Raw genomic sequence first — 57,671 nt, 5'->3', positions numbered from 1 at the left:
GCGTACAACGATGCGACGGTAGTGGAGTTTCCGGTTTGCAGGGCCTTGTTCCAGCGATCAAACAGACCGGCGATCTCCTTGTCGTTCACATTGCTTGGCGTCTCGGCCACCATGCGGTAGGTATAGCCGGACGGCTCGGCAGCAGCGTGAACCATCGGTGCACTTACAGCCAGCAACAGGGCCAGGGCGGTCAATTTCGTTTTCATCGCTACTCTCCTACGGGGATCTGTTCAGGGATTCAGTGAGTGCCACTTTGCCCTCCCCGCCACGGCTCGCCATCGGCCAACCGGGGTTATCTGTGTATGCCGATCGGCAGATGGGCTTCACCTCCTGATACAGTTCTAATAGCCTTACTTCTGTTATGCCCGCGCGGGCATCAACCCTCGCTGGAGCACCCCATGCAAAGTCCTCCCCATGACCCGGCAAGCGCACTGGCCATTCGCAACCAGTATCGCCAGTCGCAAAGCCGCGCCGCACGTCTTCGTCTGCTGGTCGATACCGGTCAGGAGCTGACCCATCTGCCACCTCAAGCCATGCGCCAGCGCGTGCTGCAACGCGCGTGCGCATTCGTGGCGATGGACCATGGCCTGCTGCTGGAATGGAGCGCCGACAACGGTGTGCAGACCACCGCCAGCCATGGCAGTGCAGAACGCCTCGCCACGCTTGAAACCGCTGCCGACCCGCTGGCCATCGGCCCGCAATGGCTGGAGCGGCCCGCTGCCGATCTGCCGTGCATGCTGCTGTTACCGTTGCGTGGCGCCGATGAAGGCTCTTTTGGCACCCTGCTGCTGGCCAACAGCGTGGGCATCAATGCGCCGGACAACGAAGACATAGAGTCGCTGCAATTGCTGGCGACGTTGCTGGCGGCACACCTGGAAAACAATCGGCTGCTTGACGCGCTGGTGGTCAGAGAGCAGACCATGTCCGAACTGGTCCGCCAGTTGTTCACCGCTCAGGAAGACGAACGCAAGCGCATGGCCTACGACCTGCATGATGGTCTGGCTCAGACACTGGCCGGTCTGCACCAGCGATTGCAGGGCTTTGCCGGTCGCTGTCCGGACCTGCCCGAGCCGCTGGACGCCGATCTGCAGGCCATTCTCAAGCTGGCGCAGCACTGCGTGGGTGAAGGTCGACAGCTGATCAGTGGCCTGCGTCCTAGCGTGCTCGACGATTTCGGCCTGCTGCAGGCAGTCGACAAGGACGCCGACCGGTTGCGTGAAGCCGGAGTCGCGGTGCACTGGCGCTCGCGCTCCCTGACCCGCCTGCCCAGCCATCTGGAAATCGCCCTGTTCCGTATTGCCCAGGAAGGCATCAACAATGTGCTCAAACACGCCAGCGCAGGCCGCGTAGAATTGGCCCTGGAACTGAGTGAAGAACACATTTCACTGCTACTGGAAGACAACGGCAGTGGTTTCATCACCCAGAAACCGTTTAATGGCAAAGGCGTCCAGAAACTGGGCCTGGTGGCCATGCAGGAGCGCGCCAGCCTGCTCGGCGGCCGCCTGACCTGCGTCAGTCGGCCCGGGCACGGCACCCGACTGCGCGCCATCGTTCCTTTTACCGCAGACAAGGCAATGACATGACTGACACTGTGCGACTGGTTTTGGCGGACGATCATGAAGTGACGCGTACCGGGTTCGTCTCGCTATTGGCGGGGCATCCGGAGTTCGAAGTGGTCGGTCAGGCAGCCGACGGCCAGCAAGCCATCGATCTGTGCCAGGAACTGCAACCGGACATCGCTATCCTCGACATTCGCATGCCGGTGCTCAACGGGCTGGGCGCTGCACGAATTCTCCAGCAGCGCATGCCGGGACTGAAAGTGGTGATTTTCACCATGGACGACAGCACCGATCACCTGGAGGCCGCCATGAGCGCCGGTGCGGTGGGCTACCTGCTCAAGGATGCCAGCCGCGACGAAGTGATCGACGGCCTGCAACGCGTGGCGCGTGGTGAAGAAGCACTGAACAGCGCCGTCAGCGCGCGCCTGCTGCGGCGCATGACCGAACGCAACACCAGTGGTGCAGCCCTGCCGGAAACCCTCACCCCGCGCGAACGCCAGGTACTCGGGCTGGTGGCGGGCGGCTTCAGCAACCGGGAAATCGGCGAAAAACTCGGCATCACCACCGGCACGGCCAAGGCCCACGTGGAAAAGGTCATCGGCAAGCTCGGCGCCTCGGACCGCACTCAGGCGGCGGTACGCGGTGTGGCACTGGGGCTGGTGAGCCAATCGACGAGCGACTGGCAATGACGGCACACGCCAGCAGTCGCTGGGAAGACCTTCCGCTACGCGGCAAGGCACTGGTGGCCATTTCGCTGCCACTGGCGATTCTGATGTTCTCGCTGGTGCTGATTTATATCGCCGAGCGCCAGACCGCTCGGGCAGAGGAAGACGTACGGCGTGTGCTGCTCGTCCAAGGCGATATCCAGACCCTTCACACCCAGATCGCAGAAGGTGCGGCCAGCGTGCGTGGCTACCTGCTGACCCACCAGGAAGACTTCCTGCCCGGCTATCTCAACGCGCAACCGCTGATCGAGGCGGCGCTGGCCCGGCTCAACACCAATGTGCGTGACGAGCAGATGCGCGAACACCTGAAAGCCATCGAGCCGCTGATCAACACCAAGGTCGAAGGCCTGGAAAAACTGCGCTCGATGAATCGGGAGGACCGGGAAACCGTCGCCCGCATCCTGATCGAAAACAAGTACGTACTCGACCAGTTGCGCGAACGCATCGGCATCATGCGCGAACGTGAAGACGCGCTGCTTGCCGAACGCACCGAGGCTGCCGCAGCCACCCGCGAGCGCCTGCTGCTGTCGACCCTGCTGGCAGCGGCCTGCGGAATCTTCGGGGCCATTCTTGCCGTGCTGATGCTGTCCAAAGGCATCGTCGCCAGGGTGCATCAGGTGCAACGCAACGCCCAGCGTCTGGCGCTCGGGCATCCGCTGCTGCCCCAGCCGCCTGAAAAGGACGAAATCGGCCAGCTCGGCACCCGGCTGGTCGAAGCCGGCCAGTTGCTGGCCGAACGCGAACGCGCACTGCGCGACAACGAAGAGCGTTTGCGGCTGATCATCGAAGGCGTCAAGGACTACGGCATCTTCGCGCTGGACCGCAACGGCTACATCACCACCTGGAACGCAGGGGCCGAACGTATCAAGGGCTACACGGAGCAGGAGATCATCGGCCAGCACTTTTCTGTGTTCTATCTGCAACAGGAGTGTCCGCAACACCCCGACATGGCGCTGCATGAGGCCACCGTCAACGGCCGTTATACCGAAGAAGGCTGGCGCCAACGCAAGGATGGCAGCCGTTTCTGGGCCAGTGTGGTGATCACCGCACAGTACGACAGCAATGACGAACTGCGCGGTTTTTCCAAGATCACCCGTGACATCAGTGATCGTCGCGTTGCCGAAATTGCCCTGGGCACTGCGCGCGAGGAAGCCGAACGCGCCAGCCGGGCCAAAAGTGAATTCCTGTCGCGCATGAGCCATGAACTGCGCACGCCGCTGAACTCGATTCTGGGCTTTGCCCAGTTGCTGGACATGGACTCCCCCGCCAGCCAGCGCCCGCAAATCGGTCATATTCTGCGGGCGGGCCAGCATCTGCTGAAGCTGATCAATGAAGTGCTCGATATCGCCAGAATCGAAGCCGGGCATGTGTCCCTGATCCTCGAGCCGGTATCCCTGTCGAACGTGCTTGAAGAAGCCCTGGTGCTGGTCTCGCCAATGGCTGCCGACGCCAATATAGAGTTGAAGCCCCTGCCGAACCTGCCTGACGAGATCGGCGTAGTGGCGGATCGTCAGCGCTTGATTCAGGTGTTGTTGAACCTGCTGTCCAACGCGATCAAATACAACCGGCCCGCTGGCCAGGTGCGGATTGAAATCGAGCAGACCGCCGAGCAGGTGACGGTCAGCGTAGTGGACACCGGTTACGGGATTGCGCCGGAGCGTATCGGACAGCTGTTCAAGCCGTTCGAACGCCTGGATGCCAACCCGAGCGTCGAAGGGACCGGGCTGGGACTGGCGCTGAGCAAAAGCATGCTGGAGATGATGCACGGCACGCTCTCCGTACAGAACACGCCGGACGAAGGCTGCCGGTTCATACTGGCGCTGCCGCTTGTGCGGGTGCAGCCGCCTGCCGCCACTCTGCCGCGTCAAGCTGACACTCGCCTCGAGATAACGCCTGATGCCCGCTCGCCTGCCCGACCGGCCTATCACGGCAAGCTGCTGTGCATCGAAGACAACCTGTCGAGCATGGCCTTGATTGAAACGCTGCTGCAACGCAGACCGGGTATCCAGTTGCTGTCGAGCATGCAGGGCCAACTGGGGCTCGACCTGGCGCGCCAGCATGCGCCACAGCTGATTCTTCTCGACCTCAACCTGCCGGACATCAAGGGGCTTGAAGTGCTGCAACGTCTGCGCCAACTGCCGGCTACCGCCCAGACGCCGGTGCTGATGATCACTGCCGATACCAGTGATCAAGCCCATCGCGAACTGAAACAGGCCGGAGCTACGGCCATTGTGATCAAACCCATCCAGGTGCCGGTGTTTCTTGCCCTCCTGGACCAGTATTTACCGGAGCCCACATGACCGGCGACTTTCGCATTCTGATCATCGATGACCAGCGGCCCAACCTTGATCTGATGGAGCAACTGCTTGCCCGCGAGGGGCTGACCAATGTCTTGAGCAGCACCGAGCCGTTGCGCACGCTGGACCTGTTCAACAGCTTCGAGCCCGACCTTGTGGTGCTCGATCTGCACATGCCCGAATTCGATGGCTTCGCGGTGTTGGAGCAGCTCAACCGGCGCATACCAGCCAATGACTACCTGCCGATCATGGTGCTGACCGCCGACGCGACGCGCGATACCCGCCTGCGCGCGCTGGCACTGGGCGCACGGGATTTCATCAGCAAGCCGCTGGATGCCCTGGAAACCATGCTGCGCATCTGGAACCTGCTGGAAACCCGCGCACTGTATAAATCGCTGCGCGAGCTGGTGCCTGCGGAAAATATCGAACTGCTGCGCCAGCCGCGCACGCTGGCGCAGCAGTGATTATTTGATCAGCGTCACCGGCACCGATGCTTCGTGGATCACCCCCGTGGCCACCGAGCCCAGCAGCAGGCCACCAATGTTGCCCAGCCCGCGGGTGCCCATGACCACGGCGTCGCAGTCGAGTCGCTGAACTGCGGCCTCGACCTGTTCGGCCACATTACCCAGATCGACGTGGGCCAGAAACGGCACACCAGCAGCAGTCAACAACGCAACCGCATCAGCCAGCACCCGCTTGCCTTCATTGGTCAGGCCGGCCTTGACGCCATCAATCATGTCGGGCGCCAGATAAAGGCTGTAGTCGATGGGGCTGGCCTGCACGTTGAGCACATGCACTTCAAGCGGCTTGTTGAGCTCGCCAGACAGCTCGATGACATAGCCCAGGGCACGCATGGCGTGCTTGGAGCCGTCGAAAGGAACCAGGACTTTGTGCATGGGCGTTTTTTCCTTGTTGGGTTGTGCGCTCAACATAACCGCAGCCCGATACCGCCGCTACTGGAATAAGCGGTTCCTTTGATTCAGCTCAGATCAACGCACCGCACATGCGATCAATGCCCCTGAAGAAACGCCGCGGCCTGATCCAGCAACAGCATGGGGTTTTCGGCCTTGTGTATGTCAACCGACAGCAACTGCCGGAAGCGTCGCGCGCCGGGGAAACCCAGGCCAAGACCGAGCATATGCCGGGTGACGTGGTGCATGTTGCCGCCGCTGGCAATGTGCGCCGCAATGTACGGCCGCATCGACTCCAACGCATCGTAACGACTGATGACCGGCGCAGTGCTGCCGAACAACTGCTGATCGACATGCGCTAACAGATACGGGTTGTGATAAGCCTCACGCCCCAGCATCACCCCATCGAACGTCTGCAAATGCTCACTGCACTGCTCCAGCGTCTTGATGCCGCCATTGAGCACAATCTCCAGGCCGGGAAAGTCAGACTTCAACTGCGCGACCACGTCATAACGCAGTGGCGGAATATCGCGATTTTCCTTGGGAGACAGCCCTTCGAGAATCGCGATACGCGCATGAACCGTGAAACTCTGGCAACCCGCCTCCTGAACCTTGCCGACGAAATCACACAACTCAGCGTAGCTGTCACGGCCGTTGATACCGATGCGGTGCTTGACCGTGACCGGAATACCGGCCGCATCGCGCATCGCCTTCACGCAATCCGCCACCAGCTCAGGATGCGCCATCAGGCACGCGCCGATCATGTTGTTCTGCACCCGGTCACTCGGGCAACCGACGTTCAGATTGACCTCGTCATACCCCGCCTCTTGCGCCAGACGCGAACACGCAGCCAGATCCGCCGCCGTACTGCCACCCAACTGCAATGCCAGCGGATGCTCGGTTTCATCATGGCGCAGGAACCGCTCACGGTCGCCATGCAACAAGGCACCGGTAGTGACCATCTCGGTGTAGAGCAAGGCATGCTTTGAGAGCTTGCGCATGAAGTAGCGGCAGTGGTGGTCGGTCCAGTCCATCATCGGGGCGACGGAGAAGCGGCGGGATAGCGCTGGGGCTGGTTGGCCAATATTTACGGGGGTTTCTAGGCTTTCAGGTGTCATGTTTATTGATCTTGAGTGCAGCTGTTTTTAGCCCGGCTTGTTCGTTTTGAGCAAGCGATTGCCACGATGTAGCAATTGATCTGTAAATGCAGCTATTCGAAACGGGCATGGTGACAGCACGTAAATGCAGAGGTGAAGCCGCCGGCTTCACGGTACAGATACGGGTTGTTTGGAATGGCGGGCAGTTTAACAGGAAAGTCAGGCTTTCGAACGTAAGCAGGTTGCCCAAGCCAGGATCAAGAAACGTGAAGCAGAGCTAATTGCTCCGGGTGCGATAGAGCGCATAGACCGCAAACCGTAAGCATCAAGCAGATAATTGACCGATACCTTGATGAGTACGAGAAAGTTCGCCCGCTGGGCAAGACCAAACGCGTAACGCTTACTGCCATCAGCGAGAGCTGGCCGGGAGCAGTGGCAGACTCAGCATTGACTAGTCAGAAGCTGGCAATCTACGGGCTCCGTAAGCTAGCCTAAGCCCTCAATTTTTAAGCAGGAAGCTGATATGTCTTTTGACGCATTTATGCAGGTGGACGGTGTAGAAGGCGAGTCTCTGGACGACGCCCACAAGGGCTGGGTAGAGCTGTTGTCCTACCATTACGACGCGGTTCAGTCGGTCAGTACAACTGCCTGTTCCAGCGGCGGCGCGACTGCTGGGGGCGTGACTCTGGGCGACCTTAGGGTACGTAAATACATAGACAAAGCAACACCCAAACTATTTGAACTTTTCTGCCGAGGTTCGCATATCAAAAAAGTAACTATACGCGTACATCGCGCAGGCACTGAGAAATTTAAATATTTAGATATCGTTCTTGAAGAAGTGTTGATATCAACGGTTAGCGGCAATGGCGCGGAACATGCTGGCCTTCCCAAAAAAAACGATCACACTAAACTACGGGCGTATAAAACTCGAATACTCGCAGCAGAGGCGTACTGATGGTGGTAGTGCAGGGATAGTGTCCGGAGGCTGGGATAGAGTCGCCAAGAAACCTTTCGCTTAAAAAGAATTATATCTAGCACAGCAACTCAGAGCAGGCCCGTACTTTTGCGGACCTAACCTTGCCTACCAGTAAAATAACAACACTAAACACATCAAAACAACTGTAAATACAGCTTCTTTTCTAGATAAAGCCAAACCGATAAAGATCTGCGAAACTATCAAAATAAAAACAAGTAGACCTCGAAACGTTTCCCGATTACCGGAATCATCTTGTATTGGCATCACTGGTACATCTTGAGGTAACGGAGCCATTTCACTCGGTTCCATCCAATCATATGGCGACCCTTGAGTCCAAGCGTAAAACAGCAAACATGTAAGGAATATAAAATACAGAACAACCCTGAGTAGAATATATTTAATTTTCATGATCTCACATCATCAATTTTTTAAAGCGAAGCCAATGAGTCACAATAAAATTTTCATACCTACTGTCTTTCTTTATTTCCTCCAGAGTCAAACCCGTGCCGCGATTATAGCGAGCACCGATGACTCTAACCTCGTCCATACCAATGGATGTAAAATGATCATGATCAGCAAGCATACGCAAATGTTTAGCTGCGATATCGATATTATAAACATCATTCTCAATACAGTTTGCCAAACTCCGCAACTGACTGATATCCATTTTTTCAGCATCGAGCCCCAACGTGAGCGCCGCGGTGCGTAGCTGTATGCTAACCCAGCCAAAACTAGTCTTTCTTTCCGGAGTCGAGATATTTAACGGGTCGTGAGCCCGGACCTCAAACATTACTCTGTCGACTATATTTGGATCCCCCGCTGCTCAATCCAACAAACTCCAGCTAGCAACTCTACGGGGAGCGAGTATTTTTCTACCGCAGCCCTTATATACTGCTTGTTATGAACCAACCAAGCATCCTTAAAACGCTGTATATAAGGAATCCCTCCCCCCAGAATCTCTGGCACGCCTTTCCATATTGCAAAATCAATAGGCGTCCAAGTCGGGCTATTGTTGGACTCTGGTGTGCAAAACTCGTTCATATCCACTCATCCTTGACTTAACGTGCGCTAGCATACTGTATCACCTTACTCAATCTTGAGTGTAGTCTCCGTTAGCCTACTTGAAGCTGGAGATCAGAACAAACCACCGAGTTCGGCAGGCTCCCAATTCATGATAACCAGCTCACCGCTGACATCAGCCTTTCCCTTTCTCTGGTTTGCCGTGCTGTAGCGATTGTCCATCGTTTCGAAATGGAAGCCTTCAAACACGCGCCGTACGTCAGGATGGTCGCTGATGCTGACCGTTACTTTCCCTCTACACGTCCGCATGAAATCGGCCATCCGCTCATAATTCTCAAATGGGAAATCCACACCGTACCCAGCCGTCTGCCAGTAAGGTGGGTCCATGTAGTGGAGTGTGTGAGGCCGGTCGTAGCGCTCAGCACATTCGAGCCATGGTAGATTCTCCATATACGTACCCGACAAGCGCTGCCAGGCCGCAGACAGATTTTCCTCTATCCGCAGCAGGTTTATGGCAGGTCCCGTCGTTGCGGTCCTGAACGTCTGCCCGCTGACACTCCCTGCAAAGGCATGATGCTGCAGGTAGAAGAACCGTGCAGCGCACTGGATGTCGGTGAGGGTTTCCGGGATGGGTCATCTTCTGCCACTCAAAAACCTGGCGCGGGCTGAGTGCCTATTTGAACTGGCGGACGAACTCTTCAAGGTGGTTTTGGACGACGCGATACAGCGTCACCAGGTCTCCATTGACGTCGTTCAAGACTTCAACGGGGGCGGCCTGGGGGCGCATGAAGTAGAGGGCCGCACCGCCAGCGAACACTTCGACGTAGCATTCGTGGGTTGGGAAAAGCGGGATGAGGCGGTCGGCCAGGTGGCGTTTGCCGCCCATCCAAGGGATGATAGGTGTGGACATAGAAAGCAAGATCGTTACTGTATATATAGACAGTCACTAGGCTCGCTCCGCTTTGTTCACGAAGCGAGAGCCCTGGCTGGACTTGCAGGGGTAGCTTGGCGAAATGCTACATCGTTTAGCATACGAGGCGAGGTCTTCTACATTCATGCTGCCTATATATTCACGTAGGTTCATAAGCTGCTCCTGAGTAGCTGCAAGTTAACCTAATAGGTTATTTTTTCAATACCCAATAGGACATTCACCTTAGGGGTTAATCCGAGCAAAATCCTCGGTATGAAAATTTCCGATACCAGACTACAAAACCTCAAACGCGTTCTGAGTGATCAGAAGCTCAGGCTTACCCAACTTGCTGACCGCTTGGGTAAGGCCCCAGCTCAAGTTAGCGCTTTCGCCGGAAAAAATCCGACGAAAGGGATTGGTGATCAGATAGCTCGTGAGATCGAGAAAGCCCTTGGTTTGCACATGGGCTACCTAGATCTGACATACGGGGTTGGGGAATTTAGCAATGCTACAGTCCTAGGTCATACTGGTAGGAAGCTCCCGGTTATAGGTTCAATCGCTGCAGGCTCTTGGTGTGACACCAATCCTCATTTTGACCTCACGCATGCTGAAGACTGGATTGAGGCTCCAGGCCCAGTAGGCCCTAGGGCCTTCATACTAAGGGTTGAAGGAGTGAGCATGGAGCCTAAGTTTAGTGAGGGCGATAAGGTGGTTATTGACCCCTCTCTAGAAGCACTACCAGGACATTTTGTGGCAGCTAAGAGGTCAAGCGATGATGCCGCAACCCTAAAACAGCTGAGACAGGAAGGAAATGAACAATATCTATACGCATTGAACCCAGACTGGCCAGACAGAATTATCAAAATGACCGAAAAATGGACTATATGCGGTAGAGCTAGATGGATAATATCTGATCTATAAGGATCCAAAAACTCAAGGAATGACAAATGACGGAACATGCCTCACATATCAAAAACCCATTAACAGTGATTTCTAGATTTGCGGCCATTGCTGAGGTTAGTGGCAGTGTAGTTCTTCCGTTCGTAGAATCCGAAAATCAAGCCATGTTCATCTGATTTCTAATGCTGTTCCCTGTGTTAATAGTTACGCTTTTCTTTGCAACTTTAAATTTCAACCATAAAAAACTTTACGCGCCCTCAGACTACAAAAATGAAAATCATTTCATGGCACTATTTGGGACGGTTAGCGTTGCTGAACGCAAGGAGAAGCTTGAGGAGGAGGTCGATGAGGCAATTCTAGACGCAGAGGCTGAGGACAGCGCAGCTGATCCCACAAACACAACCTCATCCTCCCCTGAAATTTTCACTCAAGACTCACCCGATGCAGCTTCTAAGCCGGACGAGTCGAGTGGCGAGGGTAATAACGAAAACACAACAAAACCCACTCAGGAAAATGGAACACCTGTAGGCGAACCGATTATAAATGAACACAACGATTTCGACTTCAAAAAATTTGCTGAGGAAAGTAAACTTCAGCATATGCAGCAGCTAAAAGACATGGAGACTATGGCTATACACAAGCTTACACGCGAGTGCCATGCTCCCTTCCTTTCGAATGTAAAAATTGAAATCCCAAGTGTCCCAAGACCACTTATTTTTGACGCGATAGCAAACACTCCAGATACCGTTCACCTAGCCGAAATCAAGTACTTTAGCAAAAGTTATACGCCAAACAGGTTCTTAGATACAATTAGAAATGCAGAGCTAGCGGCTCAAAACATTAAAGATGTATCTGATAAAAAAGTTTCCCTTCATCTTGTTGTGATACTAGATGACCATATGAACGGCATCACTGGACAGGCAGTAAAACTAAACCTTACTAGGTTTTCAAAACGGCCTCACTTTACTACTCATGTATACGTTACAACCGTTCATGATTTGAAAGACTTGGGCCTTTCCCTCCAATCATGGTTTATGACCTCATAGGTAAAAAAATTTTACATGTTAACCTTTAGGGTTATTGTTGCCTCACTCTTCCACCACAGAGCGAGGCAACACCATGCACACCACTGTGCGTTGTCGACACCGCATTACGAAAGTCTAGGTCACTGACTAAGCTAATTCATGCTTCCGACCGCTGATTCCATAGGCAAACCTCAAGAATCTCAGTTTTCGAGGTGTTTAGCGCGTTTTCACAAAGCCTGGCCCGAAAGCTAACGCTATTCGGCGCAAGCTTGCTGCCAGCGGTAACCATAAGGGCTGGGTTGTTTGAATGTCTCTGCAGGTGAGGGCATGATGCGTCGCTCGACCAATAAACTATAAAGGGGCGTTCATGGCCGACTCAGCTTCAGGCATGTCAAAAGCACTTGCCACCACCACATCGTTTATCGAAAAAGCGATAGAGATGCGGCACTTCATGCTGCTCATCTCGTTCATATTGGCGCTCGACTCATGCCTAGTTTTTTTCTTTCAGAAGAACCTGCTAGGAGCCTTCGCCAAACTGGATGCGCCAGAGGTTAGCGGTGGCAACGCACTCGTTTTCCTTGGGCTGTTCGCATTCATGATGACGCTGCTGTTTCCTACGTTACGCCAATTAATGCTACTTCCAATCAACTACGTTTCTTCAAAACTTCAAATCCGCTACGAGAAATTCGGGGACCCAGAGATGAGATTCGCTTCTGTGGTGCGCAGGCAAGCAATTATAGATAGGGACAAGGTCGCACTCGACATCTTGGAAAAGCGGAAATCAGTGAAGGAAGATAGCGAGACAAATATGAACATTGGGTTTGCAATGAGCATGCTTCTCGCCCTGAATTTTTTAGTGCTTGGTGATGCTAACACGCACACTTTGACTCAAATCGCGCAAAACCTGCTAGAGTCAGCGACCGTTCCATCGAGCAAGTTATTCATCAAAATTTCATTTTTTTTATTCTGGTCTTTCACCGCATATATTTTGCTAGAAGCACTCAAGCCGAAGCCGGTGTTTGACAGAGTTTACTGGCCAGAAAGCGATGAGCAACGCGCTGCACGCCTGAAAGCCAAAGCGGAAAAATATGGCGAATGAACATCGCTTTAGCTGGCTTGACCTCTAGGTTGAGCCAGCCTTATCGCCACGCCCTAATCGGCATCTAACTGCTTGATAAAAGCAAATACGATATTTGTGATAGTGCTATCTAATTCAGATGCTTATTTTTTATTTCCCTTAATATTGGTAACCACATGTTCGGAGGAAGTGGCAAACGGTGATGACGGCAAGCCATCGCGACGATTGGCCAGTGCCCTAAACGGATCGCGGAAAGTGATTCATACGCCGCTGACCTAGCGCATTCACCCTCTAGTAACTCTAGCACTGAACGTCCGTCGGACGAAACGGGTACGTCTGTCAAAGCCCAACCATGCACTGCGGTAGAAGTGTATAGATGCTGTTCTGAATCTACCCCCGCTAACCAAAACTGAAGGTTGCAGTGTTTTAATTGGTCATTCACGAAATCGGCAAATTCGCGCGTGACATCGGTCTCACCCTTAACAGCAGACCACACACCTATCAATGGTACAAGAACGCTCGCTTTAGTACTTTTACTTCTGTAGGTTTCAGATTTTTCTGCAGGATGATTAACTAGCAATCTGTAATCGCGATGGATTGAAGGATAATTTAGGTGACGAGAATAGGTATACCAATAATTATTAGCCAGAACTGTGCTATAGCTAATTGCCAAGGATTGAAATTCTTCAATCATTGATAGAAACAATAAAGCAAGGCTAATATCTATAGATTGCTCGTCAGCAATGGGAGCCAACAGACAAGGATTGTTAGTTATCAGGGCATGGACTTGACCAGCCAACGTCTTTGCTTCATCGAGTCCTTCAATAACGCAAAAGGTTGGCGAAACCTCATCTCCAGACTTTGACCATAGCATCCAAAGCCCCCGTTGCGATAGCCGCCCTAATATCTCGAATAGCTTCAGGTTCACGTCAAGAGATGTACGGGTGTTTACTGAAGCCGAGACTGCATGAAGGTCATCAACTAAAGGTAGAACCTTTAGCCCTAGATACTCATCCCAAATTTGAAAATGCAGATCAACAAGCTCAGAAAAAGTACTTCCGATCTCTTCCGAGACCTTCAAACTAGAGCCAATGTCACTATTAATAAGCTTCCAGGCATAGAGAACAGCCAGCTCACTTGCTCTGTAGGGGGCTTCCAAATTACCAGCATCTCTAGACCAAACAAAGAGAACCCAAAGGCAGATATAAATCTGTCTTAATGCAGAAAGCCGAGACTTAGGTGTGTCAGGTACGTTTTGAGTTAGCCCTTGAATTAGTGAGGTGAAGTGGATAAAAGAAATATCTGGCTCATCGACCATTGCGACAGATTTTTGGAAACTAGCTCGAAGTTTTCCACTGACCAGCTGTTCTTTCAGTACGCCATCCGCTAGTAACCCAGCAAGTTTATCCCCGTTCCATATTTGAAACTCAATTCTATCAGTTTCATTTCTCTTTATAAACTGCGTTATATTATCTCGAACCGCCTCAAGAACCTCGCCACCAAAACATAGGCATATTACAATTTTTAAATACTGATACTCTGGAGGGATACGAGTGTTGATGTACACATCTATAATCTCTTCCAGAGAGGGCCTCAAAGACTGCTCACCGACCGACCACTCCTGTCGATTCAAATCACCTTGTTTAATAGAAAATAAGAATACTTTCTCTTCTCCGTTTTCTTTTCCGATTGCCATGACGTCCACACCGAACTGACGTGTACCTATTGACGGTCGAGATATAACGTTATATCCCAACTCACTTAGCAAGTCAGGTAAAACCACATCAAGCTCACGGCGCTCTCTAAGCGAAGCTACATACTGCCTAAAAACGAGCTTCATTTTGGTGACCTCTCGTTTATAAAAGTCAGCAGCATTCTGTCCAGACCAACAGGATCAAGTACCATTTGCCGAGGCATCTCCATAGAGTGACTAAAGCTTGCCATTGGTGTTTCGATTCGCGTGGAGGTACTTATACCCTGATCTGTGTTCACATCACTAGGATTTGCCTGAATCCAAGAGACCATTCCATTACCATGAAGAATAAGACGCTCCGTGACAAGATTAGATAAAAATGAACCCCGTCGAGCCTCACGCATGGCGTCGTTCATTTCATCTGAATGACGCTGCCACTCCAGCTGGTACTCGCGCTCCGAAGGCCTCAGCTCCATAATATTTGCTCTTTTCCTCACCCCCTGAAGGTAAGACTGGAGCTGCCCTAAAGCAACTTTAATAACGTCGGCAGCCAATTCATTTTGATCTTCAGCTTTGGCATCCAGCATACTACCTGCCAGAGATGGGTAATTGATCAACACTGCAGAAAACAATAGATCTTGAAGATCATCACGCACGCTAGGACTTGCATGCCGGGCTAAAGAGATAATCATCGACGCTATAGTTTTTGGCTTAAGAAAAAACGCAACAACCGATTTGCGAGCGATAAAGCCATATTCCTGCTCGGAAAAATTATGCTGGCTGAGGTCAATATCAAAAATGTGCTGATGCTCATGCGTTCCAAACAAACCTTCGTCCAGTTCTTTGCATAGCTGAAAGTTTCCAGAGCGGAGCCAAGCAAACACCCAAGATTCTAAGTCGCTTGAAAGCCCGCTATTCAACTGTCGGACGACAGAATCAAAATGAGCCAAGTGAAACTCGAAATTTGAGCGAACCAAAAAGCTTTCCACAAATTCTCTTACAAGAATCGTATAGCCTTTTTTTATAAATCGTTCTAACACAAGATCAAGAACATGAATATTTATTATTTTGAAATCCACATATTGTAACTTCAGCAAAAGATCTATTCGAAATTGTTCGCCGAGCTGATCAAACTCAAACGCCAAAGCGCGCGACGCTTCTTCAAGATGCCCCGGAGAACTAGGCATCCATGAAGTAGCGATCAAAGCCTCTAATTCCGGAATAATATCTTTAGGAGCTGTCTTAAACCAAGAAAAAACTGTACGTACTATCGCATGACTAAGCTCTTCGCCTGCATTGAGCTGCAGCGCTTTGTCAATCGCAGTAATAAGTTCTCTCCACTTGCCAAGATCTGGCAAACTAATCCCGTAAAACGCCCAGACTACTTCTTTTTTCTCACTGACATCACCAGATCGCAGATATTCGTAAGCAGCACTCATAAAACGTAAATGACCAACTTTAATCGCCGCACCTAAAGCAGTGCTCAAGATACAGAATTTGCTGTAATACGTCACATCTTCCTTATGTAGCGCTAACAACTCCTCTGAACGCTTATCGTCGGACCCACACCAACACTCCACTGCCTCTCTGCTTAATGACGGAACACTGTCTCCTTCGTCGAGAATTTCAAGCGCGCTTAAAAGGGTTTTGGCTGAGATATTTAACTTCCCTAGCGCTTCTCGTAAGAACAGTACCCCTCGGCTTTGCTGCCAGCCTTCTAATAAAACAAAATCTTGGTCATTCAACGCTGAAAGCAAATCAATGAGCCCTTCAGTATGCAGAAACACCAACAAACCGACGAATTCCTCTTGTTCCTTTCCATATATAAAACCCCACTGATCGGCGAGTATAGACTTTATCAGCCCCCCACTGTCAGCTAGGCTTATAATTTCGTTGCGGTTAGGTCCTGACATCCTTGTGCTCCAGAGTACGGTCATCAATCAATCAATCAATCATAAGCATAATTCTCAACATACCCATTGGGTCACTATGTACGCAAGCTAAATTATTGGTCTTATGCGCGTGCGATCAAGCAATGACGGACTCGATTTGGGCGGGTAATGTCGTAGTCTTTAGCTCCCGAATCAAGTGCCTGAATCAGACCCCAACCCCGTATCGGTTCAAGGACAGGCGTGTCAAAATTGCTACATAGAGCTGACAATCAACTTAACTTATTGTAAGCATTTGATTTTTTTAATAAAAAAGTCCAATCCATCATGGGGGCGACGGAGAAGCGGCGGGACACTGTTGCAAGCGGATCGCCTATGTTTGCTGAGGCTTCGTTGTTTTCGATGTTCATGTGGATTGGTCTTTTACGCGGCGGGTTATCGCCATCCCTTGGCTGGCCTCAACAACATGCATCATTGAGAGGCGGTCAGCGAGAAAATGGCTCAATTGAATCGAGCGATGCGCGGGACCACACCGTGGCCCGCACGCAGAGACGCGATCAATCGGGAAAGGCCGATAGTTTATCAGGAAAGCGATAGCCCTGATGACGTGCTGATTCGCAGCCGGATTTCAGGCACGGGAGCTGAACGTGTCAAAAAGCGCCAACGGCAAAGGCATTTTCCGGGCGTTTTTTTCCGAGGATATTCTGCTCGCATACAGCATTGATGCTCCTCACAACGCTGGTGCTTATTCTGGAAAGGACAGCTCTGGAAATGCGATCGTCGTTAGAGAGTACAGACATCCGTATCGCGGGCAATGCGGGAAGCAGCGAGCTTGTGATAATAGGCGTATCGCCCGGAATGAGTGATAACTCGCCCACGCCGATACCTACACCGGCACTGATGGCATTGAAAACGGCAAAATTGGACTCTGAGGTGAATCGTATCTCGGACGCCATCCCGGCAAACTGCAAGGATTGGACAGACACCTCTCGGCATATACAACCATCGGGAAAATGCACCAACGGTATCGGATGCCCTGCCCTGACCAGCCTGGCATCGCCGATCCAGTGCAGTTCTTCACGCCTGATGTATTCAGAATGCTCCATGACCCGAGATTCCGGCACTGCGACAACGGCCATGTCCAGTAGACCCTGGTCGACGTCGTCTATCAAGAACGACGACGTCTTGCAGACCAGCTTTATCTTGAGATCGGGGTTTGATCGAGCCAGGGCTTTTACAATCCCGTGAAGGAAAAAGAGTGCGTAATCATCCGGCATGCCCAGACGCAATTCGCTATCAGGGTTCTTGTTCTTCAAGCGGAACAAATTGTCATGCATGGCGAGAATCTTTTCAGCGGCCGCCAATACTTCTTCGCCAATGACCGTCAGCCGAAAACCGTCGTCGCCTCTGACGAACAACTTCAGTTCCAGAAGTGCTTCCAGCTTTTTTATCTGCATGCTGATGGCTGGTGGAGTTCTGCACAGCGCAACCGCAGACCGCGTGATACTTCGAGTTTCGCTCACCGATTTGAACGTGCGCCAAAGGTGCGTATCAACATCAAAGATTCGAGACATCCGTTTTCCCTGTTTACCCGGTGCAAAGCGGATGGTCGACTTTGCTGACCGGGTGTTTTCCCGCTCCGGGGTTTTTCCACTGCACCCCGGCTTTCCTTCCCTCTATAGTTAGGCCATTTGGCGGGTATTCGCAAAGTATTCCTGAGCATCAGAGGACATAGGGTTAAAAAACGGCGGGCTGAATCGATTTTCTGCACCCCGATCATCTTTCTGACCGTTCATTTACAGATGAAAACTTCGGTACGTCCAGACTCCCCTCCGCGGCACGGATACCGAGCTTCTTTCAGGAAGCTTCCTCCCGCAACGCGACGCCAAGCGCCTGCAGCAGAGGCGTATTTTCACAGGCGATGTACGTGACCTCTGCGTCCTCTGATGTATTGACGTGTTTGTGCCAACGCCAGACGGGAATATAAACGGCGTCTCCAGCTGTCCAGGCAACGAGCGTCTCTCCTACCATCGAAAAACCGGTGCCTGAAATGATATAGATGATGGTTTCATAGTTATGCCGATGCAGGCCCGACCCTTGCAGCGGCTGTAGCGCACCGAACGTCATGCTTATCGACCTGGACGGCAGGTCGACAACATGAACTTCGTGCTTTCTTGTTTTGCTGAACGCGTCCAGCGTGGTTGTTCTGACCCCTTCATGTAACAGCGTGCCCACGTCCTCGCCAGCGGCCAGACTGGCGGGAACATGCACGAAATCACCGGAAGAAAAAGTGTGGTTATTCATGCTCACCTCAAAGTTTATCGAGAAACTCAAGTCGCGCCTTGATCATCATGACGGCGGCGTGCCGGACTATTTCAAAACGAGTCGGTTTTTCCATCACCAGACGCGACAGAATCGCCAACAGGGTGTCCGCGTGACCATCGTCACATTCGATATGCAACGTGAAAAACCTGAGCCTCTCTGCAGCAACGCCCTGACCAGAGAAGCCAGTGACAATGTCACTGTACAGATGAGGAACAATGGCCTCGGCCCCCAGGCACAACGCCGAGAGTCCATAAATACCATTGGGCTGTTTGCAAAAGTTCATCATTGTATCGATGAGGTGCTGCGTGGAAGGAAGCGTGGCGTGCGCCTCCAGGTTCAGGTCGAAGGAGCACAACATCTCACGGTAGATAGCCGAATGAGTGGGTTCGGCGACTTCACCAAAACCCAGTTCTTCGAAAAGATTTTCGAACACTGCCAGAATATCTTCATCACCCTCAAGATGACTCATTAACTGGCAGATGTACCGCGTGAAATAACGGCTGTATTTTCCTTGTTGCACGAGAAAGTTCTTCAGCCGGTCTATCGGCATGCTTGCCGCACGGCACTGAACCAGAAAAGGATGATCGAAAACCTGCTGGATCAGTTCGTCTCTTAATTGTGCAAGCTCTTGCAGGATGAACTCATCGCCCAACGCACAGGCAGACAATGTACGGGTATCTCCAACCATTAAATCCATCAGGCAATCCCTCGCGATGACTCGTTGTGTAAGGTAGAAAGGTAGGCACGTTTCAAGATGTCCAGTCCGCGCTCTAGTACAGGCAGATCGATGGTCAGCGGCGGCATCAGCTTGAGCACTTCATTCAAGGGGCCACAGGTTTCCACAAGCAGACCTTGGGACAGGCATTCTGCAGACAGTCTGCTCGCGCGCCGTGAGTTGCCAAATCTCAATCCCATGAACAGCCCTCTCCCGACAATGCGGACAGCCTCGGGGGGTGAATGAGCAATTATTTTTTCCAGTGCAAGGCGCAGGACGGCGGACCGTTGCGCTATCGAGCGCTCGAACGCATTGTCTTGCCAATAGCTCAGTGCCGCCGCAGCCGTCACGAATGCAGTGTTGTTTCCACGGAAGGTGCCATTGTGTTCACCGGGCGCCCACTGATCGTGCTCCGGTTTTATCAGCACCAGTGACATCGGCAGACCATAACCGCTGATGGACTTTGAAAGGCAAATGATGTCGGGGGATATATCGGCAGATTCGAAGCTGAAAAACGTGCCCGTACGACCGCAACCGGCTTGAATATCGTCAATGATCAGTAGCGCACCTGAGGCCCGGCACAGCTGTTGAATTCTCTGTAACCATTGCGGCCGCGCGCAATTCAAACCGCCCTCGCCCTGCACAACTTCCAGAATAATGGCCGCCGGCGGCTCGAAACCTGCGCCTGCTGAGGAGAACATCGTTTCAATGATATGCGCGCTGTCAATGTCACGCCCCAGAAATCCGTCATAAGGTAGCCGAACGACGTTTGACAGCTCTACGCCAGAGACGGCTCTTTTATCGGCGTTGGCGGTCAGCGCCAGCGAGCCCAGCGTGACGCCGTGAAATGCATGGGTAAACGCAGCGATGCAAGTGCGTCCGGTGATCTTGCGGGCCAGCTTCAAGGCGGCCTCGATTGCATTGGTCCCCGTGGGCCCGGTGAACTGCAGTTTGTAGTTCATCCCCCGCGGCGTGAGGATAATCCGCTCGAACTGTTCGATAAACCGAGACTTCGCAGCGCTGTGAAAGTCCAGGGTGGTCGTGATGCCGTCCTGCTGAATATAGTCCAACAGCTCTTTTTTCAAACGCGGGTTATTGTGGCCATAGTTCAGTGATCCGGCCCCCGCAAAAAAATCGATGAACTGCCGCCCCTCGACGTCTTCGATCACTGCCCCTTGCGCCGTCGCAAACACAACGTCACAGTCGCGACAATAAGAACGCACATTCGACTCACGCTCGTAGATAGCCATTGATGGGTTCATGCCTGCTTCCCTTGCCCGGAAAAATTAAACTACGCTCGCGCCATGATGTAATGCCCCAGGCTTTTCTCGGGCCCGTAAAATATCGACAGCATGTCCTTGATGTCCAAATGCAGAACCGTACACTCTGACGTTTCATGCAACTCGTCTCGAAAGCGAATGTTCAAGTCACGGAACCCCATGTGGGCCAGTGCTTTTATCGGTGTGTGAGGTGTATCGATAAAACAATTGGCAAGGACGTCGTAGTTTTTTTCTTTCAGGCAATACTGCAAAGCCGCTTTTACCAAGGCAGCAAAAATACCGTAGGGGTAAGCCGAAAATATCTGATCACGGTGCCTGGCCGGAACCATGAGTCGCGCACATTCGATCAGCGCGCCTTGCGCAGTTGCCCGTATCCCGGAAATGTCGGCAAAATTGTCGATGGGCAGACCTTGGTCCCCGTCGATAATCATGCGCATGACCCCCACGGCGGCTCCCTCGTCGTCAGTGGCGAGCAGGTAGACCGAGTTGGCATGGTAGCGATCATTGCGAGGATCGGTGTCATCCCCGTCCAGCCAACCTAACTCCTCGCTGTACACTTCCTGCCAAACAGCCTTGACCAGGGCGAGTTCGATATCAGAGTTTGCAAGTAACACGTTACCTTTGAAATCCTTCGACGTGGCTTCGTCAAAGGACAGTGTCGATCCGTTCATGTTGTGCATTCCATAGCGTGTAGGTATAGGAAACTGCCATTATTGAAACAATCATTGCGACTGCACTGATGACACCTACGACGGGCGCTTCAACGAACTCGATAAGTGTTCCCAGCAGGAAAGAACCTATCGGACTGCCCCCCATGAAAAACAACATCAGTAACGCTAACACCTGAGCTTTATTGCCTGAAGGGGCATTTTCCTGAATCAGCGTCTGCCCCATGCTGAGGGCAATACCGCCCAGAAACCCCCAACTCAATACCCCTAAAAACAGAATCCACTCTGTGAGCACGGACGGGATAACCGCCAGCAGTAACGACGCGAGCAGGCAGGAACTGATCAGTGCCCGTAATTTATTTTCTATCCCGCCCTTGACGGTCAAGACAATGACGGAAGCGATCAACCCGACCATAAACACGATATTGAACAGCGCCAACAACGAGGCGTCGTACCCCGGCAACCGGGAAATATGTAGGGGCAGCATGACGAAAAACGAGCCCAGAAAGAACACACCGATCAGGCCGTTCAATAACAGTACCGGGAAGATGACCGGGTGCTGAATGGAAAACCGCAGCGCGGTACTGGTTTCAGCGATCAGGCCGGAATGAGGCTTGCTGGGCGTGGTCACCGAAATATAAGAGGCGGCCAGGGACGACATCCCGAACAGAAGCGACAACAACAAGAACATCAGACCGACGCCCACCTGCGGTGCAAAACCTCCAATGGCGAAACCCACCGTCTGAATCCCGAACTCAATCCCGATGTTTATAGTGACGATCTTTTGCAACTGTTTCTTGCCCAGTACATTCAAGTAAAGTTCTCTGGCAGGCGCACAAAAGGCCGACAGCACGCCAAAGGCCAACGCATACACCAGCACGTTGGCGTAGGTTATTGCGGACTGGTAGCTCCAGACGGCGAAGACCAATGCCGTCAGCGCGCCACCCAGGTACACGCAGACCAATAACCTGCGCACCGGCTTGCGATCGGCAACATAACCGCCATAGATCACCAGCAGCAGCACCGGCAACATCAGGCACATCTGGGCGATGCCAAATTGAAAGGCCGATGCATGAACGACGCTGATCAGTACCCAGGGCAGAAATACGCTTTGTATTCCCACACAAATGAACCACAGACTGGAGGCCAGGAGGAACCTGGAAATATTGTGCCGTTCCTGAGTATCGAGCACTTCGTTCACGGCGCCTTCCTCAAAGGGCTGGCCCCGATCGGGGCCAGCTGGTTCAATTGACATTGAAGTGCTTGCGATGCTCCTCGGGGTTTGCCCACGTGCCGTCGAACTCATAAATACCGTTGTCGAACGTAGAGCCGTCGAACCAGTAATACTTGGGCATGGGGGGAAGTTCGGTGCTGTACGGTGCGCCCTCCAGGTCGCAAAGCATCAGCGCCGAGCGACAGAGAATCAGGTAATGCGAGGCCGTCGGTGCCACGGAAAGAATAGGCACGTTTCCTGTGTCTTTCATCCAGCTGAAAATATCGGGAATGCTCGGAAAACGAGGCTGATAAGAGGCCTGGAGCATGACCAGCCTTTCGACCAGTTCAGGTGTCATCTGCGCCTCTTCCGGAATATCGTAAAAATCCTCCAGCGTCAGGCCTGCCTTGTCGAACTTGTAGATGTTGGCGCCCCAACCGACCACCGAGGATGCCAGCAAGCCTTTGCACCTGGCTGAGTTACGGTACGCCCTGTGCAGTGCATAGCGCTCGCCAATGCTGTAGAAGTCCATTTGATCCAGCACCAGATCACAGTCCTCCACAAACGCTTCAGCGGTGTGCTTCTGTATACCCTCCGGAAACACATCAACGCTCACGTCCCCCGCCAAACGGTGAACCAGCTCGGCAACCACCAACGCCTTGTTACGACCGACGGTTTCCACTGAAGCACCAAACTGTCGGTTGATATTGCTGATTTCGAAAGAATCGGGATCGGCAATTTTGATATGCCTTACACCCAACCGTGCCAGCCCGAGGGCCACGGCACCGCCAATACCCCCTGCGCCTGCGACGCCGACAACAGCATTGGAAAGCTTACCCTGATTGGCCATCTGCTCCAGTTTCGAGTTGCCGAGAAAACAACCGCTGCGTGAAACCCGCTCGTTGTATACCCGCTCGTCGAAAACGCCTGGAAATTTAACAATGCGTGCTTTCTTCAACATGATCTGCTCCTTGCTTTAGTTGCGGCCACCGCAAAAACTACAGGCCAGTGACAATCGGTTATATGAGCCTTCCAGAAAAACCCGTACTTCGCGATAGAGTTCGAAACGCTTTTTTTCAAATAACATGGCGTGGGTGCCTTTATCGATCAGCACGTACCGTTTACTGGAAGCATTGCTCAGGTGTGTGTACAGCCAGTCGATATCCGCCGCGGTGGTCAGCACATGATCATAATCCCCGCGTGTAATTAATACGGGCACCGTGATTGTGGCAGGGTCCCAATACACGCCATGCCAGGCATCGTAGATATCCTGGGCAAAGCCTCCGGGTACTTTAATCATGTTCTTTTGATGCGCTCTTTCCAGCGCTGCATCACCGGGCCAGTTTTTTATAAACCCTTGTTCAAGCTGCGTCTCGGTGCCCGCCGGACGGTCTTCTTCTATCATGGACAATCGCTTGTCGACCGGAATCTCATAAAAGCTCTTGTCGGGTCTTTCGGCACTGCCGAACAAGCCTCGGACAATCTCCGGGCTTGTGGTATCACGCCGGACGATGGGCGAGTTGAACACAACCTTGTCCACTTTTTCGCCGTGCGCGCTCAGGTAATACCCCACCGGTATCGCGCCCCTGGACGTGGCGATAATCGTCAGCTTTTTAGCACCGGTAAACTTCAATACATAGTCGACGGCGGCATCAATCACGGGCACCAGGCTTTTGGCATTGCCCACCGATTCACCGTTGGCGTGTGGGCTGGCCTCGCGCATTTCCGAATAATCATCAGAACGACCATACCCCGGCAGGTCCACCACCCAGGCTTCGCGTCCTGAATTGGCGACGTCTTGGGCCCAGGAATAACCGTCTATGGCGTACCCGGCTGAGAGATTACCTGAAATGGTTGCACCATGAATAAACAGAACAACTTGTGACTCTTTCATTGTTTGAGTGTGGGTCCCTTTCGGCGAATCACGCCAGAGGGCCATTTTCATCGCGTCAGTTTTTAGCGTGACGGTATGAATTTCCACACCGTCTATATTTGCGGCTGAACTGGCAGGCAGTGGCGCCGCGCTCACCATTAAAGCGGTGGTACAGGACGCAATAAACAACGCAGCAGAAGCAATCCTTTTCATCAGTCGACGTCCTTGCGATAAAGTGGATAAAAGCATTCCACAGGGGCTGCTTGTTGTCTGTTCAAACTTTTTTAAGCCCCTTCACTTTTTTTTAATCATGCGTGCTACGAAGAGGACTATGCTTGGCCATTCAGGGAGGCGCCATGAACACCAGCCAGGCATTCAGAAAGTTACATGAACGCGATGAGTTATTCGTCATGCCCAATGCTTGGTGTGAGGGAAGCGCGCGCCTCATTCAGCAGTTGGGCTACGCCAGCCTCGGCACCACCAGCGCGGGAATTGCCTATGCACAGGGCTACCGCGATTCATCTCCCTCGATGGACAATGAAGATCGCTTTGCGGCGATTGAGCGCATCGTTCGGGCAGTGGACATACCCGTGACGGCAGACCTGGAGAACGGTCTGGCGAAAACACTGGGCAAGGTCGAGGAGCACTTCAGAAGAGCCCTGACCGTCGGCTGCGCCGGTGCGTCCATTGAGGATATATCCGACTATCATGACCCGGACACCCCGCTGTATTTCTCCATCGAAGAAGCGTGCGATCGGGTGCGCGCTGCCAGTGAGGCCGCCCACGCGCTCGATGCCGATTTCATCGTCACCGCCAGGACCGACTATCTGCTTGGAGCGCACGCGTATTCGTTGACCGAGGTTATTAAACGGCTGGTCGCGTTTGAAGAAGCTGGAGCCGATTGTCTGTTCGCACCCGGCGTGAAGTCGATCGAGGACCTTGAGGCGATTCAGAGAGCGCTCAGCAAACCTCTCAACGTCCTGCCTGTTTTCGGTATGACGATTGACAGACTCAGGGCAGTAGGCGTTCGCCGGATCAGCCTGGGCAGTTCATTGTTTCGTAACGCCTACCGGCAGATCTTCACTGTTTTACTTGGATTGGAAGAACCAGAGGGGCTGGATTTTCTACAATCGGGACTGAGTCTGAATCAGCTCGATGAAGTGATGCGTTAGCCAGGATCGAGTGTTTGCATGGAGCATACATGTGATATCCGATAGAAACCGAAATCCCGTTATTGGTCTCGAGAACGGCGTGACGATCAACCGTAGCTCCTTTCGTCTGGCCTGGCGGACGCTGAGGTTTGGTAAAGCAGAGCAGTTGGCAACTGAGATGGCAGGCGTTGAAAACTTACCCGTTTCGACGACAGGCCTGGCGACGGTACTGAGCCCGGCCATGCGGCTTTTTGACGGGTGTGCAGACATGGGTCTATGGGACGATGATACTTATGACCTGTTGATCATTTGTCTTCCCCCCGACGGCAGCAGATCGGACACCTACAGGCATCTCATCCGTGTGGCACGTCAGGGTGTGATTATCCTGCGCTGACTTTCAGGCCATGACGGGCGCGTTATCAGGGACAGGCAGCTCTGATCCGGATGCTCTTCAGTTGCCTCGCAACTCTATCGCCGCCACGCGACCTCACTCCGAATTCAACGGAATAATCACCGCAAACGTAGTCCCCAGATCCGCTTTCGACGTCACCTCGATACGCCCGCCGTGCGCATCGACTATCCTGTCGACGATGAACAGGCCCAGCCCCAGGCTTGAATAAGGTCCGTTGTCGGTCATCTTTTCGGGTGAGTAACGGTCCATCGGGTTGAAGATGAACGGAAGCACGTCTTCGGGAATCGGGCTGCCGGTGTTGTGGACGGTAAAGTGGAGCTCGTTCTTCGAGACGGCCAGCGTCACTTCGACGGGATCGCTGCTATTGCCGTGCTGTATGGCGTTGCCGATGAGGTTGGAGAAGACCTGCTCCAGGCGATCGCCATCGAAGCGGCCAATGACCGGTTCGTCTGAAGTCAGACGAATGTCTGCTTCCGGGTGGACCGTACTCGATTCTTCAACGATGCGGACGCAGATGGGTTGCATGTCTACTTCGGTCTTTTTCAGCGGGATGCCGGGACCGATCTGTGAGCGCGTGAAGTCGAGCAGGTCGCCAACGATCTGGTTGGCCCTTTTCACGCTGGAATAGATCCTCGATGCGACCTTGGTTGGCCGCGCGCCCAGATCATGGGTGCGCAACAACACGTCGGCACCCAGCAGTATGGCGCTTAGCGGGGTGCGCAAGTCGTGCCCGAGAATGCCCAGAAAGATGTTGCGTGACGCCTGGATCGCGCTGGTATAGCTGGAGATAGACTCGGCCAGGGCCTGATCTATCGCCTCGTTGAAACGGATCATGTCTTCGATCTGCTGTTGAGTGTCCAGCGCCTCTCGCGACATCCACTGTTTGATCACGCTCGCCCGTAATGCCCGAAACTCCGAGACCACCTGATCGATGGTGAAGCCCGACATCAATCGAGTGATCGCGTGGCTTTTCGCTGCGGTCTGTTCATCTGACGCGCCGTGCCCTTGCGACTTGTCGACCTGCTGCTGCGACGACTGATCCGTTTGCAGATCAGTGGCGATGGCCCGCAGCATTCGCTCGGCATGGTCCCTGAGCTCTGCGGTATCCAGAGGCTCGCCGAGCGTGGACAGGGTGCGTGCGAAATCGGTCCATTCGCGCACGATAGGCTCGATGTTGTCGAGGATGAAGCCTGATAACCGCATAGCCATTCAAACCTGAACATGAACCCGGCAGACTGCAGATTCGTAGGGTGAGCCAAGTATCCGTCCCGATCAGGCGGACAGATACAATATGGAGTGAAGTTCACACAGGCAAGGGTATAACGGAATACCGAATTTAATCGGCAAGTGCCTGTAAACGAGCCTGAACTGCATCGTCGAAAATGATGTAAAGCGCTTCGGCATCGGCTGGGCGCAGCTTTCTGCTGGTCTCCAGACCGTGAATGTATTCGATCTGCAACGCCGCTTCGGCTTCCACGTCGGCGCGAGTGCTGGTTGCGTCGAGCGCCCTCACCAGATCACTGATCGCTCCCTGGACAGGCTTGGGGAGCCGTAACTGGTCAAGTCGTTCTTGCATGCGCTCGGTATTCCGCTAAAAGCCAAAGAGTGGGCAGCAGATCATGCAGCGGCGTGCAATGCAAGAACATGCGTCTGTTCATCGATGAGCTGATGATGCAGCGCGGCCCTCCAGCAGGTTTTTCAGGCTGTAGGTCACCACGCCCAGGATGATCAGGTCATCGTTGTCGGTGACATGCAGTGGTGGGTAATCCGGGTTTTGCGATTCCAGAATCACCACATCGCCGCGCATGTGCAAACGTCGGCAGATCTGCCGTGCATTGAGCGAGGCAACGACGATGTCACCGTGCTCGGCGTACTGGCTGCGGTCGACCACCAGCATATCCCCGCTGCACATGCCGCCCCCCTGCATGCCTTGGTCTTCGATCCTGGCCAGGTAGGCGTGTGGCTCACGGACCTCACAAAGCTCGGAGATGGAAACATGCTTCTCGACCACTGGCGATCTGGAGCCAACGGACGACAGCGATATGAACGGGAGTTTGATGCCCCCTGCCGACAACGGGCCAAGGAAGGTAACACTCATGAGGCGAGCCTTTTCTGATTAACTGTATACATATACAGTTAATCGTTTATCGGCGCTCAGGTCAATCGCAATGCCAGATACCTCGACAGATGGCGCGGACCGAAGACCACGCCTTTCAGCGCTCACCTCACAGGCCATCAGGGCGTTGCATCACCCTTCGACAACTGCGTAATCAACGCCACGGTCAGGTAAAGCCTGGGTGCGATGCTCGATAATTCGATGTATTCATCGTCGGCATGCAGGCCGGCACCGACCACGCCCATGGTTTCGAGCACCGCAGGCTTTGCACTGCCCGGCACGTAGGCATAGCCAGCGTCGGTACCGAAACGCATGGCAATCGGCTCCAGAGTGCGACCGGTTTTCTGGTAAAGCGTCTGCGCGGTTTTCGCCAACTGGTCGGAGCCAGGATTTCTGGCCAGCGGCGGCCGGCCTTTTTCCATTCGCAAGGTCACTTCGGTGCCATCGACCAGCGTCTTCTTCACGATCTTTTGTCCGTCAGCCAATACGCGATCGCTCTCGCTGAGGTCGGAATAGCGCATGTCCGCCTCGGCCGACGCGCTGGATGGAATGATGTTGCGCTTCTCCCCGCCCTTGATCAGCGTCCAGTTGACAGTGGTGCCTTTGCCCGGGTCGCCGAGGTCCTTGAGCTGCAGCAGTTGGTGCGCCAGCTCGATGGCCGCATTGCGTCCGGCCTCGGGAGCAGAGCCTGCGTGTGACGACTTGCCTTTGACCTCGAGAATCAGGCCATTGATGCCGTTGGTGGCGACGGTGACGGCATCCTTGTCAGGCGGCTCGAACGAAAACACGTAGTCATGCTGGCGGGCGAGTTCGGCGATGACTTTTTTCGAGCCGCTGGAGCCGGTCTCCTCGTCCGGGTTGAAGAGCACAGTGAGCGTGCCGAACGCCTTGAACCGCTCATTCTGCAACAGCTGCAGCGCATGCAGAATCATCGCCACGCCGCCCTTGGCGTCTGCCACCCCTGGGCCATAGGCGCGCTCGCTGTCGAGTCTGAACGGACGCTTGGCGGCGGTGCCCGGCCCGAACACCGTGTCGTAGTGAACCATCAACAGAAAAGACCGTGTGCCGGTGCCTTTGAAAGTACCGACGATATTGTCCCCCGCCGAAGGCTCTGCCGGCGTGGTGGAGACTTCTGCACCCAGCGCCTTGAGACGTTCGACCAGCATTGCGCTGACGGTCTTCAGCCCGGGAGCCTGGCCGGTGCCTGTATCGACATCAACGAGCTGGCGGACAGTGTCGAGGTAGGCCGGTTGTTCGGCCTGGGCTTTTTTCAGCAACTGATCGGGTGACAGCTCGGCGGCGTTGGCAAACATGGAAAACACGCCCATGGACCCCAGGGAAAGTCCGATTGCGGCAGTGATGGGGAAGCGTCGTGAATGCATGCTGGTTCCTTCAGATGATCGCGAGTTGAACAGCATCTTTACCCCAATGCGCCGCTCGACGCCACAGGCCAGACCGGTTGCGAGACCGGCTCATATCAAGGCAAATGTCTGCTGCCAGAGGCCCGATGGCCTGATAGGTCCGGCAATCGCGCAGCGCGCAGGCCGCTAGGCAGAGGTTAAATTCATATCGAGGGAACAAGCGGTCAGTGCGAGGCTCAAAAACAGTCTAGACAAAGGTATTCACGACAATGCCGTCCCTCAAGGCCTATCATCGGCAGCAGTAAACGCTGCGGCCTTGAGTGGTCGACAGCGCTCGGGTAATGTCATCCAACCGCACAGGACAGAGCACGCTCATGACTTCCAAGCTGGATCAACTCAAGAAATTCACCACCGTTGTTGCTGACACCGGCGACTTCGGCGCAATCAAGAGCCTCGAACCCGAGGACGCCACCACCAACCCATCCCTGCTGCTCAAGGCCGCTTCCGACGCAAACAACGCCAAGATGCTGGGCGAAGCGTTCGACGGTAGCAAGGGCGACATCGGCCTGGCCTGCGACCGCTTTGCAGTCGCCATCGGTCAGGAGATTCTCAAGGTGGTTCCGGGCCGCGTATCCACTGAAGTGGACGCACGCCTTTCGTTCGACACCAACGCGCTAATCGAGCGCAGTGAGCGTTTGATCGGTCTGTACGACGCCGCAGGCATCAAGCGTGATCGGGTGCTGATCAAACTGGCCGCCACCTGGGAAGGTATCCGCGCAGCTGAGAAACTCGAGAAGGATGGCATCCAGACCAACCTGACCTTGCTGTTCTCCTTCGCCCAGGCAGTCGCCTGCGCCGAGGCCGGGGTGTTCCTGATTTCGCCGTTCGTGGGCCGTATCTACGACTGGTACAAGAAGTCGACAGGCACCGATTACACCGGCGCAGAAGACCCGGGCGTGCAGTCGGTAACGCGCATCTACAACTACTACAAGGCCAACGACTTCAAGACCGTGGTCATGGGTGCCAGCTTCCGCAACCTGAACCAGATCGAACAGCTGGCTGGTTGTGATCGCCTGACCATCAGCACCGATCTGCTCAAGAAGCTGGCGGAAGATACCGGCACCCTGGAGCGTAAGCTTACCCCGGATAATGCAGGTGAGAAACGTTTGGGTACGGTCAAGAACTTGACCGAAAGCCAGTTCCGCTGGGCTTCCAACGAAGATGCCATGGCCACTGAAAAGCTGGCTGAAGGTATTCGCCAGTTCGCTCGCGATCAGGAAAAGCTGGAAGCACTGCTCTCCGCCAAAAAAGCCTGAACATGAAAAAGGGCGACACCTTCGCAGGTGTCGCCCTTTTTGCTGCCTGCCGTTCTGAGATAAGAGAGACAGACGCAACTGATGCCTAGCGCTGACCTTCCAGTGCATTGACCAGATCATGGAAAGCTTCACGATTGGAGTCGTTAAGGCCCATGAGGATCTTGTGTGCTTCAAGCACCTTGGCTTTCACCACTTCTTCGCACTGGTCCTGTGACGGCAGGTCGGTCAGGCATTCAGGCCGCGGCAGAGGCCGGTCAACGATGTTGAAGACCTGATCAAAGCCCATCGACTGCAACAGGCGCGTAATGTCCTCGTGAGTGGTCACAAGGGTCGGCAACAGGCCTACCTTCTGGCGCGACAGAATCGACAGTTTGGCCAGCAAGCCCAGCGTGGTGCTGTCAATGCTGCGCGTCTCGGTCAGATCAATGACCACCGCCGAGAAATTCAGCGCAGTGAAGATGCGCTCGATAGTCGCATCCAGGGCCGAACACAGCGTCAACCGCACTTCACCCACGAACTTGAGAACGAAGGTGCCTTCCTGCTCGGCGAACTGGATTCTACCGGTACTCATTCAAGATTCCTGCTTAACACTAACAAGGCGATATCATCCGGCATCTCCCCTAGCGTTGCCAATTCAAAAACCCGCTGCAAGCCATCCAGGCTGCCGCCAGCCGCCTTGACCAATTCGGGAAGGACGGCTTCTTTCTCTTTGAGTGTATCACCGGGTAACAAGTCCAGTATGCCATCAGACAACATGGTCAGACTGAAGGACTCGGGCAGATCGATTTCGTGATCCTGATAGGTGGCCTCGTTGAACAACCCGACAGGCAGTCCACGACCTTCCAGATAATGCGCCTGCCCTTCGGAATACAACACAGGCAATGGCAGATGTCCGCCCACTGCGTACGTCAGTTTACCTGACTCTTCGTCGATGACACCGCCGACCATCGTAACGTGCTTGCCCAGCTTGCAACTGATGAGGCCACGGTTGATATGCCCCAGCACATCAGACGGCTTGAATTCCGGAAGCGTGCCGCCACGCTTGGACTCGAACAGCAGCCGAGTGGTCATGAACTTCAGCAGCACGGTGATGAACGCCGATGACGCACCATGCCCTGAAACATCAGCCAGATAGAAGGCGACGCGCCGTTCGTCGACCCTGAAATAATCGACAAAGTCGCCGGACAGGTACAACGATGGAATGATCTGGTGCGCGAACTTGAACGCGTCAATCGACCACGGCGTGATCGGCAGCATGTTCATCTGCACTTGCCGACCCGCGTCCTGGTCTTCCTGCAACAGATGAAGACTGGCTTCGAGTTCGCGATTGGCCTTTTCCAGCTTTTCGCGATAGACCTGGTTTTCAGTGAGCAGGCGAGCCCGATCCAGCGCACGACGCACCGAATGCTCGAGTACGGCAAGATCTTCGAGGGGCTTGATCAGGTAGTCGGCAGCGCCAAGGCGCAAGGCTTCGACTGCATCGCTCATCACGCCCGCGCCGGAAACGACGATAACAGGCGTCTGCGGAGCAATGGCCGTCACCTGACGGATCAGCTCAAGCCCGCCCATCTGTGGCATGCGTAAGTCGCAGACCACCAGATCGGGGTTCTCCTGCTCGAATATCTGAATTCCCTGCAAGCCATTACTCGCTTGCAGAACGCTGAAGCCACTGTCTTCAAGGTAGGCGGCAAGGCTTGCGCGCACTACGTCGTCGTCATCGATAATCAGCAGCTTGGCACTGGTTTTTGGCATGGGGGCAAACGGCGCCAGATCAGGTTGGCGTAGGCGGCCCGGGATTACCGGAACCCGCTTACTGGATTCGCTTCTAGCCTCTCCGCAATAACACGCAACAACTTGATAAGTCTGTCGTGTTTCAGAGGTGCCCTTCAAGGCGCAGACGGTACTCCCATCCGACGGGTGTTTCAAGCATGCTCCTACCCTCACTTTGCGCTCTTTACATCGCAAATCACCCAGAGTTATAAGAACTCACAAATCAGCAACTAAAACGAAGGACTGTACATGAGTCGAAATGATCGCGACTACGAGGAAAAACGGGATTACATCCGCATGCGCGTCGATGCAGACGTCAACCTGATCCATGCCGGCCAAGTGATTCCCGCCGTGTGCATTGACCTTTCCAGCTCGGGCATGCAGGTTCAGGCGCCACGCTCGTTCCAGGTGGGAGACAAACTCAGCGTGAGTATTGACTCCGACCATCCTGCGCTCAAGGGGCTTGAAGCCGAAACCGAGGTGGTCTGGGTGAATGATGAAGAAGGTGGTGGACAGAAACTGGGGCTTTCAATCATCTCGATGAAGTGAAAACCGGCGGAACAGGTTCACACTTTTACAAAATAATAAAGGCGACCCAGGGTCGCCTTTATTGATTCATGCAGAGGCAAAGTAGCGATTAAAAATCGTCTTCAACCTTGCCGTCCTTGACCTTGAACTCGCGGTTCTGCAGGTAGGCATTGCGAATGAAGGTGTAGCGATCGCCGCTGACCATGCGCTCGGCAGACAGCAGGCTGGCACGTGTATCGATCAGGTTGACGCCCAGTGCGGTGTTACGGGTCGGGACGTGATCGATGTAGCGGTAGGGCGAGGTGTAGGTGTCCGGGTACTTGGCGATTGCATCACGTACAGTGCTTGGCCCCAGCAACGGAATGACCACGAACGGGCCGCTCGGCACGCCCCAGTAGCCCAGCGTCTGACCGAAGTCCTCATCATTGCGTTGCAGGCCCATGCGGGTGCCCACGTCGATGAAGCCCAGCAGGCCGAAGGTGGTGTTGACGATCAGACGCGCAGTGTCGACGCCAGCCGCTTCAGGCTTGGCTTGCAGCACGTTGTTCGCCAGATTGCCGACATCGCCGATGTTGCTGAAGAAGTTATGGATACCGTCTTCGACGAATTGCGGTGCGATGTACTGATATCCCTTGGCCAACGGCTTGAGCGTGTAAGCGTCAAGGATATCGTTGAATTTGAAAATGGGACGGTTGATGCCTTCCCATGGATCATCTTCAGCGGCCTGCACGGCCACCGGAGCCAGCGCGATGCCGGCACACAGGGACAATTGCAGCAAACGTTTGATAAAGCCTGCACCGGTCACGGGCATAGCTGACACTCCTGATCGAGATATCGAAATAATGACGCGGGTGCTACGCCCCACACGCTAGGACAGGGAGTATAAAGCCTTCTGTCGAGAATAAGGCAGGTCTGTCAGCAAAGGGTTCCGGATAAACTTCGTCATCGCACCTTCATCGAAGTGTCACAAAAGATCGGTAGCGTTTCTCGATATTTCAGAGAGATCCTCATGCTCGCCCCGGTCCTCACGCCTCTGCCAACCTTCCCTGCCCTGCTGTTCGGCCTTAGCGGCTGCCTGGTGGACTTCGGTGCGCAGGCCGCAAACTCGCGCGCACCCGGCCATGAGCACACGCAGCTCACACCGGGTGCAAAGGCTATTCTGCAGACCCTGCGTGACCAGAGCATGCCTTGCGCCTGGCTCGATGAACTGCCTGAAAACGTGAGCGCTGCACTGGCTGCACCGGTGAGTGACTGGATGATTCCCGCCCCACGCCCGACCGCAGGCTGGCCCGCCCCGGATGCCTGCTGGATGGCATTGATGGCCCTGAAAGTCAGCCACCTGGATGGCTGCGTACTGATCAGCGGCGACCCGCGCCTGTTGCAGTCCGGGCTGAACGCCGGGCTGTGGACCATTGGCCTGGCATCCTGCGGCCCACTGTGCGGGCTCTCGCCTTCACAATGGCAGGCACTCAGTGATGCCGAACGCGAACGGCGACGCGCGCAGGCCACACTCAAACTCTATTCGCTGGGGGTGCATTCGGTGATCGACCACCTGGGCGAACTGGAATCCTGCCTGGCCGACATCGCACTGCGTCGCAGCAAAGGCGAAAAACCCTGATACACATGCAGCCAGGTGCAGACTGGATTAGTCTTGAGTGAACATGGACCTTTAGCTCTTCGGCGAAGTCCATGAGACAGACTTATCAATCAAGGAGCACCTCATGCCTGCCCGCGAACTGCAAGAACAACTCGATACCCTGCGCGAGCAACTGGAGCACAACCCGCCGATGTCAGAGTCCGAGCGGGAAAATCTGCGCGAACTCATGCAACAAATTGAAACTAAAATTCAGCTGGAACAGGCCACCCACGAGCAGGACAGCAGCCTGGCTGATGGTGTGAATCTGGCCGTCGAGCGTTTCGAGCTGGAGCATCCGACCATCGCCGGCACTTTGCGCAACATCGTGCAGACGCTGGGTAACATCGGAGTCTGATCGGGGAATGCCGCTCTGCTGGCTCTGCGTCCGAACGCTGATGCGCGGTGCGACGCGGAGCATCGGCACTACTGACACCTATCGTTCCTCACGCTCCGCGTGGGAATGTCGCTCCGGACGCTCTGCGTCCGCTCCGCGGGCCTCAGACACTACTGCCGCGCCAGCCTGCGGTTGTCTACGTCGAGCGTTTCAGTGCTGCGGTACGGGTTGATGTCCAGACCACCGCGGCGCACGTAGCGCGCATATACGGTGAGTTTCTCCGGCTTGAGCAGGCGCTGCAGGTCGAGGAAGATTCTTTCCACACACTGCTCATGAAAATCCGAGTGCTGGCGGAAACTGACGATATACGCCAGCAGGCTGGCGTGATCCAGAGCCGCGCCGCGATATTCGACCACTACGCTGCCCCAGTCAGGCTGGCTGGTGACCGGGCAGTTGGATTTGAGCAGATGGCTGTGCACGCTCTCTTCCACCACCCGCGAGTCATCACAACGCAGTAACTCGGGCTGCGGTCGGTCGTAGCTGCTGACAGAGATGTCCAGGTCGTCGATACACACGCCCGGCAACGCAGCAACACCCTCCTCTTCGATTTCCGCCAGGCTGCGAATACGCACGCCAACCGGCTTGCCCGCAGCAGCCGAGAGATCCTGTTCGAGGGTGGTCTGCAGCTGTTCGACGGTCGCGAAAGCCGTCTGATTCAACGAATTGAGGTACAGCTTGAATGACTTCGATTCGATGATGTTCGGCGATTCGGCCGGGATACTGAACTCGCCAATGGCCACCACCGGCTTGCCGGAAGGCAGCAGCCATGACAGCTCGTAGCAGTTCCAGAAATCGACACCCTGATAAGGCAGCGTCTGCGCGGTGAGCCCAAGCTCGGCCCATTTGGCGGCACGCGGGATCGGGAACAACAGAGACGGCGTGTAGGTGGCGATGTACTCACTGGACTTGCCCAGCGGCGAGTGTTCGGCTGCGGGATGCATGGCGATACCTGGATCATGAATGAACGCGGCGAGTTTATAGCGTTTGCCTGGGGCTTTCAGCGAAAATCCGCTCTGCCCCGCCACCCTCGCAGGCCGCCCTGCGGCCTCGACGAAGGTGACTCAGGCCCTGTCACTCGTAACGCAGTGCATGCGCTGGCTGGATCTGCGCGGCGCGCCATGCGGGGTAGATGGTCGCCAGAAAGCTCAGGATAAACCCGGCACCGCAGATCAACAGCACGTCACCGGCCTGCAGTTCGGAAGGCAGGTTGCTGATGAAATACACATCGGAACTGAAGATGTGCTGACCGCTGACCCGCTCGACCCAGCCCACCAGGCTGCTGACGTTCAGCGCCGCAATAATCCCCAGGATGCCGCCGATCAAGGTACCGACGATGCCGATGACGGTGCCCTGAACCACGAAGATCGCCATGATCTGCCGCGGCGTGGCGCCGATGGTGCGCAGTATGGCGATGTCTGCGCCCTTGTCGTTGACCACCATGATCAGCGTGGCAATGATGTTGAACGCTGCCACGGCGACGATCATCAGCAGCAACAGACCGATCATGGTCTTTTCCATCTTCATGGCGCTGAACAGGCTGCCCTGGGTGTGGGTCCAGTCATCGGCGCGATAGCCCTCACCCAGACCGGCGGCAATGGCGGTGGACACCTGGGGTGCCTTGTACAGATCCTTGAGCGCCAGCCGCACGCCCTGAACCTGATTGGGCTGCCAGCGTTGCATCTGCGCCGCATCGGCGATGTTGATCAGGCCCATCGAACCATCCAGTTCGGCACCGACCTTGAAGATACCCACGACGGTCAGGCGTTGCATGCGCGGCGTGATGCCGCCGGGAGCGCTGCTGACTTCCGGGACGATCAGGGTCAGCTTGTCGCCGATGCTCAGGCGAAAGCGGCGCGCGGTGATGTCGCCGAGCACTACGCCGAACTCGCCCGGCTTGAGGTCTTCGAGGTTTCCGCGGGTGATGTGCTGCGTGACGATCGACACCTCATGTTCCAGCGCCGGGTCTACGCCGCTGATCTGGATCGGCTGCATCGAGCCCTTGTAGGAGAGCATGCCTTCCATGTCGGTGAACGGCACGGCAGCGGTCACTTCAGGGTTTTTCAGCGCCGCGTCGGCCAGCGGTTTCCAGTCATCGACCGGAGTGCTACCGGCAATCACCGCGTGCGGCACCATGCCGAGAATCCGCGAGCTCATTTCCCGCTGGAAACCGTTCATGACCGACAGCACCACGATCATCGCCAGGACACCGAGTGCCAGACCGATCATCGAGGTCATCGAAATGAACGAGATGAAGCTTTTGCGGCGTTTGGCGCGGGTATAGCGCATGCCGATGAAGATGGGTAACGGTCTGAACATTCGCGAAGCACCGTGGAAAAATACACCGTATAAAAACTGGAACCCGACGCGATGAATTGCGCCGGGCCGGGTCGATCAGGCCTCGACGAGGCGGCCGTCTTCCAGACGCAGGACACGGTCCATTTGCCGGGCCAGGCTCATGTCGTGGGTCACGATCAGAAACGCCGTGCGCGATGACGTGCTCAATTCACGCATCAGGTCCTGAATGCCCTGCGCGGCGTGGTGATCGAGGTTGCCGGTTGGCTCGTCAAGCATCACCAGACCCGGCTGATTGATCAGGGCGCGGGCAATCGCCACGCGCTGACGCTCGCCACCAGACAGCTCCGAAGGCTTGTGCGCCAGACGATGACCGAGGCCGACACGCTCCAGCAATGCAGTGGAGCGCTTGCGGGCTTCGGGGATCGGCGTACGGCCGATCAACAACGGCATGCAGACGTTTTCAAGCGCGGTGAATTCGGGCAGCAGGTGGTGGAACTGGTAGACGAAGCCCAGCGCCCGGTTACGCAGCAGGCCGCGAGCCTTTTCGCCCAGCGCCGACAACTCTTCGCCCGCCAGCCAGACACTGCCTTCGGACGGCGTGTCCAGACCGCCCAACAGGTTGAGCAAGGTACTTTTGCCCGACCCCGAACTGCCGACGATCGCGACACGCTCGCCAGGGTGCAATTCCAGCTGCAGGCCGGACAACACCACCACCGACTCCGGGCCTTCCTCGTAGGATTTACCCAGGTTGCGGCAACTCAATACTGCTTTATCAGACATGCCCGACTCACTCATAACGTAACGCCTCCGCCGGCTGGGTGCGCGCAGCACGCCAGGCGGGATACAGGGTGGCGAGGAAACTCAGGACCAACGCTGCACCACAGACCTGGAACACGTCCTGGGCCATCAGTTGCGAAGGCAGGTAATCAATGAAGTAGACGTCGGCGTTGAGAAACTTGTGGCCGATCAGCCCTTCGAGTGCGGAAATGGCTGCGCTGACATTGAGCGCCGCCAGAATCCCCAGTGCCGCGCCGATCAGCGTGCCAACCACGCCGATCACCGTGCCCTGGACCATGAATATCGCCATGATCTGTCGCGGCGTAGCACCCAGGGTACGCAGAATCGCGATGTCGCCCTTCTTGTCATTGACCACCATCACCAGCGTGGAAATGATGTTGAAGGCCGCCACCGCCACGATCAGCAGCAGCAACAGACCGATCATGGCTTTTTCCATGCGGATCGCCTGATACAGGTTGCCGTGGGTGCGCGTCCAGTCACGCGAGTAGAAATTGTTTTCGCCCAGCTTCTGCGCGATTTCCCACGAAGTGCGTGGCGCGGCGAACAGGTCGTCGAACTTGAGACGCAGGCCCTGCACCTGATTGGGCTTCCAGCGGTGCAGACGGCCCAGGTCATCAAGGTTGGTCAGCCCCAGGAAGCCGTCGATTTCGCCGGCGCCGACGTGAAAGATGCCGGTCACCTCGAAGCGCTTCATGCGCGGGAACATCCCGGCTGGCGTCACCGTTACTTCAGGCGCAACGAAGGTCAGCTTGTCGCCGATGCCGACGCCCAGCTTGGCCGCGGCCTTGTCGCCGATCATGATGCCGAAGCTGCCGGGCGACAGACTGTCGAGCTGGCCCTGCTTGATGAAGTGGTCAATGATCGAGACCTTGCGCTCTTCAAGCGGGTCGATACCGTTGAGCAGCACTTTCTGGACCTTGCCGTCGTGGGTCAGCAAGCCCTGCATCTGGGTGAACGGCGCAACGGCCAGCACCTGCGGGTTTTCCTGAACCTTCGCGGCCAGACCGCGCCAGTCGGTGATCGGGTCAGCAGATTCGATGGTCGCGTGCGGCACCATGCCGAGCACGCGGGTACGCATTTCGTGATCGAAACCGTTCATCACCGATAACACGACTATCATGACCACAACGCCCAGGGCGAGGCCGATCATGGAGGTCATGGAGATGAAGGAAACAAAATGATTGCGTCGCTTCGCACGGGTGTAGCGCGTGCCGATAAATACAAAAAGAGGTCTGAACATGTAGGAATTTGTTCGCAGGAATGAGGACGTCCGTGTGGCGGGCCTTGACGTGCAGCTTTACACTCGAAACTCTCTGACCACCGCCGCTAGCTTGGGTTCGCCATGTCGACATTAGATGAAGCAGGACGCCGCGAATACTACCGTATCGACGACAGCGTCGCACTGGAAATTAACCCCCTGTCTGCCGCCGACCAGGCAAGCCAGGATGCCATGCAGGACACCTCGACGCTGTTCGACCTGCTCAGCGAGCTGCATGTCAGCGAGTTCGAGTCGCAGCATCTGATGCGCCAGCTCGACGAGCGCGACCGGGTGCTGAACAGTTTTCTCAAGTCGCTGAGCAAGCGCATCGACCTGCTGGGCGAAGTGGTTGCCCACACCGCACTGGGCAAGCTGGGCGCGCCTCAGCCGGTCAAGCTGTCTGAAGGCGGGATTCAGTTCAATTCGCAACAGGCTTTTGCCGTCGGCGAACAACTGTCGATCAAGATGGTGCTCATGCCCCAGGCCGCGGGTCTGATGCTGCGCGCCAGGGTTTCGCAATGCGACACGCTGGCCGACGGCAATTTCTATATCAGTACCGAGTTCGTCAATCTCCCGGATGCGCAGCGCCAGTTACTCGCCCGCCATGTATTGCAGCGTCAGGCTCAGCAGCGGCGTCAGGCGCTGGAACAAGGCCAGCCCTCCGGAAATTGAACGCCCGGCCCCTTTATCACTATCAGTAGCCAGGAGTAAACGTGACCCTTATCTACGGCCACCGCGGCGCCAAGGGCGAAGCACCGGAAAATACCCTGACCAGCTTTCAGGAATGCCTCAAGCACGGCGTGCGCCGCTGTGAACTGGACCTGCATCTTTCAAAGGATGGAGAGTTGATGGTCATTCATGACCCGACCCTCAAACGCACCACCGACCGGCGCGGCAAGGTCAATGAACACCTCGCCGCCGACCTGGTGACCTATGACGCGCGCAAGGGTGGCCCCGGCTGGGTCTCGCCGTGCCCGATTCCACGCCTGGAAGAACTCTTCGAACAATGCGCTTTCGAGCACTGGCAGTTGGAAGTCAAAAGCGCCTCACGCACTCGCGCCGCCAATACCGTGCTGGCGATTCGTGAAATGGCTCAGCGCCATGGCTTGCTGGACAAGGTGACGATCACCTCCAGCTCACGCGAAGTGCTGCGCGCCGCTCTGGACCTGACGCCGGACATCTCGCGCGGGCTGGTAGCCGAGTACGCCTGGCTCGACCCGTTGAAGGTCGCCCAGAGCTACGGCTGTGAAATTCTGGCATTGAACTGGACACTGTGTACCCCGGAGCGCCTGCAGAAAGCACAGCGTCAGGGCCTGCATGTGTCGGTATGGACAGTCAACGAGCCTGCACTGATGCGCAGGCTCGCTGATTTCGGCGTCGACAGCCTGATTACAGACTTTCCCGGTTTGGCCACCGCCACGCTCGGGAATCACTGAAATCGGTCTCCCCGGCCGGCTCAGGCCACCGGCCGGAGTCGCTTAAAAAAGCCGGTTGAGGCCGTCGTATGCGGCTACCCGATAGGCTTCGGCCATGGTCGGGTAGTTGAACGTGGTGTTGACGAAGTACTTCATGGTGTTCGCTTCACCCGGCTGGCTCATGATTGCCTGACCGATGTGCACGATCTCGGACGCCTGGTCGCCGAAGCAATGCACGCCCAGCACCTCGAGCGTCTCGCGGTGGAACAGGATCTTCAGCATCCCGACCCGCTCACCGGAAATCTGCGCGCGCGCCATGCCCTTGAAGAACGCCTTGCCCACCTCGTAAGGCACCTTGGCCTGCGTCAGTTCGTGTTCGTTCTTGCCGATCGAGCTGATCTCGGGAATGGTGTAGATCCCGGTCGGCACATCGTTGACATAACGCCAGCTGCCATTGTCGACCATGCTGCCCGCGGCCGAACGACCCTGGTCGTAAGCAGCACTGGCCAGGCTTGGCCAGCCAATCACATCGCCTGCGCCGTAGACGTTGGAAACGCTGGTGCGGTAGGTCTCGTCCACTTCGATCTGACCACGACCATTGGCTTTCAGACCAATGTTCTCAAGACCCAGCTTGTCGGTGTTGCCGGTACGGCCGTTGCACCACAGCAAGGCATCGGCCTTGATCTTCTTGCCGGACTTGAGGTGCAGGATAACGCCGTTATCCAGGCCTTCGACCTTCTCGTATTCTTCGTTGTGGCGAACCATCACGTTGTTGTTGCTGAAGTGATAGCTCAGCGCCTGGGAGATTTCCGAATCCAGGAAGCTCAGCAACTGGTCACGGTTATCCACCAGTTCGACCAGCACGCCAAGGCCGCTGAAGATCGAGGCGTATTCGCAGCCGATCACACCGGCGCCATAAATGATCAGCTTGCGCGGGGTATGGCCCAGGCTGAGGATGGTGTCGCTGTCGTAGATGCGCTTGTGACTGAAATCGATGTCGGCCGGCCGATAGGGGCGCGAACCGGTGGCGATGATGATCTGGTTGGCCACCAGCTTTTCCACCACACCGTTGGTGCAGACCACGTTGATGCTGGTCTCGTCGGCAAAACTGCCGGTGCCGAAGAACACGTCGACGCGGTTGCGGGCGTAGTAACTGGTGCGCGAGGCCACTTGCTTGGAGATGACCATTTCAGCGTTTTTCAACACATCCGGAAACGAAAACCAGCGCGGCTCGCCGATGGCACGAAACATCGGGTTGGTGTTGAACTGAATGATCTGCTTGACCGAGTGACGCAGGGCCTTGGACGGAATGGTGCCCAAATGGGTGCAGTTACCGCCCACTTGCCGACGGCTGTCGACCATGGCGACCTTGCGCCCCGCCTTGGCGGCGTTCATTGCCGCGCCTTCTCCGGCAGGGCCGGAACCCAGTACCACTACGTCGTAGTTGTAGACAGCCATGCGTACTCCTTTAAACAGACCGAGGCGCCACTCTGGCATCTCTGGCTAAATCACGCGGCGCAGTCTAGCGCTGCACCGAGGCGGCGAACATTAACCCTTGGTCGCGTCGAAGGCCAATTTTTGTCTGCACATGGCGCAACTGACCGGATGATCCGGCCCGCTGAATTACCGCGGCTGCTGCACAACCAGATGATCAAACGACGCGTTGCTGCGGATGATAAAGCGCTTATCGGCACGAATCACAAAAAAAGCAGGGATTTTATGTTCTTGCGCATAATCCCAACCGCGCTGCGGGCCGAGAATCAACAGCAGGGAAGACAGACCGTCAGCCATCAGCGCCGAGGGATGAATGACCGTCACCGACGCCAGACTGTGGCTGATCGGCTTACCGCTCAAGGCATCGAGCGTATCGGAAATGCGCCACCCGGCATGGTCGACGTAGCGACGATAGTCGCCCGACGTAGACACGGCGTAGCCTTTCAGCGGAAACACTTTTTGCGTGACAGTGCCATCATCGAGCGGCGCGTCCAGGGTCACCCGCCAGGGCGAGCCGTCGGGCTTGAGCCCGCTGACTTTCAGTTCACCCGTGGCCTGCACCAGATAATCGTGCAAGCCGAGCGCGTCCATCCGTTCGCTGATCCGATCGACCGCATAGCCGGCGGCGATGCTGTTGAGGTCCACTTGCACGGCGGCACTCTTGCACAACCGGTCGCCGACGATGCGCAGGTTGCGATAACCGACCAGCGCCTGAGTCCGGGCCAGTTGCCGCACCAGCGGCATCTGCTCGAACAGCGTATGAGGCCCCAACCCCCACAGGTCCATCAACGGCTTGACCGTCAGATCGAAGGCTCCGTCGCTCTCCTGCGCCAACTGTTCGCCCACGCCGATCAGTTTCAAGACCGGTTCCGGCATCACCTGGCAGCTATTGGCAGGCAACGCATTGAAGCGCTCGATATCCGAATCCGCGCGCCAGAGCGACATCTGCTGATCGACCTCGTCCAGAATCGCTTCGACCTCGGGACGCACAGCCCCAGGCTCCGGCTGCCCGGAAGCGCGCGCATACACCACGGAATAATGACTGCCCATGGTCGGCCCGCCAAAGCTTTCCAGCTTGCGTTCCTGACCACAACCACTGCACACCAGCAACACGAGGCACCCTGCAACCTTGCCAAACCTACGCAAACCCATGCCCCGCACTATAAAAACCTTCAGAGTGACTTGCTGCCATTGGCGAACAAGCCAGAAAAGCGTCCATAACCTGCTCTGACACCCAGTGAACCGTCCCGATACAAGGCCGACCCTCATATTGAGTGGTCGAGGGCCATTAATGCTCCCTGCGCGCCCGGTCTATTCATCAAGTTTCATCAAAACGACACGCCGCACGTTCTCAATTGTCTTGACCTGTCAAGCGTCAGTTAACTGATAGCAAATCGCCGAAACGGTTGTCTTTGAGCCCTGTTACACATACTGTTACAAGTGCGCATCGCCAGTTGCACACACGAAATGGCGATGCGAACGGGATAAAAACGACAACGGACTCCAAGCCGACGAGCCTGAGCGAGTAACTAAATGGCCTCCACAACAAGTAAGGGCAAAGCGATCTTTCGCGTTGTCAGCGGTAACTTCCTCGAGATGTTCGATTTCATGGTCTACGGCTTCTATGCCACGGCCATCGCGAAAACCTTCTTCCCTTCCGACAGCGCTTTCGCTTCGTTGATGCTGTCGCTGGCGACCTTCGGCGCAGGCTTCCTGATGCGTCCGCTGGGCGCAATCTTTCTCGGTGCCTACATCGACCGTCACGGGCGTCGCAAAGGGCTGATTATCACCCTCGCGATGATGGCAATGGGCACTCTGTTGATTGCCTGCGTGCCGGGCTACTCCACATTGGGCGTCATCGCCCCTTTGCTGGTGCTGCTCGGTCGTTTGCTGCAAGGTTTCTCGGCAGGTGTGGAACTGGGTGGTGTTTCGGTGTACCTGGCTGAAATCTCGACGCCGGGTCGCAAAGGCTTCTTCGTCAGCTGGCAGTCCGCCAGCCAACAGGCCGCCGTGGTCTTCGCCGGCTTGCTGGGCGTGGGTCTCAACCACTGGCTGAGCCCGGAGCAGATGGGTGAATGGGGCTGGCGCGTGCCGTTCCTGATCGGCTGCCTGATCGTGCCGGCCATCTTCATCATCCGTCGCTCGCTGGAAGAGTCCCCAGAGTTCGAAGCCCGCACGCATCGCCCGACGCTGAGTGAAGTGGTGCGCTCTATCGGCCAGAACTTCGGTCTGGTGCTGGGCGGCATGGCGCTGGTGGTCATGACCACCGTGACGTTCTACCTGATCACCGCTTACACCCCGACGTTCGGCAAGAACGAGTTGAACCTGACAGACCTTGAAAGCCTGCTGGTGACGGTCTGCGTTGGTGTGTCCAACTTCATCTGGCTGCCGATCATGGGCTCGTTCTCGGACCGCATCGGCCGCAAGCCGCTGCTGATTGCGGCGACTGTACTGGCAATCGCCACTGCCTACCCTGCCCTGTCGTGGCTGGTTGCGCACCCGAGCTTCGGCAACCTGCTGATGGTCGAGTTGTGGCTGTCGTTCCTGTATGGCTCCTACAACGGGGCAATGGTTGTGGCGCTGACCGAGATCATGCCGGTCGACGTCCGCACCACCGGCTTCTCGCTGGCCTACAGCTTGGCGACTGCAACCTTCGGTGGTTTTACCCCGGCGGCCTGTACTTACCTGATTCACGTACTGGACAACAAGGCAGCGCCAGGTATCTGGCTGACCGGCGCAGCGGTGCTGGGTCTGGTTGCAACGCTGATACTGTTCCGCAAGGGTGGACAGAAGCTTGAAGCGCCCGTCGCGGCTTCCGCCAGCTGATTGATCGCGGCATTGCAAAAAGAAAACCCCGGCTCGAGAGTCTCTCGGCCGGGGTTTTGCGTTTTCAGACCTTGCGTTTCCAGGGCCGAAAGCTGAGCCAGAGCAGCACGCCAAGCAATTGCAGCGCAATCATGAGGCCCAACGACCACTGATAAGCCTCAAGCGGGTGACCGGCACCCTGGGGCGCTGGCCACAGATTAAGTACTGCTCCCATCAGCCACTGCAGGAAAAACGCCAGCACGAACACCACCAGATTGAACGAGGAACTGACCCTGCCCGCCAGCTCCGGCGACACCGATTGCGCCACAATGGCGTAGTTCATGGTCGTCGAGGTGCCAAAGAAGCTGAAGCCCATGGCAATCAGGTAAGGCGATACCGGCAAGCCGCTGGCCATCAGCACCTGAAAGCCGATGAAGATCAGCATACCGGTGCCGCAGATCATGATCGGCTGTACGCCGAACCTGCGCAGGTAATCGGTGATCGCGCCGAACGTCAGAGCCCCTGCCACCATCGCGATGGCTCCGAACAACAGCACATTGGCCATAGCGGAATCACTCAGGCCGGCCATATCGCGCAACCACGGCCCCATCCACAATGACAGCACCGACATGTAGATGGCATGCGCGAACACCGAATACAACGCCAGACGCCAGAATGTCCACGACGCGTACAGCTTGCCGACAGCGGCAAACATGTCGGCGTAGCGAGTGTTTTTGCTCTCGTAGGTCTTGGGGACGCTGAGGTGTATGACCACCGCCACACAAAAGGTCAGCAGCGCCAGAACCAGAAACGCTTCTCGCCAGGTTAACCAGCTCAGCAACGCATGCAATGGCGTGGTCGACGCCATCGCGCCCAGCCCGCCGATCGACAGCAGGCAGGCAGTACTCAGTGGCAAACGCTCAACCGGCAACCAGATGGCACACGCCTTGATCGCACTCATCAGCGAGCCCGCTACTCCCAGGCCAATCAGCCCTCGCCCGATCAACAGCCCTGTCTCGGTGCTGGAAATACTGAAAATGACCGAACCGGCGACCGCGAACAGCAGCATCGGCGCCTGCACGCTGCGTGGCCCATAGCGGTCCAGCATCACGCCAAGCGGAATCTGCGCCGCCGCGAAGGTCAGAAAATACACGCCAGTCAACAACCCCAGGCTGCTCGCGGGCAAACTCAGGTCGGCTTGCAGGTCGACGTAAATCACTGCGTTGACGGTGCGAAACAGGTAGGAAACGAAATGCCCCAGCCCAAAGGGGATGAAGATCGTCAGAAACAGCAGGAAGAAGCTGCTTTTGAGGGGGTGTTGCGAACCGTCCAGGGCCGAACTGCTCATCCTTGGTGACTCCATCGTCCAGAAAATCTGCGCGTGACAGATTCTCATGGTCAGCCACAAAACAAAACGGGCCGAAGCCTGCCTGCGCAGGGTTCGGCCCGTTTATCTGCTGTCCCGGTCAGACCGGGCAGCTTAAGCGTTCAACGTTTACTGCGGAAAAGCTGGCGGATTGACGTCTGCCATGTCTTCCATCACGCGAACCACCTGATGGCTGTAACCGAATTCGTTGTCGTACCAGACATACAGCACAACGCGGTTGTCGTTGACGATGGTGGCTTCGGCATCCACGACACCGGCGTGACGCGAGCCAACGAAGTCCGTGGAGACCACTTCCTGCGAGTTCACGAAGTCGATCTGCTTGTGCAGGTCCGAGTGCAGCGCCATGTAGCGCAGGTACTCGTTCATTTCTTCGCGAGTGGTCTGCTTCTCGAGGTTGAGGTTGAGAATGGCCATGGACACGTTCGGCGTCGGAACACGAATCGCGTTGCCGGTCAGCTTGCCGGCCAGCTCGGGCAATGCCTTGGCAGCAGCGGTGGCCGCACCGGTTTCGGTGATGACCATGTTCAACGCGGCGCTACGGCCGCGACGATCGCCCTTGTGGAAGTTGTCGATCAGGTTCTGGTCGTTGGTGTACGAGTGAACCGTTTCGACGTGACCGTTGGTGATGCCGAACTTGTCGTTGACCGCCTTGAGCACCGGCACGATGGCGTTGGTGGTGCAGGATGCCGCCGAGACGATCTTGTCGTCCGCAGTGATTTCACCGTGGTTGATACCGTGCACGATGTTCTTCAGCTTGCCTTTGCCCGGCGCGGTCAGGACCACGCGGTCGATGCCCGGGCAGGCCAGATGCTGACCCAGACCTTCGGCATCACGCCATACACCGGTGTTGTCCACCAGCAGAGCGTCCTTGATACCGTACTGGGTGTAATCCACCTCGGACGGGTTCTTGGCGTAGATCACCTGAATCAGGTTGCCGTTGGCGGTGAGCGTGCTGTTGGCTTCGTCGATGGTGATGGTGCCATCGAACGGACCGTGAACCGAGTCACGGCGCAGCAGGCTGGCGCGCTTGACCAGATCGTTTTCCGCGCCCTTGCGGACCACGATGGCGCGCAGACGCAGGCCGTCGCCACCACCGGTCTTCTCGATCAGGATCCGCGCCAGCAGGCGACCGATACGACCGAAACCGTACAGCACGACGTCGGTGCCCTTGCGTGGGCTGGCGCCCTGCTGACCCACTACACTGGCCAGTTCTTCACGGACGAACTGCTCTGGCGTGCGGCCATTGCCTTCGGTCTTGAACTTCACCGCCAGCTTGCCCAGGTCCACCGAAGCGGCACCCAGCTTGAGCTCGCTCATCGCTTTGATCAGCGGGAACGTCTCGTGTACGGACAACTCAACCGCATCGGACTGACGATGACGCGCAAAGCGGTGAGCTTTGAGAATCGCGATGACTGAACGGTTGATCAGGCTACGGCCATAGATCGAGCTCACCACATTATTATTGCGGTAGAGCTGACCGATGAGCGGGATCATCGCTTCGGCGAGAGCTTCACGATCAATCCATTCACCAAGACACTGGTCGGGCTTCTGAGTCACGGGAACCTTCCACATGTAGGGGCTGAAAAAAGGGGCTACATTATGACCGCGCCTTTGTTTATGAGCAATGCACGGCTGTCATATCGACGCGCACTACATAATTTTCGCCCGTAAATACTCGGTAATACTCCGGAAAACTGACAGCCACCACCTTCCCCCGTTACAATCGCCGCCCCTGTTGCAACGCCTGGAGCCCGACCTTCCCGTGCCAGTTCTGCGTCTACCGCATCTTTCTGCCGCTGCAGGCAAACAACACTGGGGCAATCTTCCCGGTGCCACACTGAGCCTGGCCATTGCCGAAGCCGCCAGCGCGGCCAAGCGCTTCACCCTGCTGCTGACCGCCGACAGCCAAAGCGCCGAGCGGCTCGAGCAAGAGCTGAAGTTTTTTGCACCTACGCTGCCGGTTCTGCACTTCCCGGACTGGGAAACCCTGCCCTACGACCTGTTTTCGCCGCACCAGGACATCATTTCCCAGCGTATTGCCAGCCTCTATCGCCTGCCGGAACTGGAGCATGGCGTTTTGGTAGTTCCCATCACCACCGCCCTACATAGACTGGCGCCGACCAAATTTCTGCTCGGCAGCAGCCTGGTGCTGGATGTCGGCCAGAAGCTCGATGTGGAAGCCATGCGTACGCGCCTGGAAGCCAGCGGCTACCGGTATGTGGATACGGTCTACGAACACGGCGAGTTCACCGTGCGCGGGGCGCTGATCGATCTGTTCCCGATGGGCAGCAAGCTGCCGTTTCGGATCGACCTGTTCGACGATGAAATCGAAACGCTGCGCACCTTCGATCCGGACACCCAGCGCTCCATCGACAAGGTCGAGTCGGTGCGCCTGTTGCCTGCCCGTGAATTCCCGTTACAGAAGGAAGAAGTCACACGCTTCAAGGCGCGCTTTCGCGAGCGCTTCGATGTGGACTTCCGACGCAGCCCGATTTTCCAGGACTTGAGCAGCGGCATCACGCCTGCCGGCATCGAGTACTACATCCCGCTGTTCTTCGAGGAAACCTCGACGCTGTTCGATTACCTGCCGCAGGACACCCAGGTGTTTTCCCTGCCGGGCATTGAGCAGGCTGCCGAGAACTTCTGGAACGACGTGCGCAACCGCTATGAAGAACGCCGCGTCGACCCTGCCCGGCCGCTGCTGCCGCCCGCAGAATTGTTTCTACCGGTAGAAGACTGTTTCGCGCGCCTGAAAAACTGGCCGCGCGTGGTCGCCAGCCAGCAGGATGTCGACGCCGGTGCCGGACGCGAGCGCTTCCCGGCGCAGTCCCTGCCGGACCTGTCCATCGAAGCCAAGGCCACTCAACCACTGGCGGCCCTGTCGAATTTTCTGGATGACTTCCCCGGTCGCGTGCTGTTCACCGCCGAGTCCGCCGGACGCCGGGAAGTGCTGCTGGAACTGCTCGAACGCCTCAAGCTGCGCCCCAAAACCGTCGACAGCTGGCTGGATTTCGTCGACGGCAAGGACCGACTGGCAATCACCATCGCACCGCTTGACGAAGGCCTGCTGCTGGAACAACCAGCCCTGGCGCTGATCGCAGAAAGCCCGCTGTTCGGCCAGCGCGTCATGCAACGCCGTCGCCGCGAAAAGCGCACCGACGGCGGCAACAACGATGCGGTCATCAAGAACCTCACCGAGCTGCGCGAAGGCGCGCCGGTGGTGCACATCGATCACGGCGTGGGTCGTTATCTCGGGCTCGCGACCCTGGAAGTCGAAAACCAGGTCGCCGAATTCCTGATGCTGGCCTACGCCGAAGACGCCAAGCTGTACGTACCCGTCGCCAACCTGCACCTGATTGCGCGTTACACCGGCAGCGACGACGAAACCGCGCCGCTGCACCGCCTGGGCTCGGAAACCTGGCAGAAAGCCAAACGCAAGGCTGCCGAGCAGGTCCGTGACGTGGCCGCCGAACTGCTGGATATCTACGCGCGTCGCGCGGCCCGCGAAGGCTATGCGTTTGCCGACCCGAAAGCCGATTACGCGACCTTCAGCGCAGGCTTCCCGTTCGAAGAGACACCGGATCAGCAGACCACCATCGACGCCGTGCGCGCCGACATGCTGGCGCCCAAGCCGATGGATCGTCTGGTCTGTGGCGACGTGGGTTTCGGCAAGACCGAAGTGGCCATGCGTGCCGCTTTCATCGCCGTGCATGGCGGGCGTCAGGTGGCCATTCTGGTGCCGACCACCCTGCTCGCGCAGCAGCACTACAACAGTTTCCGCGACCGTTTCGCCGACTGGCCGGTGACCGTCGAGGTGATGAGCCGCTTCAAGTCGGCCAAGGAAGTCAGCGCCGCAGTTGCCGATCTGGCCGAGGGCAAGATCGACATCGTCATCGGGACGCACAAGCTGTTGCAGGATGACGTCAAGATCAAGAACCTCGGCTTGGTGATCATCGACGAAGAACACCGGTTTGGCGTGCGCCAGAAAGAACAGCTCAAGGCGCTGCGCAGCGAGGTCGATATTCTGACCCTGACCGCAACGCCGATCCCGCGCACCCTGAACATGGCCGTGTCGGGCATGCGCGACCTGTCGATCATCGCTACGCCACCGGCGCGCAGGCTGTCGGTGCGCACTTTCGTGATGGAGCAGAACAAGCCGACCATCAAGGAAGCCCTGCTGCGTGAGCTGTTGCGCGGCGGCCAGGTCTATTACCTGCACAACGACGTCAAGACCATCGAGAAATGCGCCGCCGATCTGGCCGAGCTGGTGCCGGAAGCGCGTATCGGCATCGGCCACGGGCAGATGCGCGAGCGCGAACTCGAACAGGTGATGAGCGACTTCTACCACAAGCGCTTCAATGTGCTGATCGCCTCGACCATCATCGAGACCGGCATCGACGTGCCGAGCGCCAACACCATCATCATCGAGCGCGCCGACAAGTTCGGTCTGGCCCAGTTGCACCAGTTGCGCGGTCGTGTCGGGCGCAGTCACCACCAGGCTTACGCCTACCTGCTGACCCCGCCACGCAAACAGATTACCCACGACGCCGAAAAGCGTCTGGAAGCGATTGCCAATACTCAGGACCTTGGCGCGGGCTTCGTGCTCGCCACCAATGACCTGGAGATCCGTGGCGCAGGCGAACTGCTCGGGGACGGCCAGAGCGGCCAGATCCAGGCGGTGGGCTTTACCCTGTACATGGAAATGCTCGAGCGCGCGGTGAAGTCGATTCGCAAGGGCGAACAGCCCAATCTCGATCAGCCACTGGGCGGCGGACCGGAAATCAACCTGCGCGTGCCGGCCTTGATCCCCGAAGCCTACCTGCCGGATGTGCACACGCGCCTGATTCTCTACAAGCGCATTGCCAACGCTGCTGACGAAGAAGCACTGAAGGACCTGCAGGTCGAAATGATCGACCGCTTCGGCCTGCTGCCGGAACCGACCAAGAATCTGGTGCGTATCACGCTGCTCAAACTGCACGCCGAACAGCTGGGCATCCGGAAAATCGACGGTGGCCCGCAAGGTGGCCGTATCGAGTTCGCGGCCGAGACGCCGGTTGATCCTTTGACCCTGATCAAGCTGATCCAGAGCCAGCCCAACCGCTACAAGTTCGAAGGCGCCACGCTGTTCAAATTCATGGTTCCCATGGAGCGCCCGGAAGAGCGCTTCAACACGATCGAAGCGCTGCTTGAGCGCCTGACCCCGAAAACTGCTTGAAGGATTCACGCATGCTTCTGTTTCGTTCATTGATCCTGCTGCTGACGCTGATCGCGCCGGCCGCGTTCGCCGATGGCCTGTATCAGGTCGAGATTCTGCTGTTTCGCCAGAACGGCGAGCCGGCCTCGACCCGCCAGCTTGTACCGGAAAACTGGGACAAGGGCGCACAGAAGATCGACGCGAACGATGAACGAAGCCCCGCGCTCAATGATCTGGCGAGCAAACTGCAAGGCAGCGGCCACTATGAAGTACTGATGCAGCGCGCCTGGCAGCAGAGCATCGGCACCGAACCGGGCAAGGTCGCCATCACCAGTGGTGAAGAGCGGCTTGGGCATTTCCCGATCGAGGGTACCGTGAGTCTGGCGATGGCACGCTTCACCGATATTGGTGCACAATTCTGGGTCAACCAGCTGGACCCGCATGGCGTGGTCATCAGCAGTGAACGATTGAAGCAGACTGCCAGGGTAAAGAACGGTGAGCTGACCTATCTGGACAATGGCAACCTCGCGTTGCTGATCAAGGTTTCTCCTCTTTGATCTTTACGTACGCAAGGGACGCCCAAGCGTCCCCTTTCTTTTTGAGCATCGCTGCGGCGTAGGGCTTTTTAAAACTTGTCGTCCATTCTCGAAAAAGTCCTGGCTGCGGCCTGGACAGACCTATTCCACGAGCGAACGCTTGAGCGAGGGCGCGACTACGCCCGGCAAAAACGCATCGTGCTGGAAGACTCCAGCCCGCAGATCATCCGCACCGCCTGTCGGGGCTCGGGCCTGGAAATCTACACCCAGACGCTGCTGTTCAAGGACCCCGATCGCTACAAGAACTACCTGACCTGCAAATGCACCTGCCCGGTTCGCAACGACTGCAAACACTGCGTGGCCGCCCTGCTGTTTCTGCAGGACCCGCACAACCGTCCGCTGCTGCAGGCCGCGCTGGCCTCGCACCAGCAAGAGATGGAAAAGCCTGTCGAACAAAAGCCCAGGTTGCCGGAGCGCCTGATCGATGACCTGCAGCCACGGCCCAGGCTGATTCTGGCCAGCATCGAGTTCAGTGCCTACGAGCCGCGCAACGGGCGTATGCAGCGACACATCCAGCACCGTGCCGCGCTGGCCTTTGCCTACGGCAAGCATTACGCGGTCGGCACCACCAACGTCAGCATTCTGGTCAGTTCGCTGGGCAGCGATCTGGTGAACCAGAAAAGCGACATCATCGAACACACCGACACCGAAACCCTGCGCATCCGTCGTCAGGGCGAACGGGAGCGGCAGTTGCGCCAGGAACTGGCCGATCTGGGTTTCAAGGTCGCCACCCGGCAAAGCAAGGCACTGCCCGACAGCGCCGGTGACATGTACGAACTGCCCAACGACAAGGCCTGGCTGCATTTTGTCCTCGATGACCTGCCGCGGCTGCGCGAGCAAGGCTGGGAAATCGACATTCAGGAAGAGTTCGGCTTCGACGTCACGCCGGTGGAAGACTGGTACGCGGTCATCGATGAAGAGAACGAACGCGACTGGTTCGATCTGGAATTGGGCATCATCGTCAACGGCGAACGCCTGAGCCTGTTGCCGATCCTGATCAACCTGATCCGCAGCCATCCCGAACTGATGAGCCCATCAGCCGTGGCCAAGCGCGGGGACGAAGAACAACTGCTGGTGCAGCTCAACCACTTCACGCAAAGCGGCGGCAGCCCGGTACAGATCGCCCTGCCCTACGGCCGGCTCAAGCCGGTACTGGCGACGCTGGGGGACTTCTACTGGCGTCAGGAGGGCAACAACGCGCTGCGCATGAGCAAAGCCGATGCGGCACGCCTTACCCAGCTCGAAGACCTGCCGCTGACCTGGCAGGGCGGCGACCGCCTGCGTCACTTTGCCGAACGCCTGATCAACATCAAGGACGCGCCGGTCAGCCTGCCCGACGGGCTGAACGCTACGCTGCGCCCGTATCAGCTGGAAGGCCTGAGCTGGATGCAGTCGCTGCGCGAGCTGGAAGTCGGCGGCGTGCTGGCCGACGACATGGGCTTGGGCAAGACCCTGCAGACCCTGGCCCACCTGCTGATGGAAAAACAGGCCGGACGCCTCGATCGCCCGGCACTGGCGGTCATGCCGACCAGCCTGATCCCCAACTGGCTGGACGAGTCCGAGCACTTCACCCCGGACCTCAAAGTGCTGGCACTGTATGGCGCCAACCGCCATCAGGATGCAGGCAACCTTCAGGATTACGACCTGATTCTGACCACCTACGCGCTGCTACCACGGGACCTGGAGTTGCTCGAAAAGCAGCCCTTCCACGTGCTGATTCTCGATGAAGCCCAGTACATCAAGAACCCCAACAGCAAGGCCGCCCAGGCCGCACGCAACCTCAACGCCCGTCAGCGCCTGTGCCTGAGCGGTACGCCGCTGGAAAACCACCTGGGCGAGCTGTGGTCACTGTTTCACTTCCTGATGCCCGGCTGGCTGGGCAACAGCAAGGAATTCAACAGCAACTACCGCACCGCCATCGAAAAGCATGGCAACCAGGACCGCCTGCATCACCTCAATGCGCGCATCAAGCCATTCCTGCTGCGCCGTACCAAGGAACAGGTGGCGACCGAACTGCCACCCAAGACCGAGATCATCCACTGGGTCGACCTCAACGACGCGCAGCGCGATGTGTACGAAACCGTGCGCCTGGCGATGGACAAGAAGGTCAGGGACGAAATCACCCGCAAAGGCGTGGCACGCAGCCAGATCATCATTCTCGAAGCGCTGCTCAAGCTGCGTCAGGTCTGCTGTGACCTGCGCCTGGTCAATCAGGACCTGCCGGTCAACAGCAAACAGGGCACCTCGGGCAAGCTCAACAGCCTGATGGAGATGTTCGAAGAATTGCTGGCCGAAGGTCGCAAGATTCTGTTGTTCTCGCAGTTCACTTCGATGCTCAGCCTGATCGAGGAAGAGCTCAAGCAACGCGGTATCGCCTACGCCCTGCTGACCGGCTCGACCCGCGATCGCCGCACGCCGATTCACGATTTCCAGAGCGGCAAGCTGCCGATTTTCCTGATCAGCCTCAAAGCAGGCGGCACCGGCCTCAACCTCACCGCCGCCGATACGGTGATCCACTACGACCCGTGGTGGAACCCGGCAGCGGAAAATCAGGCGACCGACCGTGCGTACCGTATCGGCCAGGATAAGCCGGTGTTCGTCTACAAGATGATCGCGCGCGGCACTGTGGAAGAGAAAATCCAGCGCCTGCAGCGGGAAAAATCAGCGTTGGCAGCAGGTGTGCTCGACGGTCGCACCAGCGGCGACTGGAAACTGCGCGATGAAGACCTGCAGGCGCTGTTCGCGCCATTGCCCGCTGCACCGAAGAAAACCCGCAAGTAAGCCCGTCAGGCGATTATTCGACAGCCACCTGCTGGAGAATCTGCGCCGTCGACAGCACCGTAGCGTACTCGCCGTGCAGATTGGCCAGCGACATCGCGTGCACTTCTTCGGCACTGCGCGGCGTTCCGAAGAAGTCCTGTTGATCGAAGGTAAAGCAGGCATCGTGCGCAACCAGCACGTCAAACCCCAGATTGCCGCCACTGCGCGCGGTCGACTCGACAGAGTTGTTGGTGACCACACCGGCGATCACCAGCTGCCTGATCCCGTCGGAGCGTAACCACATTTCCAGAAAGGACCCGCAAAACGCGTCGGGGACCTGCTTGCTCAGCTCACGCTCATCGGCTTGCGGCACGAACGCTGGCTGGTACTCGACCCCTGACTGTTGCGGCCAGAACACTGATTCGGGTGACGTCGAAAAATGCCGGACGTGAATCACCGGCCTCCCGGATTGCCGCCAGGCATCGAGCAGAGCGCTGACATGGCTCTCGGCCAGTGGGTTATTACGTCGCCCGAGCCTGGGATGATGGATGCCCTGCTGCAGGTCGATCAGGATCAGCGCGCTGTTGTCTTGAATATCCATGATGAATCAGTCCGAACTTTTGGTTCAGCAAGACTATCGCAATCAAGGTCTATTCTGGTCGCAATCGTCGACAGCCTCAGGCTTGTCCGAGACCTGCCCCCAAGGAGAACATCATGATCGAACACCTTAAACTCGCCGGCAAAGTAGCGCTCGTGCAGGGCGGCTCACGTGGCATCGGCGCAGCCATCGTCCAGCGCCTGGCCAAAGAAGGCGCTGCCGTGGCGTTTACCTACGTCAGCTCCGAGGTCAGCGCTCTGGAGATTCAGGACAGCATCGTCGCCAATGGCGGCCGCGCACTGGCCATTCGCGCAGACAGCGCCGACGAAAAAGCCATCCGCCAGGCCGTGCAGACCACTGCCGAGACCCTTGGCAGGCTGGATATCCTGGTCAATAACGCCGGCATTCTGGCCATCGCGCCGCTCAATGAATTCAGCATGCAGGACTTCGACAAGACCCTGGCCATCAACGTGCGCAGCGTATTCATAGCCAGCCAGGAAGCCGCGCGACATATGGAAGAAGGCGGCCGCATCATCAACATTGGCAGCACCAACGCTGACCGCATGCCCTTTGCGGGCGGCGCCACGTACGCCATGAGCAAATCAGCGCTGATCGGCCTGACCAAAGGCATGGCCCGCGACCTCGGTCCGCAAGGCATCACCGTCAACAACGTCCAGCCCGGCCCGGTGGACACCGACATGAACCCGGCGCAGGGCGAATTCGCCGAAACCCTGAAAGCGCTGATGGCCCTGCCCCGCTACGGCACCAGCGAAGAAATCGCCAGCTTCGTCGCCTACCTCGCAGGCCCGGAAGCGGGCTACATCACCGGTGCCAGCCTGACCATCGACGGCGGCTTCAGCGCCTGACGCCTCCACCACAAGCGGCCCTTTGCCCAAGGGCCGCATCCCCCGCCAGGGCCTTTTACTGGCGAATCAGCGTTTATTTGCTTAAGCGCATGAAAAATCTGAAAAAAAGTTTTGCGTTAGGAAAAGCTTTCGACTACATTAGCGCGCCTCGGCAGACACAACGTTGTCGTCGAGATACGGTGAGGTGTCCGAGTGGCTTAAGGAGCACGCCTGGAAAGTGTGTATACAAGAAATTGTATCGAGGGTTCGAATCCCTCCTTCACCGCCATATTGATGCAACACAAAACCCCTGAATTCTGAAAGGAATTCAGGGGTTTTGTGGTTTCTGGGGTCTGAAAAAATGGCCGTGGGACGCTCCATGGGACAGATATGGGACAGAACAGCAAGATTCGCTGTCTTGCTGCTCTCAGCTGTAGTGAGGCCTGAAAAGCGCTGGTCCGGCGCAGCGCATCGACTGACGAGGAACGCAGGCCATGGCTTTAGGGAATTTCAGATGCCGCCTGCGGGATTCCGTGGAAATACTCGCGACCCACAAAAGCGATGTTAAAACTCGGCTTTATCTAGCAATTAATAATCGTCTCGTTTTTGCCAATGTTCCTGAAGTGCCTGAGCTGCCCGAGCAATTCAGAATTGCCATGCCCCTTTGGCTTATGTCGCCGTTTATGTGGAATGGAAAATCAACCAAAGGTCCGGAGAGACAGTGGAGCTTGGTAAGCAGGATCATGCTTTGGCGTCTTGTGACCGCGCCCCAGAGACTCGCTGACTGCTGCCATTAAGTGCGCAAGTCAAGCATGTGCAGCGCTGGCCCTACATACAGCCCTTGTAGCTCTCTGAAGCGAGTCCGTTGAGGCTGGAACTATTTTCCACGTTAAGCCACTCAACCTATCCATGATCACTGGAGCCCCCCCATGCCTCGCATTAACCCGACTAGCTTTACTGGAATCTATATTGAAACGACAGGCAATCCGAATCGAAGTGACTGACCACATCTGCGTTGGATGAGCTGAATAGAGGACACGCCGGTCGGACGGTAATTCGCAATATTGAGGCCGCCTGTGAAATGGATCCGGAGAAGCGGGTGGTCATCTCCAAGACAGATCAGGGCTCGGAAGCCAACATGCCAGGGCACTGGACTGGCTGCGCGCGGCCGACTCGCGACCCTTTTGTACCCTTTGTAGCCGGGAGAGGCGAGTCTGTCGCGGTACGATATAACTCTAGGGAAACTCTGAAAAAGACTTCCTAATTTGGCAAAATCTCCGGACACCAGTCGCCAAGCTTTTCGATGATGAAACAGATGACCTTCGCCGACGCCGAATACGCCGGCAAGCGCAAGCGGACCCGTAAGGAATTGTTCCTGATCGAGATGG

At 56.5% G+C, this 57,671-nt stretch carries 51 protein-coding genes, 1 tRNA gene and 4 pseudogenes (1 of these 56 running past the window's edge); 23 read left to right on the top strand and 33 right to left on the bottom strand.

What is annotated here, in order from left to right; translation table 11 throughout:
* Window positions 1–206, bottom strand: partial view of an SgcJ/EcaC family oxidoreductase gene (locus KBY02_RS20500; RefSeq protein WP_003406965.1) — the beginning only. The gene continues 319 nt to the left of window position 1, outside the view; the window shows 206 of its 525 coding nt (coding positions 1–206); the start codon lies at window positions 204–206; its stop codon lies off the left edge, out of view.
* Between the two features lie 192 nt (window positions 207–398).
* On the opposite strand from KBY02_RS20500, the gene KBY02_RS20495 reads away from it, so the two are divergent.
* The 4 genes from KBY02_RS20495 to KBY02_RS20480 are packed head-to-tail and all read left to right on the top strand — an operon-like array spanning window position 399 to window position 5,045.
* Window positions 399–1,583 carry a sensor histidine kinase gene (locus KBY02_RS20495; RefSeq protein ID WP_024650977.1) on the top strand — a complete coding sequence of 395 codons (1,185 nt, stop codon included), beginning with the start codon at window positions 399–401 and terminating at the stop codon, window positions 1,581–1,583.
* Window positions 1,580–2,248 (top strand): response regulator, encoded by a 669-nt coding sequence (locus KBY02_RS20490; protein ID WP_011267334.1) that lies wholly within the window; start codon window positions 1,580–1,582, stop codon window positions 2,246–2,248. Before KBY02_RS20495 ends, KBY02_RS20490 begins: the two co-directional genes overlap by 4 nt.
* On the top strand, window positions 2,245–4,584 hold the full coding sequence (locus KBY02_RS20485) for an ATP-binding protein (protein WP_104683935.1): 2,340 nt from the start codon (window positions 2,245–2,247) through the stop codon (window positions 4,582–4,584). Before KBY02_RS20490 ends, KBY02_RS20485 begins: the two co-directional genes overlap by 4 nt.
* Window positions 4,581–5,045 carry a response regulator gene (locus KBY02_RS20480; protein ID WP_003406975.1) on the top strand — a complete coding sequence of 155 codons (465 nt, stop codon included), beginning with the start codon at window positions 4,581–4,583 and terminating at the stop codon, window positions 5,043–5,045. Before KBY02_RS20485 ends, KBY02_RS20480 begins: the two co-directional genes overlap by 4 nt.
* Here the strand turns inward: KBY02_RS20480 and KBY02_RS20475 are convergent, their stop codons facing one another.
* Both KBY02_RS20475 and dusA read right to left on the bottom strand, forming a co-directional pair.
* Window positions 5,046–5,477, bottom strand: a complete 432-nt coding sequence (locus KBY02_RS20475; RefSeq protein ID WP_011267332.1) for a universal stress protein — start codon at window positions 5,475–5,477, stop codon at window positions 5,046–5,048.
* 113 nt (window positions 5,478–5,590) lie between these two features.
* Window positions 5,591–6,610: a tRNA dihydrouridine(20/20a) synthase DusA gene (gene dusA, locus KBY02_RS20470; protein WP_225650720.1), complete on the bottom strand. Its 1,020-nt coding sequence runs from the start codon at window positions 6,608–6,610 to the stop codon at window positions 5,591–5,593.
* Between the two features lie 107 nt (window positions 6,611–6,717).
* Here dusA and KBY02_RS20465 point away from each other — a divergent pair.
* Both KBY02_RS20465 and KBY02_RS20460 read left to right on the top strand, forming a co-directional pair.
* Window positions 6,718–7,063 (top strand): annotated as a pseudogene (locus tag KBY02_RS20465) (site-specific integrase); the annotation flags it as partial.
* Between the two features lie 49 nt (window positions 7,064–7,112).
* A pseudogene (locus tag KBY02_RS20460) lies at window positions 7,113–7,608 on the top strand (Hcp family type VI secretion system effector).
* Between the two features lie 62 nt (window positions 7,609–7,670).
* Here KBY02_RS20460 and KBY02_RS20455 read toward each other — a convergent pair.
* The 3 genes and pseudogenes from KBY02_RS20455 to KBY02_RS20445 all read right to left on the bottom strand — a co-directional run bounded on the left by KBY02_RS20455 (window position 7,671) and on the right by KBY02_RS20445 (window position 9,495).
* Window positions 7,671–7,973, bottom strand: a complete 303-nt coding sequence (locus KBY02_RS20455) for a hypothetical protein (protein WP_080434068.1) — start codon at window positions 7,971–7,973, stop codon at window positions 7,671–7,673.
* A gap of 4 nt (window positions 7,974–7,977) precedes the next feature.
* Window positions 7,978–8,606, bottom strand: a pseudogene (locus tag KBY02_RS20450) (hypothetical protein).
* A gap of 93 nt (window positions 8,607–8,699) precedes the next feature.
* Window positions 8,700–9,495: pseudogene (locus tag KBY02_RS20445) on the bottom strand (DNA adenine methylase).
* Between the two features lie 273 nt (window positions 9,496–9,768).
* Between KBY02_RS20445 and KBY02_RS20440 the strand changes: the two are divergent.
* The 3 genes from KBY02_RS20440 (at window position 9,769) to KBY02_RS20430 (ending at window position 12,519) form a co-directional block, all read left to right on the top strand.
* Window positions 9,769–10,416 carry a LexA family protein gene (locus tag KBY02_RS20440; RefSeq protein ID WP_104723719.1) on the top strand — a complete coding sequence of 216 codons (648 nt, stop codon included), beginning with the start codon at window positions 9,769–9,771 and terminating at the stop codon, window positions 10,414–10,416.
* A 161-nt stretch (window positions 10,417–10,577) separates the two neighbouring features.
* Entirely contained in the window at window positions 10,578–11,441 is an 864-nt protein-coding gene (locus KBY02_RS20435) for a hypothetical protein (protein WP_225650719.1), read from the top strand.
* A gap of 346 nt (window positions 11,442–11,787) precedes the next feature.
* Window positions 11,788–12,519: a hypothetical protein gene (locus tag KBY02_RS20430; protein WP_096103730.1), complete on the top strand. Its 732-nt coding sequence runs from the start codon at window positions 11,788–11,790 to the stop codon at window positions 12,517–12,519.
* Window positions 12,520–12,628: 109 nt separating this feature from the next.
* Here KBY02_RS20430 and KBY02_RS20425 read toward each other — a convergent pair whose 3' ends face one another.
* The 11 genes from KBY02_RS20425 to KBY02_RS20375 all read right to left on the bottom strand — a co-directional run bounded on the left by KBY02_RS20425 (window position 12,629) and on the right by KBY02_RS20375 (window position 24,367).
* Entirely contained in the window at window positions 12,629–14,338 is a 1,710-nt protein-coding gene (locus KBY02_RS20425; RefSeq protein WP_096103731.1) for a chemotaxis protein, read from the bottom strand.
* Entirely contained in the window at window positions 14,335–16,104 is a 1,770-nt protein-coding gene (locus KBY02_RS20420; RefSeq protein WP_060409651.1) for a hypothetical protein, read from the bottom strand. The genes KBY02_RS20425 and KBY02_RS20420 overlap by 4 nt, the downstream gene beginning before the upstream one ends.
* A gap of 248 nt (window positions 16,105–16,352) precedes the next feature.
* Window positions 16,353–16,490 (bottom strand): hypothetical protein, encoded by a 138-nt coding sequence (locus KBY02_RS20415; RefSeq protein ID WP_158227489.1) that lies wholly within the window; start codon window positions 16,488–16,490, stop codon window positions 16,353–16,355.
* A 240-nt stretch (window positions 16,491–16,730) separates the two neighbouring features.
* Complete coding sequence (locus KBY02_RS20410; protein ID WP_225650718.1) at window positions 16,731–17,654, bottom strand: LysR family transcriptional regulator; 924 nt, start codon at window positions 17,652–17,654, stop codon at window positions 16,731–16,733.
* Window positions 17,655–17,937: 283 nt separating this feature from the next.
* A complete protein-coding gene (locus KBY02_RS20405) occupies window positions 17,938–18,384 on the bottom strand; it encodes a cupin domain-containing protein (protein ID WP_024640593.1) in 447 nt (148 codons plus the stop codon).
* A gap of 7 nt (window positions 18,385–18,391) precedes the next feature.
* Complete coding sequence (locus KBY02_RS20400; RefSeq protein WP_011267322.1) at window positions 18,392–19,102, bottom strand: TenA family transcriptional regulator; 711 nt, start codon at window positions 19,100–19,102, stop codon at window positions 18,392–18,394.
* Window positions 19,102–20,370 carry a diaminobutyrate--2-oxoglutarate transaminase gene (gene ectB / locus KBY02_RS20395; RefSeq protein ID WP_161806252.1) on the bottom strand — a complete coding sequence of 423 codons (1,269 nt, stop codon included), beginning with the start codon at window positions 20,368–20,370 and terminating at the stop codon, window positions 19,102–19,104. Before ectB ends, KBY02_RS20400 begins: the two co-directional genes overlap by 1 nt.
* A gap of 41 nt (window positions 20,371–20,411) precedes the next feature.
* Entirely contained in the window at window positions 20,412–21,071 is a 660-nt protein-coding gene (locus KBY02_RS20390; RefSeq protein WP_003406999.1) for an N-acyl amino acid synthase FeeM domain-containing protein, read from the bottom strand.
* Entirely contained in the window at window positions 21,046–22,269 is a 1,224-nt protein-coding gene (locus KBY02_RS20385; protein WP_225650717.1) for an MFS transporter, read from the bottom strand. Before KBY02_RS20385 ends, KBY02_RS20390 begins: the two co-directional genes overlap by 26 nt.
* 43 nt (window positions 22,270–22,312) lie before the next feature.
* Window positions 22,313–23,242 (bottom strand): ThiF family adenylyltransferase, encoded by a 930-nt coding sequence (locus KBY02_RS20380; RefSeq protein ID WP_024640595.1) that lies wholly within the window; start codon window positions 23,240–23,242, stop codon window positions 22,313–22,315.
* Window positions 23,243–23,257: 15 nt separating this feature from the next.
* A complete protein-coding gene (locus tag KBY02_RS20375; protein WP_011267317.1) occupies window positions 23,258–24,367 on the bottom strand; it encodes an alpha/beta fold hydrolase in 1,110 nt (369 codons plus the stop codon).
* 143 nt (window positions 24,368–24,510) lie between these two features.
* Here KBY02_RS20375 and KBY02_RS20370 point away from each other — a divergent pair, with 143 nt between their 5' ends.
* Both KBY02_RS20370 and KBY02_RS20365 read left to right on the top strand, forming a co-directional pair.
* The gene (locus KBY02_RS20370) at window positions 24,511–25,326 is read left to right on the top strand and encodes an isocitrate lyase/PEP mutase family protein (protein ID WP_024650969.1); all 816 of its coding nucleotides are present in this window, start codon (window positions 24,511–24,513) and stop codon (window positions 25,324–25,326) included.
* A gap of 31 nt (window positions 25,327–25,357) precedes the next feature.
* A complete protein-coding gene (locus tag KBY02_RS20365; RefSeq protein WP_024650968.1) occupies window positions 25,358–25,699 on the top strand; it encodes a hypothetical protein in 342 nt (113 codons plus the stop codon).
* A 93-nt stretch (window positions 25,700–25,792) separates the two neighbouring features.
* On the opposite strand, the gene KBY02_RS20360 is transcribed toward KBY02_RS20365, so the two are convergent.
* From KBY02_RS20360 to KBY02_RS20345, 4 genes are all read right to left on the bottom strand, one after another.
* Window positions 25,793–26,920 (bottom strand): sensor histidine kinase, encoded by a 1,128-nt coding sequence (locus tag KBY02_RS20360; protein ID WP_024660674.1) that lies wholly within the window; start codon window positions 26,918–26,920, stop codon window positions 25,793–25,795.
* A 133-nt stretch (window positions 26,921–27,053) separates the two neighbouring features.
* Window positions 27,054–27,293 (bottom strand): hypothetical protein, encoded by a 240-nt coding sequence (locus tag KBY02_RS20355; protein ID WP_024642150.1) that lies wholly within the window; start codon window positions 27,291–27,293, stop codon window positions 27,054–27,056.
* A 78-nt stretch (window positions 27,294–27,371) separates the two neighbouring features.
* Window positions 27,372–27,815, bottom strand: coding sequence for a LexA family protein (locus tag KBY02_RS20350; RefSeq protein ID WP_054092462.1), 444 nt, complete (start codon window positions 27,813–27,815; stop codon window positions 27,372–27,374).
* A gap of 137 nt (window positions 27,816–27,952) precedes the next feature.
* Entirely contained in the window at window positions 27,953–29,215 is a 1,263-nt protein-coding gene (locus tag KBY02_RS20345) for a M20/M25/M40 family metallo-hydrolase (RefSeq protein ID WP_032655213.1), read from the bottom strand.
* Window positions 29,216–29,568: 353 nt separating this feature from the next.
* Here KBY02_RS20345 and tal point away from each other — a divergent pair, with 353 nt between their 5' ends.
* On the top strand, window positions 29,569–30,510 hold the full coding sequence (gene tal, locus KBY02_RS20340; protein WP_024642154.1) for a transaldolase: 942 nt from the start codon (window positions 29,569–29,571) through the stop codon (window positions 30,508–30,510).
* An 85-nt stretch (window positions 30,511–30,595) separates the two neighbouring features.
* Here the strand turns inward: tal and rssC are convergent, their stop codons facing one another.
* Both rssC and rssB read right to left on the bottom strand, forming a co-directional pair.
* Entirely contained in the window at window positions 30,596–31,081 is a 486-nt protein-coding gene (gene rssC, locus KBY02_RS20335; RefSeq protein WP_003315067.1) for an anti-sigma factor antagonist RssC, read from the bottom strand.
* Window positions 31,078–32,262, bottom strand: a complete 1,185-nt coding sequence (gene rssB, locus KBY02_RS20330; RefSeq protein WP_003407019.1) for a two-component system response regulator RssB — start codon at window positions 32,260–32,262, stop codon at window positions 31,078–31,080. The genes rssC and rssB overlap by 4 nt, the downstream gene beginning before the upstream one ends.
* A gap of 267 nt (window positions 32,263–32,529) precedes the next feature.
* Here rssB and KBY02_RS20325 point away from each other — a divergent pair, with 267 nt between their 5' ends.
* A complete protein-coding gene (locus tag KBY02_RS20325) occupies window positions 32,530–32,829 on the top strand; it encodes a PilZ domain-containing protein (protein WP_003407020.1) in 300 nt (99 codons plus the stop codon).
* A gap of 88 nt (window positions 32,830–32,917) precedes the next feature.
* Here KBY02_RS20325 and KBY02_RS20320 read toward each other — a convergent pair whose 3' ends face one another.
* Complete coding sequence (locus tag KBY02_RS20320) at window positions 32,918–33,619, bottom strand: VacJ family lipoprotein (RefSeq protein WP_225650716.1); 702 nt, start codon at window positions 33,617–33,619, stop codon at window positions 32,918–32,920.
* 198 nt (window positions 33,620–33,817) lie between these two features.
* On the opposite strand from KBY02_RS20320, the gene KBY02_RS20315 reads away from it, so the two are divergent.
* Complete coding sequence (locus KBY02_RS20315; RefSeq protein WP_003407024.1) at window positions 33,818–34,426, top strand: hypothetical protein; 609 nt, start codon at window positions 33,818–33,820, stop codon at window positions 34,424–34,426.
* Between the two features lie 103 nt (window positions 34,427–34,529).
* Window positions 34,530–34,799 carry a DUF4404 family protein gene (locus KBY02_RS20310; protein WP_032655219.1) on the top strand — a complete coding sequence of 90 codons (270 nt, stop codon included), beginning with the start codon at window positions 34,530–34,532 and terminating at the stop codon, window positions 34,797–34,799.
* A 149-nt stretch (window positions 34,800–34,948) separates the two neighbouring features.
* Here the strand turns inward: KBY02_RS20310 and queF are convergent, their stop codons facing one another.
* The 4 genes from queF to KBY02_RS20290 form a co-directional block, all read right to left on the bottom strand.
* Window positions 34,949–35,779 (bottom strand): NADPH-dependent 7-cyano-7-deazaguanine reductase QueF, encoded by an 831-nt coding sequence (gene queF, locus KBY02_RS20305; RefSeq protein ID WP_003405689.1) that lies wholly within the window; start codon window positions 35,777–35,779, stop codon window positions 34,949–34,951.
* A 130-nt stretch (window positions 35,780–35,909) separates the two neighbouring features.
* Entirely contained in the window at window positions 35,910–37,154 is a 1,245-nt protein-coding gene (locus tag KBY02_RS20300) for a lipoprotein-releasing ABC transporter permease subunit (RefSeq protein ID WP_024661066.1), read from the bottom strand.
* A 75-nt stretch (window positions 37,155–37,229) separates the two neighbouring features.
* Window positions 37,230–37,913: a lipoprotein-releasing ABC transporter ATP-binding protein LolD gene (lolD, locus tag KBY02_RS20295; RefSeq protein WP_225650715.1), complete on the bottom strand. Its 684-nt coding sequence runs from the start codon at window positions 37,911–37,913 to the stop codon at window positions 37,230–37,232.
* Window positions 37,914–37,920: 7 nt separating this feature from the next.
* A complete protein-coding gene (locus KBY02_RS20290; protein ID WP_225650714.1) occupies window positions 37,921–39,171 on the bottom strand; it encodes a lipoprotein-releasing ABC transporter permease subunit in 1,251 nt (416 codons plus the stop codon).
* Window positions 39,172–39,273: 102 nt separating this feature from the next.
* Between KBY02_RS20290 and KBY02_RS20285 the strand changes: the two genes are divergently transcribed.
* Both KBY02_RS20285 and KBY02_RS20280 read left to right on the top strand, forming a co-directional pair.
* A complete protein-coding gene (locus KBY02_RS20285) occupies window positions 39,274–39,861 on the top strand; it encodes a PilZ domain-containing protein (RefSeq protein ID WP_003405698.1) in 588 nt (195 codons plus the stop codon).
* A 41-nt stretch (window positions 39,862–39,902) separates the two neighbouring features.
* Entirely contained in the window at window positions 39,903–40,625 is a 723-nt protein-coding gene (locus KBY02_RS20280; protein ID WP_003405702.1) for a glycerophosphodiester phosphodiesterase, read from the top strand.
* 42 nt (window positions 40,626–40,667) lie between these two features.
* Here the strand turns inward: KBY02_RS20280 and sthA are convergent, their stop codons facing one another.
* Window positions 40,668–42,062: a Si-specific NAD(P)(+) transhydrogenase gene (gene sthA / locus KBY02_RS20275; RefSeq protein WP_003436620.1), complete on the bottom strand. Its 1,395-nt coding sequence runs from the start codon at window positions 42,060–42,062 to the stop codon at window positions 40,668–40,670.
* A gap of 165 nt (window positions 42,063–42,227) precedes the next feature.
* On the bottom strand, window positions 42,228–43,250 hold the full coding sequence (locus KBY02_RS20270; RefSeq protein ID WP_162496682.1) for an FAD:protein FMN transferase: 1,023 nt from the start codon (window positions 43,248–43,250) through the stop codon (window positions 42,228–42,230).
* Window positions 43,251–43,631: 381 nt separating this feature from the next.
* Here KBY02_RS20270 and KBY02_RS20265 point away from each other — a divergent pair, with 381 nt between their 5' ends.
* Window positions 43,632–44,924 carry an MFS transporter gene (locus KBY02_RS20265; protein ID WP_003405709.1) on the top strand — a complete coding sequence of 431 codons (1,293 nt, stop codon included), beginning with the start codon at window positions 43,632–43,634 and terminating at the stop codon, window positions 44,922–44,924.
* 64 nt (window positions 44,925–44,988) lie between these two features.
* Here KBY02_RS20265 and KBY02_RS20260 read toward each other — a convergent pair whose 3' ends face one another.
* Both KBY02_RS20260 and KBY02_RS20255 read right to left on the bottom strand, forming a co-directional pair.
* On the bottom strand, window positions 44,989–46,251 hold the full coding sequence (locus tag KBY02_RS20260) for an MFS transporter (protein ID WP_225650713.1): 1,263 nt from the start codon (window positions 46,249–46,251) through the stop codon (window positions 44,989–44,991).
* Between the two features lie 147 nt (window positions 46,252–46,398).
* Window positions 46,399–47,862, bottom strand: a complete 1,464-nt coding sequence (locus KBY02_RS20255; protein WP_024640601.1) for a glyceraldehyde-3-phosphate dehydrogenase — start codon at window positions 47,860–47,862, stop codon at window positions 46,399–46,401.
* 190 nt (window positions 47,863–48,052) lie between these two features.
* On the opposite strand from KBY02_RS20255, the gene mfd reads away from it, so the two are divergent.
* The 3 genes from mfd (at window position 48,053) to KBY02_RS20240 (ending at window position 54,861) form a co-directional block, all read left to right on the top strand.
* On the top strand, window positions 48,053–51,505 hold the full coding sequence (gene mfd / locus KBY02_RS20250; RefSeq protein ID WP_004410256.1) for a transcription-repair coupling factor: 3,453 nt from the start codon (window positions 48,053–48,055) through the stop codon (window positions 51,503–51,505).
* Between the two features lie 11 nt (window positions 51,506–51,516).
* On the top strand, window positions 51,517–52,041 hold the full coding sequence (locus KBY02_RS20245) for a CsiV family protein (RefSeq protein ID WP_003405718.1): 525 nt from the start codon (window positions 51,517–51,519) through the stop codon (window positions 52,039–52,041).
* Between the two features lie 75 nt (window positions 52,042–52,116).
* Window positions 52,117–54,861, top strand: a complete 2,745-nt coding sequence (locus KBY02_RS20240) for a DEAD/DEAH box helicase (RefSeq protein WP_225650712.1) — start codon at window positions 52,117–52,119, stop codon at window positions 54,859–54,861.
* A gap of 13 nt (window positions 54,862–54,874) precedes the next feature.
* Here KBY02_RS20240 and KBY02_RS20235 read toward each other — a convergent pair whose 3' ends face one another.
* The gene (locus tag KBY02_RS20235; RefSeq protein ID WP_225650711.1) at window positions 54,875–55,441 is read right to left on the bottom strand and encodes a cysteine hydrolase family protein; all 567 of its coding nucleotides are present in this window, start codon (window positions 55,439–55,441) and stop codon (window positions 54,875–54,877) included.
* A gap of 113 nt (window positions 55,442–55,554) precedes the next feature.
* On the opposite strand from KBY02_RS20235, the gene KBY02_RS20230 reads away from it, so the two are divergent.
* Complete coding sequence (locus KBY02_RS20230; RefSeq protein WP_003315093.1) at window positions 55,555–56,304, top strand: 3-oxoacyl-ACP reductase family protein; 750 nt, start codon at window positions 55,555–55,557, stop codon at window positions 56,302–56,304.
* Window positions 56,305–56,482: 178 nt separating this feature from the next.
* Window positions 56,483–56,572, top strand: a tRNA-Ser gene (locus KBY02_RS20225).
* The last annotated feature ends 1,099 nt before the right edge of the window (window positions 56,573–57,671 follow it).

The sequence above is a fragment of the Pseudomonas sp. P129 genome, from assembly GCF_020312195.1.
Taxonomy (GTDB): Bacteria; Pseudomonadota; Gammaproteobacteria; order Pseudomonadales; family Pseudomonadaceae; genus Aquipseudomonas; species Aquipseudomonas fragariae.
Note: the sequence above shows the minus strand (reverse complement) of the source record. Positions and strands in the feature narration are given on the sequence as shown.

Bases quoted from the DNA above. Each gene is read 5' to 3' on its own strand.
- KBY02_RS20495 (WP_024650977.1), top strand. From the start codon at position 399: ATGCAAAGTCCTCCCCATGACCCGGCAAGCGCACTGGCCATTCGCAAC.
- KBY02_RS20490 (WP_011267334.1), top strand. From the start codon at position 1,580: ATGACTGACACTGTGCGACTGGTTTTGGCGGACGATCATGAAGTGACG.
- KBY02_RS20485 (WP_104683935.1), top strand. From the start codon at position 2,245: ATGACGGCACACGCCAGCAGTCGCTGGGAAGACCTTCCGCTACGCGGC.
- KBY02_RS20480 (WP_003406975.1), top strand. From the start codon at position 4,581: ATGACCGGCGACTTTCGCATTCTGATCATCGATGACCAGCGGCCCAAC.
- KBY02_RS20475 (WP_011267332.1), bottom strand. From the start codon at position 5,477: ATGCACAAAGTCCTGGTTCCTTTCGACGGCTCCAAGCACGCCATGCGT.
- dusA (WP_225650720.1), bottom strand. From the start codon at position 6,610: ATGACACCTGAAAGCCTAGAAACCCCCGTAAATATTGGCCAACCAGCC.
- KBY02_RS20455 (WP_080434068.1), bottom strand. From the start codon at position 7,973: ATGAAAATTAAATATATTCTACTCAGGGTTGTTCTGTATTTTATATTC.
- KBY02_RS20440 (WP_104723719.1), top strand. From the start codon at position 9,769: ATGAAAATTTCCGATACCAGACTACAAAACCTCAAACGCGTTCTGAGT.
- KBY02_RS20435 (WP_225650719.1), top strand. From the start codon at position 10,578: ATGCTGTTCCCTGTGTTAATAGTTACGCTTTTCTTTGCAACTTTAAAT.
- KBY02_RS20430 (WP_096103730.1), top strand. From the start codon at position 11,788: ATGGCCGACTCAGCTTCAGGCATGTCAAAAGCACTTGCCACCACCACA.
- KBY02_RS20425 (WP_096103731.1), bottom strand. From the start codon at position 14,338: ATGAAGCTCGTTTTTAGGCAGTATGTAGCTTCGCTTAGAGAGCGCCGT.
- KBY02_RS20420 (WP_060409651.1), bottom strand. From the start codon at position 16,104: ATGTCAGGACCTAACCGCAACGAAATTATAAGCCTAGCTGACAGTGGG.
- KBY02_RS20415 (WP_158227489.1), bottom strand. From the start codon at position 16,490: ATGAACATCGAAAACAACGAAGCCTCAGCAAACATAGGCGATCCGCTT.
- KBY02_RS20410 (WP_225650718.1), bottom strand. From the start codon at position 17,654: ATGTCTCGAATCTTTGATGTTGATACGCACCTTTGGCGCACGTTCAAA.
- KBY02_RS20405 (WP_024640593.1), bottom strand. From the start codon at position 18,384: ATGAATAACCACACTTTTTCTTCCGGTGATTTCGTGCATGTTCCCGCC.
- KBY02_RS20400 (WP_011267322.1), bottom strand. From the start codon at position 19,102: ATGGATTTAATGGTTGGAGATACCCGTACATTGTCTGCCTGTGCGTTG.
- ectB (WP_161806252.1), bottom strand. From the start codon at position 20,370: ATGGCTATCTACGAGCGTGAGTCGAATGTGCGTTCTTATTGTCGCGAC.
- KBY02_RS20390 (WP_003406999.1), bottom strand. From the start codon at position 21,071: ATGAACGGATCGACACTGTCCTTTGACGAAGCCACGTCGAAGGATTTC.
- KBY02_RS20380 (WP_024640595.1), bottom strand. From the start codon at position 23,242: ATGTTGAAGAAAGCACGCATTGTTAAATTTCCAGGCGTTTTCGACGAG.
- KBY02_RS20375 (WP_011267317.1), bottom strand. From the start codon at position 24,367: ATGAAAAGGATTGCTTCTGCTGCGTTGTTTATTGCGTCCTGTACCACC.
- KBY02_RS20370 (WP_024650969.1), top strand. From the start codon at position 24,511: ATGAACACCAGCCAGGCATTCAGAAAGTTACATGAACGCGATGAGTTA.
- KBY02_RS20360 (WP_024660674.1), bottom strand. From the start codon at position 26,920: ATGCGGTTATCAGGCTTCATCCTCGACAACATCGAGCCTATCGTGCGC.
- KBY02_RS20355 (WP_024642150.1), bottom strand. From the start codon at position 27,293: ATGCAAGAACGACTTGACCAGTTACGGCTCCCCAAGCCTGTCCAGGGA.
- KBY02_RS20350 (WP_054092462.1), bottom strand. From the start codon at position 27,815: ATGAGTGTTACCTTCCTTGGCCCGTTGTCGGCAGGGGGCATCAAACTC.
- KBY02_RS20345 (WP_032655213.1), bottom strand. From the start codon at position 29,215: ATGCATTCACGACGCTTCCCCATCACTGCCGCAATCGGACTTTCCCTG.
- tal (WP_024642154.1), top strand. From the start codon at position 29,569: ATGACTTCCAAGCTGGATCAACTCAAGAAATTCACCACCGTTGTTGCT.
- rssC (WP_003315067.1), bottom strand. From the start codon at position 31,081: ATGAGTACCGGTAGAATCCAGTTCGCCGAGCAGGAAGGCACCTTCGTT.
- rssB (WP_003407019.1), bottom strand. From the start codon at position 32,262: ATGCCAAAAACCAGTGCCAAGCTGCTGATTATCGATGACGACGACGTA.
- KBY02_RS20325 (WP_003407020.1), top strand. From the start codon at position 32,530: ATGAGTCGAAATGATCGCGACTACGAGGAAAAACGGGATTACATCCGC.
- KBY02_RS20320 (WP_225650716.1), bottom strand. From the start codon at position 33,619: ATGCCCGTGACCGGTGCAGGCTTTATCAAACGTTTGCTGCAATTGTCC.
- KBY02_RS20315 (WP_003407024.1), top strand. From the start codon at position 33,818: ATGCTCGCCCCGGTCCTCACGCCTCTGCCAACCTTCCCTGCCCTGCTG.
- KBY02_RS20310 (WP_032655219.1), top strand. From the start codon at position 34,530: ATGCCTGCCCGCGAACTGCAAGAACAACTCGATACCCTGCGCGAGCAA.
- queF (WP_003405689.1), bottom strand. From the start codon at position 35,779: ATGCATCCCGCAGCCGAACACTCGCCGCTGGGCAAGTCCAGTGAGTAC.
- KBY02_RS20300 (WP_024661066.1), bottom strand. From the start codon at position 37,154: ATGTTCAGACCGTTACCCATCTTCATCGGCATGCGCTATACCCGCGCC.
- lolD (WP_225650715.1), bottom strand. From the start codon at position 37,913: ATGTCTGATAAAGCAGTATTGAGTTGCCGCAACCTGGGTAAATCCTAC.
- KBY02_RS20290 (WP_225650714.1), bottom strand. From the start codon at position 39,171: ATGTTCAGACCTCTTTTTGTATTTATCGGCACGCGCTACACCCGTGCG.
- KBY02_RS20285 (WP_003405698.1), top strand. From the start codon at position 39,274: ATGTCGACATTAGATGAAGCAGGACGCCGCGAATACTACCGTATCGAC.
- sthA (WP_003436620.1), bottom strand. From the start codon at position 42,062: ATGGCTGTCTACAACTACGACGTAGTGGTACTGGGTTCCGGCCCTGCC.
- KBY02_RS20270 (WP_162496682.1), bottom strand. From the start codon at position 43,250: ATGGGTTTGCGTAGGTTTGGCAAGGTTGCAGGGTGCCTCGTGTTGCTG.
- KBY02_RS20265 (WP_003405709.1), top strand. From the start codon at position 43,632: ATGGCCTCCACAACAAGTAAGGGCAAAGCGATCTTTCGCGTTGTCAGC.
- KBY02_RS20260 (WP_225650713.1), bottom strand. From the start codon at position 46,251: ATGAGCAGTTCGGCCCTGGACGGTTCGCAACACCCCCTCAAAAGCAGC.
- KBY02_RS20255 (WP_024640601.1), bottom strand. From the start codon at position 47,862: ATGTGGAAGGTTCCCGTGACTCAGAAGCCCGACCAGTGTCTTGGTGAA.
- KBY02_RS20245 (WP_003405718.1), top strand. From the start codon at position 51,517: ATGCTTCTGTTTCGTTCATTGATCCTGCTGCTGACGCTGATCGCGCCG.
- KBY02_RS20235 (WP_225650711.1), bottom strand. From the start codon at position 55,441: ATGGATATTCAAGACAACAGCGCGCTGATCCTGATCGACCTGCAGCAG.
- KBY02_RS20230 (WP_003315093.1), top strand. From the start codon at position 55,555: ATGATCGAACACCTTAAACTCGCCGGCAAAGTAGCGCTCGTGCAGGGC.